The organism is Pseudomonas sp. NPDC089395 (genome assembly GCF_044749525.1).
In the GTDB taxonomy this organism is placed as follows: domain Bacteria; phylum Pseudomonadota; class Gammaproteobacteria; order Pseudomonadales; family Pseudomonadaceae; genus Aquipseudomonas.
Genome location: NZ_JBIVID010000006.1, coordinates 111,609 through 168,166, shown reverse-complemented (window position 1 = coordinate 168,166; position 56,558 = coordinate 111,609). Strand labels below are relative to the sequence as shown.

Sequence of the window (56,558 nt, the reverse complement as noted above, 5' to 3'; positions counted from 1 at the left end):
TGACACCCTTGGCCCCCGCCTTGTCCAGCAGACCTTCGATGATCGATGCCAGGTCATCGCGCTCGCGCAGCGCCGGCAGGCGCAGCGACACACCGTTGACCCGGTAGTACAGGTCTTCACGGAAATGCTGGTCCTGCACCAGGCGCTTGAGGTCGCGGTGGGTGGCGCAGATCAGCGCCACGTCGATGTCCTGCTCGTCGCCCGCGCCCAGCGGCGCTACCCGGCGTTCCTGCAGCACCCGCAGCAGGCGCGCCTGCAGGGCCAGCGGCATGTCGCCGATCTCGTCGAGGAACAGCGTGCCACCGTGGGCCTGCATCAGCCGCCCGACCATGCCGCCACGGCGCGAGCCGGTGAAGGCGCCGTCGCGGTAGCCGAACAGTTCCGATTCGATCAACCCCTCGGGGATGGCCGCGCAGTTGACCGCCACAAAGGCTTTGTCGGCCCGCGGGCCGGCCTGGTGCAGGGCACGTGCCACCACCTCCTTGCCGGTGCCGGTCTCGCCCAGCAGCAGCACAGGCAGGCCACTGCTCAGGCCCTGGCGCGCCATGCGCAGGTTGCGCGTCAGGCGGGCATCGCCACCGGCCAAGGCCTCCAGCGCCGGCGACTTGTTGGCCAGGGTCGGCTTGACGGGCGCGCTGGCGCCATTGATCTGGCTGTGGCGCGGCAGCTGCAAGGCACGGAAGAAGAACTCGCCCTTGGCGGTCTGCACGCTGCTCACCCCGCCCTGCCACAGGCGCGCGATGAAGGCCGGCGAACGCTCGCCCAGCAGGTCGCTGCTGCGCCGGCCGAGCAGGCCCTGGCGTGACACCTGCAGCAACTGGCAGGCGTTGTCGTTGGCGGCCAGCACTTCGCCATCCAGGCTCAGCGCCAGCAGGCCGTGCCAGGCGCTGTTGAGGTATTGCGGGCGGCTGTGGAAGGCCAGCACCAGGTGTTGCGGGTGGCACAGGCTGAACATCCGGCTTTCGATATTGCCGGCGGCCAGCATCAGCATCGACAAGCTGTCCTGGGGCTGTGCCATCACCCCTTCGCGGGTGATGTCGAGCACGCCGATCACCTCGCCGTGCGGGTCGCGCAGCGGCACCGAGGTGCAGGAGAACGGGCTGAGCCGGTCCAGGTAATGTTCACCGCAGTTGATCAGGGTCGGGCGCCCCTCGACCACGGCTGTGCCGATGGCGTTGGTGCCGCGCAGCGATTCGCTCCAGCAGCTGCCGGGGTGCAGGTCGCGCAGGCCTTCGCGTTCGAGCACGTGTTTCTGCCCTTCGATGGCCAGCACGTTGGCCTGGGCGTCGCCGAGGATGATGATGCCGGCCTTGCCCTGGCGCGCGACCAGGTAGTCGAGCTCTGGGGTGACGGCGTCCATCAGCAGGCGGTTGCGTTCAAGCAGGGTGCGCAGGTCGTGGCCTTGCTGCAGGCCCAGGCCGACCTGTTCGCCCTGCAGGCAATCCAGGCCATGGCCAAGGCTGCGGCGCCAGGAGGCGTCGATTTCGTCGCGCAGCATGCCCAGCGGCAGCTCGCCTTCGCTGGCCAGGCGCAGGCGGGCCTGGCGGGATTCGTTCAGCGGGTCTTGGGCGTTTGTTATGGGTAATTGTCGCGCCATTTTCTACTCCAGCTGTGCCGCCTCACGGTAAGGGGCAACGGGCTTGGGATTTTTTTCCGCAGTGTGCGGGAGTTTTCTCTGGGCGTCACCCGTGAAGATCGCCTTGCCCACAGGCTTTGAGAGCTGCGCCGTACCTGTGGGAGCCGGCTTGCCGGCGATAGGGCCCTAACAGACTGTTAATCCTCTAGTGCCTACCCCGGCCTCATCGCCGGCAAGCCGGCTCCCACAAGGATCGCGCGAGTCGTCAAGGCATGCCCCACCGTCAACCCAAACCCCCAATCCTGGGGGACTGCCCCCATGCGGGGAAGGCCCACAGCCACCCGGCAGCCAACCTAAAACCCTTACCGCACAAGGCCTGCAGCCCCATTTCAAAAACTTGGCACGGCTGTTGCCGCTCCCCTCCCAAACGCCCCAAGTCCATGGGCCCGTTTGCAGGAGGAATTGACTCATGCACCGACCGCTACCCAAACCGCTTGCTGTAGCGATCTTCGCCAGCATGCTCCAGCTCCCGGCCCAGGCTGCGTTGTACGCCGTCGACCCGGGGCCCTATATCCAAGCCAATGGCAAGTTCGCCGCCTGGTACCAGGACTCCCATGGCCGCACCCTCGACCTGTGCCTGACCAAGGCCGTCAGCTCACGTGTCGCCGGTGCCCCTGGCGCCCCCGCGTACATGTGCACATTGCTGCCCACCCCCGGCGTGTTCGACGACACCCAGCCGATCGTCTTCCCCACCAACTTCCCGGATGAAGCCTTCTGGTTCACCGCCGACGCCGCCATCGTCGACGCTGCCCGCGGCATCGACCTGAGCTTCGGCACCGCGATCGAGGCAGCATTCGCCGCCGAAGAGCCCGCCGAGGGCGACCAGGTCAGTTTCGCCCGGGTCCGCATTCGCGTCGACGTACCGGTCGCCGGTACCTACGTGGTAACCCACCCCTATGGCGTCGACGTGTTCGATGTGCCGGCCGGCGGCCGCCGGGCGATCAACATGACCCGGGACATCGGCATCGCCGGAGCAGGCGATTTCAGTGGCGCGCTCAAGGGCGATGTCGGCCCGTTCCTGCGCAGCGTCAACGGCCCCTACATTGAAAACGGCGAGCGTTTCATCGGCGACCCCAACCTGGAGGAGCGCGTCACCGGCAGCCCGTTCAACACCAACTTCGTGCGTATCGAAGGCCCCAACGGCATCGACCTGCGCACCGAGCTGTTCTCCATCTCCGGCAAGCTTTCGGATGTCGCTCGCCCCACCCCGCTGATGCCTCAGCGCAGCACCTACTCGCGGCACATGGAGAACGGCGACCTGCGCGCCCAGCAAGACATGTTCGTGCTGGCGCCGCCACCACCTGCCACCGTCACCCTCACCAGCCAGACCCCCAACCTGTCCCTGACCGAGGCCAACGGCACCGGCACCTGGTATGCCCAATCGGCAATCAACCCGGACCCCGGCACCGTACTGCAGATCAATGCCGACAACAGCGTGGCGATCCCCAGCAGCAGTGCAACCAACGCCGCCCTGCCGCTGACCGACCTGGTCACCATCACCCGCGCCGAATACAGCCTGGCCAGGGGCGAACTGACCCTGGTCGCCAGCAGCAGTGACGAAACGTCACCACCCGCACTCACCGCGCGCACCGGCAACGGGACAGTCCTCGGCAACCTCAGTGGTGACGGTGCGGTGAAGTCGTTGACCGCCAACCCCAGGCCCCTCCCTCCGGCCAAGGTGCAGGTCGACAGCGCCTACGGCGGAAGCGACAGCGAAGACGTGGTGCTGGTGCCATGAACAGACAAAGGCTCAGCCTTCAAGGAGGCAGCATGAACACTTGGCCACGCCGTGCGTTGTTAGCCGCCGGTTTCTCCCTCACTGTCACCAGCGCGGCCTGGGCCAAGCTCACCGAGGTCGACCCAGGCCCCTACACCTTCGCCACCGGTGGCTACCCGCTGTGGTACAAGGACGCCAACAACCAGTCGCTGGAACTGTGCCAGTCGCGCGCCACCAGTTCACGGGTCGCAGGTGCACCGGGCGCACCGTCCTACATGTGCACCCTGCTGCCGGAACCGGGCGTCTACGACGATGCCCTGCCGCTGGTGTTCCCCAACAACTGGCCACCGGAAATGTTCTGGTTCCTGGCCGAGGCCACCATCCCGGCAATCGGCAACAGTGGCTACGAACTGGACGCCTACGTCGCAGGCCTGGAGGCGGCCTTCGCGGCCGAGAACCCGGTCGATGGCGACCAGCAGAGCTTCGCCCGGATCCGCATCCGCGTGTCGGTGCCCACCGCCGGCATCTATACCATCACCCACCCTTACGGTGTCGAGACGGTCAACGTCACTGCGCCTGGACGGCGGGCGATCAACATCACCCGCGATATCGGCATCGGCGCGCCCGGCAACTTCAGCGGTGCGCTCAACGGCGCCCTTGGGCCCTTCCTGCACCGGGACGGCCCGGCCTATACCGAGGTCAACCCGGATACTGGCGCCGTCGAAACCTTCATCGGCGACCCGAACATCACCGAGCCTGTGACCGGCAGCCCGAACGGCACCAACTTCGTGCGCATCCAGGGCCCTGCAGGCACCATCGAGACCAACCTGTTCACGCTTTCCGGCAAGGTCCTCGACAGACGCGCGCAAACCCCGGTGACGCTGGAGCGGGCCACCTACTCGCGCAACGGCACCGGCACCCGAGTGGAGGTATTCGCCAAGGCGCCGACCAGCGCCAGCCTGTGCCTGCGCAACGGTCTGGCGCTGGTCGGCTCACCGCCTTCACCGTGCCAGTTCAACATGCTCACCGACGACCGCGGGCTGTTCTTCAGCCAACAGTTGAGCCAGGCCGCACCGCCCTCGGTGGTGGTGGTCACCGCCAGCAACGGCACCACCACCCAGCCGACCGCGCTGTCGAGCAAACCGATCGACGTGGTCAAGATCAGCACCGCGCGCTACGAGTGGGCCAGCAAGAAGTTGGTCATCGAAGCACGCTCCAGCGACGAAGTCGTGCTGCCTGACATGCTCGCCCAGGGCTATGGCCGCCTGTCCAAGGGCGGCGGTTTGCAGACCCTGACGGTCAACGACGTGAACCAGCCGCCTGCTACCGTGACGGTCAAATCCGCCCATGGCGGCAGTGACGTGGAACCCGTGGTGGTGGTCGGCAATGCGCCGGTCGAAGCCGAGAACAAACCACCGCTGGCCCAGGCCGACGTCGGCAGCACCAGTGTCGGCGTGCCGCTGACCTTGAACCTGCTGCAGAACGACAGCGACCCGGACGGCAACGTGCCACTGAGCATCAGCGACCTGACCCAGCCGGGTACCGGCCTGGGTGGGGTGGTACTCAACGGCAGCACCCAGGTGACCTATACCCCGCCGGCCGGTGCCACCCAGCCACTGGTGGCCACCTTCAGCTACCGCGCCATGGACGCCAAGGGCCTCAAGTCGCCAGTCACCAACGTCACCATCAACGTCGCGCCCAACCAGGCGCCGACCGCCAACCCCGAAACCGTCACCACCCTGGCGGCGCCGCTGACCATCAACGTGCTGGCCAACGACACCGACCCAGAAGGCAACCTGCCGCTGGCGGTGGCCAACTTCTCGCAACCGGCTCCGGGTCGCGGCACGGTGACCAGCGATGGCACCACCATCACTTACACACCACCGGCCAGTGTTCCGACGGCCTTCACCACCACGTTCACCTACCAGGCGCGTGATTCGCTCGGTGCGGTGTCCCCCAGCGGAACCGTCACGGTCAACGTGCAGCCACGCCCAGCGGCAGAGACCTTCGCGGTCACTGCAGCAAGCGTACTGGCGCGCTCGAACAACCGTTACAACTGGGATATCAGCGGCACCTCCTCGGTGACCACCGGCAACACCATCACCGTGCGTGTCACCACCACCACCGGGGTGCAGACCCTCGGCACCGCCACGGTACCGGTCACCGGCCGCTGGCGCCTGACGGTCAGCAACAGCACCACGCTGATCCCCACCGCCAGCCCGACGGCAACCGTCACCAGCAGTCAAGGTACCAGCCGCACCGTCGCCGTGACCGTGCAGTAAGGCCAAGGAGAACGCCATGAAACGCCTGTACCCGCTGCTGCTGTGCCTGGCCCTGGTAGGCCAGGCCCAGGCCGACGACCTGATGGACAACGCCGACCTCGCCGTCGGCAGCGACCTCGGTGAACCGGTGATCATCCGCCTGCTGCCCGCTGGAGCGGGCCAGGTGGCCGTGATCGAGCAGCAAGGCTCGGGCAACCGCGCCGCCCTCGACCAGAACGGTCAGGCCCTGCTGGGCCGTATCGTCCAGGCCGGGGGCGCGCAGGAGGCGTACATCCTGCAAGAAGGTAGTGACCTGATGGCCAGCATCAGCCAACAGGGAAATGGCAACAGCGCGTCGATCCGCCAGAGCGGCACCAGCAACAGCGCCAGCATCGACCAGATCGGCAACGACAACAGCGCCAGCATCGTGCAGGCCGGCTCGGGCCTCAGCAGTTCCGTGACCCAGGCTGGCAATGGCCAGCATGTTCAGATCACTCAATACCGATAGACCTGGAGGCACCACCATGTTCAAGCTCGCTCCCTTAAGTGCCGCTATTGTCTTGGCCTTGGCTGGCCAGGTCATGGCTGATGACAGCACCTCGAATCAGTCGCAAAGCGGTAACCAGAACATCGCCGAAGTGAAGCAGACCGTCGCGCCCTTCGCCGCGGCCACCCAGACCCAGACCGGCAAGGGCCACAACCACCTGGCGGTGCAGGAAAACAGCACCAGCTACATCGACCAGACGGCCAACGGCTCCTACAACGCAGGCTATGGCGAGCAACTGTTCGAGAACGGCAGCCATATCAACCAACAGGCCACGGGCAACCTCAACGACGCGTTCGCCAGCCAGTCACTGGGCGAGAACAACCAGTCGCTGCAGGTCCAGCAAGGGGGCGAGAACCGCTCGACCGTATGGCAGGACAGCCAGCTCGGCAGCCAGGCCACTACCCAGCAGAATGGCCAGCGCAACGAAGCGTTCGTCGAGCAGTTGTTCAGTGGCAGCAACAACAAGAGCCAGATCACCCAGGGCGGTCAGGACAACTACGCCGCCGCCGAGCACATGACGCACAACGACGGTCACATCGAGATCTACCAGCAGGGCAAGGAAAACTGGGCCTATGGTGACCAGCGCGACGGAATCGGTGGCATGCTCACCATCGACCAGCAGGGTACCGGCAACTCGGCGGAAGTCTGGCAGGACACCCAGACGGGTAGCCACGCCAGCGTCAGCCAGACCGGCCAGCTCAACGAAGCCTACATCGACCAGAGCTTCGGCCAGGGCAACACCGCGACGCTTTACCAGCAAGGCAACACCAACGCCAGCTGGTCGGATCAGTTCGAGACCAGCAACTCGAAAACCAGCATTTCCCAAAGTGGCACCGGCAACCTGCACTACACCTACCAGACCGGCGACAACCAGAGCCTGACCGTGACCACCCAGGGCACTGGCAACAAGGTGATGGCCAGCAACTGGAAGGGTGACAAGCTCGGTGGCCAGTTCGGCAACAACCAGACTGCCGCGATCAACCAGAAAGGCACCGGCAACGGCGTCAACCTGACCCAGAACGGCGCCTATCAGCAGGCCACCCTGACCCAGACCGGCAAGAACAACTCGATGGAGACCAAGCAGGCCGACAACAACAACGAGCTGTACTTCGAGCAGAACGGCAGCGACAACATCCTCGTCGCCGACCAGCGCGGCACGGACAACTATGCCTTCGGCTCCACCACCGGCAGCGGCAACACCATCACCCTGGATCAGTCCGGCTACGCCAACCAGAGCTTTACCACCCAGCTGTATGGCAGTGGCAACACCGCGACCATCAAGCAGGCCGACACCGCCAACGTCGCTTACGTGACCCAGGGCGGTACTGGCAACAACGCGATCGTCGACCAGGCCGGCGCCAACCAGAGCGCCACCATCAGCCAGATGGGCAACGGCAACACGGCTACCGCTACCCAGCGTTAATGGTTCCCCCCTTGAACCGCGGTTTCCCTCTCCCTGGTGCCGCGGTTCTTTTTTGCCTGTGCTGGCCCTATCGCCGGCAAGCCGGCTCCCACAGGTACAGCGCAGGTTTCGAAAGGTGTGGTGAGCCTGTGGGAGTCGGCTTGCCGGCGATAGGCCAGACAGGCCCACAGCGCTAGAATGGCCTGACACCAAGCCAGCGCCACCACCATGATCCAGTCCGACCTCGACCTGTTCGGCCCCCAGCCACAACGCCTGGCCAGCCATACCGTGCTGCTGCCCGGCTTCGCCCTGGCCGAGATCGAGCCGCTGCTCGATGCCCTGCGCCCGGTACTGCGCGCCGCCCCGTTCCGGCACATGCAGACGCCGGGTGGCCTGAACATGGCCGTGGCGCTGACCAACTGCGGTTCACTGGGCTGGGTCAGTGACGCCAAGGGCTATCGCTACAGCCCCACCGATCCTGTCAGCGGCCAGCCCTGGCCCGCCCTGCCCCAGGTATTGCTCGACCTGGCGGGGCGCGCGGCAGCGGCGGCAGGTTTCGAAGCCTTCGTGCCCGATGCCTGTCTGGTCAACCACTACCTGCCCGGCACCCGCCTGAGCCTGCACCAGGACCGCGACGAAGCGGATTTCGGGCAGCCGATCGTGTCGGTGTCATTGGGCTTGCCGGCGGTGTTTCTGCTTGGGGGGCTGCAGCGTGCGGACCGGACCCTGCGGGTGCCGCTGAGCCATGGCGATGTGCTGGTGTGGGGGGGTGAGGATCGGTTGCGCTTTCATGGGGTATTGCCGGTCAAGCCCGGTGTACATCCGAGGATGGGTGAGCGGCGGATCAACCTGACCTTGCGCAAGGCTGGGTAAGTCATTTGTCCGGCAGTTTTTGAACGGCCAAGTTGTCGAACACCAGCATCGCGCCCTCCTCCTCCGTGTCGACGGCCAGCGTCAACACCTCGGGCCCATCGATGATCAACTCCTTGGTGCCGTAACGCATGGCCCCCGGCCCCTCATCCGACAACTCCTCGAAATCGCCACCGATGTCGGCCTGCACTCCGCAATAGCTGTTGCATCCCCAGGCGAAGCTGACCAGCCGGCGCCCTGCGCCCTCGAGCACCAGCCTGATCGAAAGGTCGACCTCCAGGTGCTTGCCACTGATCAGGCCGTTGCTCTCATCGTGCGGCTTGTCACTGACCTCGCGCATTTGCCGCTCCAACTGAAATTCGACGCCCTGCACGGTCAAGCGGCTGTAGGACCCCGGCATCACATCCTCGAAGTCGATGGCAGGTGTAGGCGTTGGCCGGCCCACGGCCTGATCCTGCTCGGCATAGCTGAAGGTCATGCTGCCCGCCTTTTCTGTCGGGAACCGCACACTGATCACCGGGACCAGTTGCTCGTAGAGCAGCTGGTAGCGAATCTGGTCGTACTGGGCCTTGGCTAATGCTTGGCGCTCCCCTTCTACATAGAAGAACGAATGCACCGGCAAGGCGCCGCCTTCACCCTTCTCCCACACTGGCAACAGTACTTCGTTGTTGATTGCCCAGAGCGCATCGGTCAGGCCCTGGCGGGCCTGCAGTGCCGTGTTGAAGGCAGCGGCCGAGGTGGCGGCGGCGTAGCGCAGGTCCCAGCCGCACACCCGGTAGTTGCTGGCCTGCGGATACTTGTCCAGCCATTGCTGCGCGGTGTTCACCGCCAGGGCCTGGCAGGTGTCGGTGGTTTCCTCGAAGCCTTTGATCGGGCCGCAGCCTTGCAGAGTCGTCCGCTGGTTGGTGTTGGCATTGATGGGGAAGGTGCAGAACACATTCAGATGGGCGAGGCTGCCGGGCGGAGCGTACTGCGGTGGGTGCAGGATCAGGCCGTTCTGGTTGCCGAAGGGCTTGCCGAAGTTACTGTCTCGGCGTACCCACGAGAACGCCACACTGCCTTTTTCGATCTGGCTGTCGCTGGGCTCCCAGGGCAGGAAGCCGATGCTGCTGGCCGTGGTACGCAGGGTGATGCCGCTGCAGAGATAGCCGGGTTTATCCGAGCCACCGCAGTCATCGGTGGTGCTGTTGTACCAAGTGTTCAGTTGATCCACAGCCGTCTTCGCCCGCTCGTTGAGCATACGCGTCGCATCAGCGGCCAGTAGTGGTGGGGTTGAAATGGCAATCAAGAGGGCAGCGATCGGGCGGGACAGGTTCGTCATGACTGACTTCCATTGTGGAATGTCAGCCCATTAATTCACTCGAAATACGCTGCCGCTACTGGCAGAAATGATAGGGGATTTCGCTGAAGCTACCGGCCCTTTAGCGGGGCAAGCCCGCTCCCATAGGTACAGCGTATTCCTGGACCTGTGGGAGCGGGCTTGCCCCGCTAAAGGGCCGGCATTGACACCTTCATTGCTGCTGATACTGACTCAGGTACTTGTCCACCCCCGCCTTGCCATCCCCCGCATCCCCCGCCACTTGCCACAACCGGCGCTCGATCCCCTGGGCCAGCAAGTGCCCCACCGCCGCCTCGATCGCCGACAGCACGCACAGCTGGGCCGGCTCGTTGGTGGTATAGCCCACCTCCGCCTCGAGCAGCTTCTTGAACTCGATGAACTTGAACACCCCCGCGCTACGCCCGATCGAGTAGATGGTCTTGCTGGTCATCACGTTGGCCAGCACCTGCCCGGTCCGCACATCCACCGCACGCAGGTTCACCGTCACCTGGTCGACCCGATATTCGCGTGAGATGTCGATACCCAGGTAGCGCGCCCCTTCCCCACCACTGCGCACGTTGGTGTCGTAGGCGATGATGCCGCCCTCCAGCATCAGGTTGGCGGCCTGCAGCGGTGGCAGCTCGCCCATGATGTTCTCGGCAACGTCAGGCTTCTTCTGCGAGGCGCGGATGATCTTGCGCTCGGTCAGCAGGTTCTGCAGGCCTTCACGTTCCAGCACCACGAACCAGCCACTGGCACTCAGGGCATCCATCAGCATGCTCGCCGCCCCCTGGGTGACGCTGGTGGAAAACGAGCTGGCCGGGGTCGGCTTGTATTGCCCGGTCTGGTCGCGGAAGCCATACACCACCGCCATCAACCGCCCCTTGGGCCGCGGCATGTTGATCAGGTCATAGTAAGTCGATGCCCGCGGCGTCAGGGTCGGCGTGCCGGTATCCTGCTCGGCCGGCATCGGCTCGCGCAGGATACTGGAACAACCTTGCAGGGTGGCCAGTATCAGTAAAGTGCTCAGCAGTCGTTTCATGGTGCGCTCTCCCCAAATGACGATCCTGTCCCTCTCAGGGGTTCAGGCCGCTGACCTCGATGACTGAAACTTCGCCAGTGGCGCGGTCGGTGACCTGGATGCTCAAGGCCCCGGAGTCGTCGATCACATCGATCAGGAACGAGTCCGTGGCCATGCTCCCGGTCTGGCCATTGCTGATGTTGTCCAGCAACTGCGACAACATCCGCGACTCCAACTGGTTGCTGAAGCGCTCCAAGGCCGTGGTGCCGGCGAGCGACGAGGTGCGGTCCTTGAGGTCCGGGTCGTCATAGTCGTTCTGCGCCTGGGCGTTGTTCAGCAGCCAGGTGCCGTTCAGCGGGTTGCCACCGAACGCCGGGTTGACCGGGGTGTACACAAGCTCGGTGGCCTGGGCGGCGAAGGCGCTGGCCAGCAGGCAAGCCGCGATACTTTGCGCAATGCGAGTGTTCATAGCTCATCCCTCTCCAGATCAGTGGTGTCCTGGAGCAGGCGCTGCAGCTTGCGCTGCACGACTTCTTGCCTGACCAGGTCGGCGGCCGCGATGGCCTCTTCTTTTAATTGGGTGACATTGGGCGGCAGAAAGCGGCGGTACAACACGTCGCGTTCGAACTCCACGGTCACCAAGCTCCCCCAGCGTGCATCCGGGCGTTCGCGCACCACCAGGTTGAAATCCAGGCGGCTGGTGGCACGCAGACGGTCGGCGAAGTAGAAGTAAAAATCGTGGCCGATGTGCGAGATGGTGTTGTCGACGATGAAACCCTTCATCTCGTCTTCGGCGTCGGCGTGCGCCACGCCGGGTACGCCGGCGGCCAGCAGCAGGCCCATGCTCAGGCAAAAAACGTTGAGTCCTTTCATGGCGTGTCTCCCGCGCCGGTATGGGGTTGCGCGCCACTGGCGCTTTCGTTGAACGCTTGCTCGGCGACGAACTGCCAGTCGCTGTAGTGCTCCAGCCCTTCGAACCCGGACCACTGGGTGTCGAAGCCACTGCGCTTGAACGGGGTAGCGTCGGAGCGGCTGTGCACGCCGGTGATACGGCCGTCGATCGAACGCAGCAGGCCCCAGTCGTCGCTGCCGGTGATCGGGTCCGGGTACAGCCTGCGGATGTGCCGCTGGGCCTGAGGGAAACGATTGTCTTCAAGCAGGTCGGCCAGCTCCTGCGGGTACTGGGCCAGGCCGGGCGATGCGCGGTAGTAGCTGCGCAGCGCCTGGGCATACTGGCCGCCCACCCACAGCAGCTGGCGCTCTTGCTCGCGCTGGGCGACGGTGGACCAGAGGGTGCCGCTGGCGGCCAGGGCCACCGAGCTGACCGCGATCAGCAACAGCACGCCCAGGTAGGTGAAGCCGGCGCAGGCCTTACCACTCAGCGAAGAGGCTGCCATCACGCGCCCTCCCTGTGGCACCGCTCTTGATATCGGCCACGCCACCGGCCACGCCTTCGGGCGGTGGCACCAGCTGCCAGGCATCGCTGCGCTCGGTGATCGGGTCGACCGGGGTGTTGCGCAGGTAGCGCTGCTCCACCAGTTGCTCCAGCGAGTCGGGGTAGTGACCGGTGTCGCCGTAGTAGTGGTCCAGGGACTCACGCAGCACCGCCAGGCTCTGGCGCAGGGTGGCTTCGCGGGAGCTCTCCAGGCTGTTGAAGTAGCGCGGCATGGCGATGGTCATCAGCGTGGCGATGATCGCCATGACCACCAGCAGTTCGATCAGGGTGAAGCCTTGGCTGCGTTTCATGGCCGTCACCATTGCCCGTAGGGGATGTTGTTGAGCCCTTTGCCACGGGCCTTGGAATACACATCGAACACGTCTTCGCCTTCGCGTGGGTTGTCCGGGCTGCTGGCGTAGGCACGCAGGCCCCAGCCACCCTCGTCGTCGCCCTTGGCCGCCACCAGCGGGTCGCGGGGGATACGCCGCAGGAAGTAGAACTTGGCGCCTTTGGCGCTGCGCACGTCGCGTACACCGTCCACCAGTACCTGCAGGTTCGGCGGATAGCCGCTGGCATCCAGGCGTTTCTCGATGAACCCGGCGTCGAAGGCGCGCTTGTAGGCATCGATGCCGTCGCGGATCTGGTACAGCGCTTCGCGCAACTGCTGCTCCTTGCCACGGCGCACCACGGTCTCGGTCAGTGGCGCGGCCATGCTGGCGAGCAGCCCAAGCAGTGCCAGGGTCAGCACCACTTCGATCAGGCTGAAGCCCTGGGCGCGGCGTTTCATGGCCGTGGGCTCGGGGTTGCCGGCACAACGGCCATCTGGGCGTCGGCCGCCGGAGCGCTTTGTTCATCTTCAGGCGCGTCGGCTGGCACAGCGCCGGCAGGCAACGGCCGGGCCATCTGGCGTACTTGCATGGCCGATTCGGTGCCGGTACCGAACTCCATGTCCGACGGGCTTTGGTACGGCAGGTTGCGCACGATGCGCGGGGTGATCGCCAGCACCAGCTCGGACTTGCTCATGTCGTCGCGGTTGCTGCCGAACAGCCGGCCCAGGCCGGGAATATCGCCAAGGCCTGGGATCTTGTTGCCGCTGGAGGTCTTGTCGTTGCGCACCAGGCCTGCCAGCACCTGGGTTTCGCCGTCGTGCAGGCGCAGGCTGGTCTGGGCGTTGCGGGTGTCGACCTGAACCGGAATGGTGCCCTGGCGAGTCGGCTCCAGGGGGGTGGCGTTACTGACTTCCAGCGCCACCTTGATCGCCACCTCGTTGTTCAGGTGCACGGTGGGTTGCACTTCGAGCTTCAGACCCACGTCCAGGTAAGTGACGCTCTCGGTAATCACCGGGCCCTGGGTCGAGGGTACCGAGGTGGCGCTGATGATCGGCACGCGCTGGCCAATGTGGATGCGCGCCTGCTCGCGGTTGCTGACGCGGATCACCGGGCTTGCCAGGGTGTTGATGTCCTTGTCCTGGGCGTTGATCTTGGCCTGTGGCGCCGGCGAGATGCTGATGCGGCTGGAGTTGATGCCACGCAACTGGTCGAGCACGCTGACCGGGTTGCCGTCATCGGTCAGCACGCCGAAGGTGTTGGGCCATTGCAGGCCGAGGTCGAGGATGCGCGAGCGGGCTACTTCCATCACTTCCACCTCCAGCACCACCTCGGGGTTGGACTGGTCCTGGGACTGCAGCAGCTTCTCGGCCATGCGCACCGCGTCGGGGGTGTCGCGCATGGTCATGGTGTTCAGGCGTTCGTCGACGAACACATCGCGGGTCTTGAGCATGGTCTTGACCATGTTCAAGGCGGTGTTGGCATCGATGCTGGTCAGGTAGAAGGTGCGCATGACCAGCTCCTGATAGTCCTTGGTCTTCTGCGGCGAATCGGGGTAGATCAGCAGGGTGTTGTCGTTCACGATCTTCTGGTGCAGCTGGTTCTGCTCCAGCAGCAGCGCCACGGCATCTTCGATGCGCACGTCGCGCACGAAGATGGTGGCCTTCATGTCCGGGCGCAGGTCCTTGTCGAAGATGAAGTTGATGCCGGCCACCTGGGACAGCACCTCGAAGATGGTCTTCAGCGCGGCGTCGCGAAACTCCAGGGTCACCGGGCGTTCCAGCTTGCTGCGCAGTTGCGGGAACGGCTGCGCGGTGCGGGCCTGGACGTTCTCGATGTCACTGCGCAGCATGATGCCTTTCTGGTTCTGCGGGTCCAGGCGCAGCACTTCGCGCATGTAGCGCTCGGCACCGAACAGATCGCCCTGGCGCAAGGCGGCCTGGCCAAGGGCGACGCGGTCGTCGAGGGTGCGCATCAGCTCCAGCTGGCGGATGCCTTCCATGGCGCGGCGGTTGTTGGATTCGATGGTCAGCACCCGGCCATAGCCCATGCGCGCGCCAGCGTAGTCGTGGCGGATGCGGTCGCTGTCGGCCTGGGTGATCAGCGCCTCGACCGCTTCCTGGCGGCTGTGGGCCAGGGCGATGTTCAGCTCGGTGTCACGCGGGTCGTCACGCAGGGCTTCTTCCAGGCGGGCGATGCCGGCCTCGTACTGGCCCTCCTTCATCAGCTCCTGGCTGTCCTTGCGCACCGCGCTCGATCCGCAGCCGGCAATGGCCACGCACAGCGCCAGGAGCATGAACGGAGCAGGCTTGCACAACTTCGATAACTTCATGGTGCGCTCCCGACAGACAGAGTCTGCGACTGGTGCAAGGGCAGGTAGACAAGGTCCAGCTCGTTGGCCGAGACCCGATCGAGGCGGTAGGTTTCGTCGATCACGTCGCCTTGGCGCACGACGTAGAGCTTTTCGCCGCTCTGCAGGAAGATCTGCAGGTCCTCGCGATCGCCGATGCGGCCGACGAACTGGAATGGCAGTGCTGGCGCGGTGGCGGCCGCGACCACGACGGGGGCGGCGATCACAGGTTGTTCGGTGACGGTGGCCAGGGCCTGGGGCTTGGTCCATTGCTGGCGGGGGAACAGGTCTCTTGAGGCCTGTTCTGGCCCTTTCGCGGCTAAAGCCGCTCCTACAGGTTCGGTGGCGCTTGTAGGAGCGGCTTTAGCCGCGATGGGCGCAACGCTGTCATCCTGGTCGAACCAGTGCCCGGGCGCCCAAGCCAATGCCCCGGCAATCCCCAGAAACCCTGCCCACATCACCGCACGCTGAGTGTTCATCACGACCTCGACAGGTAAAGGGTCATGCGCAGGCGACCATTGAGTTCGCTGTCGCCAATGCGTTTGCGCTGCAGCTCCAGGTCTTCCAGCACCAGGGTCGGCAACTGGCCGATCAGCCCTTTGAGGAAGCCGCGAAGCTGCGGGTAGCTGCCGCGCACTGGCAGCACGATCTGGTAACGCGCCAATTGGGTCTTGGGATCGACACCGAGGGCGTATTCCCCCCGCGCCAGGCTGATGTGCTCGGCGCTGGCCAGGTGATACAGGCGCTCGATCAACTCGCTCGCCTCGGGCTGGCCCGGCAGCTGTTGGCGCAGGCTGTCCAGCGCTTGCTGTTCAGGTTTGACGGCAATCTTCAACTCGCCGCGCTTGACCCGTTCAACCTGGGCGCTGGCATCCGCTTCGCTGGCTTGCAGTTCACGCAGCGCCTGCCAGTGCGGCAGCACGCCGGCCAGCGCCACGCCCAGCGCCAGCACCGTGACGGCAACCGCCGCCAGGGCCACTGGACCTGCGCGGCGCAGGTGCTCTTCGAGGATCAGGCGGTTTATCGACTCAGGGACGCGCATGACCGGTCTCCCAGGTGGCGGTGAGGTTGAAGCGCACCGGCTGCTCAGGCTGGCCCATCACCACCTCATGGTTGAGCAGCGACACATCGCTGAGCTCGGCGCTGCGCTCAAGGCGCTGGTGGTACTGCAGCATCGCCTCCAGGTTGCGCGCCTCGGCAGTGATGCGGACCTGGCCCTTGCGGGCGTCCGGGGTCAGGGTGAGCAATGCCACATCTTCCTGCGGTTGCGCTTCGAGCATGGCGAACAGTTGCTGCCAGGGCCGTTGCAGTTGCTGCGAGACACTGCGCATCTGTGCCAGGCGTTCGGCCTGCTCGCGGCTGGCGGCGGTGTTCTGCGGCGCGGCGGTGGCTGGGCGGCGGCCCAGTTGCAGCTCCAGGCCGTGCACACGGGCCTCCAGCTCGACCTGTTCGGCCTGCAGGTGCTGCTGCAGCAGTACCAGCGCGGCGACCACGGCAGCGCCCAGGGCCAGCAGCGACCAGGCCAGCGGGCTGCTGCGCCGGGGTTGGAATTCCAGATCGAGGCGGCGCATCTCAGGCCACCGCTCGCCACATGGCGCACAGCGGGTCGCTGTCGCCGGCCGGTTGGCACAGCTGCACCGCCGCCAGTTGCGACACGTCGCCCCGGCCCGGGGCATGCAGGTAGACCCGTGGCAGCTGCTCGCCGTACAGCTCGCAGGTGCGGTCGATCAGGGCCTGCAGCGCCTGGTCGCTGTCGGCGCAACCTTGCGCCAGCACTTGCTGCCAGGCCCCGCCGGCCGCCATCAGCAGCACACTGCGCCGCGGTTCGGCCAGGACGAAGAGGAAGTCGCCCTGGCCCAGCTGCGCCGAGCAGCGGTTGTAGGCGGCCATCAGGTAGGGCTGTACCGAACGCAACTTCAGGCGGCTTTCATCGACCAGCGCCTGCAGCCCTTGCAGCAGCGCCCTGGGCAGCGCCGTGGCGATGCGCGCGGCACCGGCCGGCTCTGGCGACAGGACGATGCGCCAGTCATCCAGCGACTGGCCGTAGAGGTTCTCGAAGCAGGCCCTGGCGTAGGCATCCAGCTCAGCTGAGGTGCCAATGGCGTCGCTCCACGGCACCAGGCAGAAGCGGCTGAAGCGGGCCGACAGCAGCACCCTCAATTGTGCGCCCCGTACGGCGTGTTCGGCCAGCAGCGCGGCAAGCGCCTGCAGGGCAGGTTCCCAGGCCGGTTGCGCGGCATCGCAGGTGAAGGCGCGGCTACCCAGCCATTGGTGTTGATTGGCGTGCCAGCGACCCAGGCCGACACCCTCGGCGCCGAGCACGGCGCAAAAGCGATCAGGCGATAAATGTGACACGGTTGATCTCCTCAAGGGTGGTGCGGCCCTCGCGGACCAAGTCCAGGGCAGAGGCACGCAGCAGGCGCAGGCCGCGCTGGCAAGCCAGTGTCTTGATCTGCGCCAGCGGGCGGCGTTCGACGATCATCTGCCGCAGGTCGTCATCCAGGTGCAGCAGTTCGGCAATGGCGCTGCGCCCACGGTATCCGCTGCCCCGGCACTGGCCGCAGCCCTGGGCGCGCACGAACTGCCAGCCGGTCACTGCTTCGCGGGTCAGGCCCGAGGCGGCCAGGGTCTCGTCGTCCACCTCGCAAGGCGTGCAGCAGTGCGAGCAGGCCAGGCGAATCAGGCGCTGGGCCAGCACAGCGTTGAGCGCGGAAACGAAGCTGTAGGGGTCGACCTGCATCTGGCTGAAGCGCCCGATCACGTCGAACACGTTGTTGGCGTGGATGGTGGTGAACACCAGGTGGCCGGTGAGCGCCGACTGCACGGCGATCTGCGCGGTGTCCGGGTCGCGGATCTCACCGACCAGGATCTTGTCCGGGTCATGGCGCAGAATCGAGCGCAGGCCGCGGGCGAAGGTCAGGCCTTTCTTCTCGTTGACCGGGATCTGCAGCACACCGGGCAACTGGTACTCGACCGGGTCTTCGATGGTGATGATCTTGTCCACGCCGTGGTTGATCTCGCTGATCATGGCGTACAGGGTGGTGGTCTTGCCGCTGCCGGTGGGGCCGGTGACCAGGATCATGCCGTAGGGCTCGGCCGCCAGGCGGCGCAGGGCGCGCAGGGTTTCATCGGCGAACCCCAGGGCCTGCAGCTGGACACCGCTGACGCGGTCGGAGAGGTCTTGTTTGTCGAGCACCCGCAGCACCGCATCCTCGCCGAAGATGCTCGGCATGATCGACACGCGAAAGTCGATCTGGCGCTCGCCGATGGCGATCTTGAAACGGCCGTCCTGGGGCACGCGCTTCTCGCCGATGTCCAGTTCGGCCATGACCTTGATGCGCGAGATCACCTGGTCGGCGAAGGCACTGCCGCTGGCCTTGCCGGCACCGTTGAGCACGCCGTCGATGCGGTACTTGATGGTCAGGCCCTGGCCGGTCATGCCCAGGTGGATATCGCTGGCGTGTTGCTTGAGGGCGTCGTAGAGGGTCGAGTTGACCAGCTTGACCACCTTGCTCTGGTCTTCGCTGATGCTGGTCAGCGACAGCCGTTGCAGGGCATCGGTGTCGCTGTTGGCCTCGGTATCGTGGTCCAGGGCATCGACAGCGTGGAAGCTTTCTTCGTGGCGGGCCAGCAAGGTCGCCAGGTCAGCGGCGTGGGCCAGGTACAGCGGCGCGCCTTGCAGGGTGTCATCGATCCAGGCCAGGCGGGCGGGGTCGAAGGGGTCGGCGAACACACCCAGCACTTCGCCGCCCTGCTCGATCAGTACGAATTCGCGCTTCAGGCACAGGGCCAGGCTGACCTTGTCGAAGCGCGGGGTGCTGGTCAGCAGGGTCTGGCTGTCGAGCACCGGGTAATGCAGGGTGAGGCCGAGGCGGCGCAGGAAGGTGTCGGGGGTGTCGGTGGACAGGCGCTCAAGGCAATTGAGCAGGCGCTCGTCGCTGGCTTGCAGGCGAGCCTGGGCGAGCAGGTCGCGGGGGTAGGCTGCGTGAGGCGCTGGCTGTACCGGCCTCATCGCCGGCAAGCCGGCTCCCACAGGGTCGGTGCAATGCTCAGGGGTGTGTTGAACCTGTGGGAGCCGGCTTGCCGGCGATGAGGCCGAAACGCTGTGATCGATTACATCTGACATGGCCTACGACTCCGCTCAGGGGGCGCGTCGCAGGCTGGCTCAGTCTGCGGGCGCCGCTATTCCCCAGTGAGCAGTTGTTCGTCGTCAGGTCCGGGGGGCTTGGCGCCATTACGGCGACGGTCGGCCAACACCCAGCTGCCATCGTACAACTGCAAGGGGAACGATTCGTTCCTGTTCTGGCGTCGTTCGACATACCCCTCGGCTGGATCGTCAGTGGCCCTGCGCCGGCGCTTGATGCCCACCAGGTCGAGGATTGCACGCGCCAGTTCCGCCAACGGGAACGGCTTGAACAGGACGTGAGTCACTCCCAGTTCGGCGGCCCGCTCACGGACCTCGACGGTCGGGTGGGCGGTGATCAGCACGAAATGGCACTGCCTGTTCTTGCGTACGGTCTCCAGGACCTGAAACCCCTCCATGTCGGGCAAGCGGTAATCCAGCACTATCACTTGCGGTGCCAGGCGTTCAGCCATCTCAATACCCGTGGCACCGTCGTGGGCAACCTGTACATCCAGGCCTTGCGCCTGCAGATACGCCTGCAGGTTTTGCGCAAGGGTCTGTTCGTCATCGACTACCAATACTCTGTTCACCAAGGTCGACTCCCAAGTACTGCCCGGTTACCCGGTCTGCGAAGTGCGCCCTTGTACAGGCTTGAGCAGGCTTCGTGCCAGGCGTGAATAGTCATGTTGCACCACTGTAAACCATTGATTTTACTGCTATGCCCCAGTTTCCCCGCAACAGGCGAAGGCCCACTTCCCCACATCCGGGGAAGATGATGGCATTTTGCCAAGCCATTATTCCCCAGCTTTGGGGAAAGGCCGTGGGCGTTCTCAGTTGGCGATCTGCACTGTAGCGGATTCGCGCAAACGTTGGCGAACGGCCTGGCGGGACTGGGCCTGCAATTGCGCGACGAGTGCGTCCCTGGCCAGTGCCAGGCCCTGTTCTCGTATGACTGATGGCGTATCACTTTGGTTCTGCGTTCCTTGCAGTGTTTGTCGGTTGGCCTGGTAGAACGCTTCTACCTCGGCCGAGCTGGGCGCATCGACCGCGCTGAGCTGGGCATAGGCCTGCTGCGCGGCCATCTCGTGGCGCATGTACTCAGCGTACTCTGCCCGATCGAAACCCGCATCCGCCAGCCGCTGCTCGAACAGTGCCGGGCTGCCGAAAGCCGCCTCCAGTTCGCCCACCTGCGCCGATACCTGTTCATCACTGACGATGATGCCCCGGCGCTGCGCCTCCTGCCACAGCAGTTCCTTGTCGATCAGCTCATCCAGGGCCTGTTCGCGCAGCCGTTTGTACAGCGTCGGGTTGCGGATGCTGCTCAACGCACGGCCCTGGGCTTCGAGGTACTCGCTGAAATAACGCTCCAGGCGCATGACCCCAATGTCCACGCCATTGACCCGCGCCGCAGGCACATCGGCCCAGCTCGCCTTGGCGACCATCAGCAACAGGCACAGCAACAGGATACGCATGGGGACCTCCGCTCAAAGGCTGTCCGGCACGGGCCGGTAGGGGGCGACAGATGTAAAGCGTGGCCCGGGCAGGCCCACCGCGATCACGTGGGCACCCGCCATGCCCTGGCGCCGGCCGGGGCCGAAGCCGAGCGCCGGAGTCAGGCCGGTGTCGATGTCGTGCAAGCCCTCCAGGGCGGCGACCAGGCGTTCGCGGCTGGCATCACGACCGATCTGCTTCAGGCCTTCGGTCAGCAGGCGCAGGGCACACAGCGTGTTGACCTGCAGCGAAGCCTGGCGCGGGTCGAGCCCCAGGCGCTGCTCCAGGCTGGACAGGGTCGCCAGGCCCTGCACGGTCCAGTCGCTCGGCACGTAGGGATAGGCCAGGAACACCCGCTGCGACCACTGCGCCGGTAGCCCTGCCACGGCACTGGCGACCTGGCTGGAAGCCGCCAGCAGGTAGGGCTCGCGCCCCGCCGCCTGCAACGCGGCGGCCAGTTCGGCGAAGGCCTGGGGGCGGCCCAGGAAGACGATGCCCTCGCCTTCCACTGCCTGGCCGTCGAACGCCTCGATCGGTGCGGGCGACCAGCCTTGCGCCTGCAGACGTTCGCGGACCTGTTCGGCCAGCGCTGCCTGGTCGGCACCGGCGTAGACGACGCGCAGGCCATCGGGTGCCAGGCCCAGGCTGGCACGGGCGTGGGTGGCGAGGCTGAGCAGTTGGCTGGCCACGCTTGGCATCGGGTCGAAGATCTGCGTACTGCCGCCGCCGCGCGGGGTACTGCCAATCAACGGCACACGCTGCTGTTCGAGTCGCGTAGCCAGGCTTTGATCGAGCATCGGTGCCAACGGGGTGATCAGAGCGAACACCCGCTCCTGGTCGAGCAAACGCTGCAGGGCGAGCTCGGCACTGGCCTGGTCGGGCCCCGGGTCGAGCACCACCAGTTGCAGGCGCCGGCCATGAATGCCGCCTTGCTGGTTGAGTCGCGCCACGCCGTCCTCGAGCACGGCACGAATCACGTGGCCGGCCTCGGCCAACGGCCCGCTGTCGGGGAGCAAGGTGCCCAGGCGCAGCACGCCCTCCTCCACGCCCGGGTCGCGTTCTTCACCCAGCCGCTTGAGGTAGGCGGTCAGGTTGCGCTGGTCGGCCAGGGTCAGGTCGAAACGCGGCATGGCCGGGTCCAGGCGGTTGCCGGCAGGGTCGACACCGTGCTGGATGGCACGGGCCAGGGTGGCGTCGGCGTAGGCCGGGTAGCTGCGGCTATTGACTTGCCTGGCGCCTTCGCCGAGGGCCAGGCGCTGCCAGTCGAGGCTGGGGGGCCGCACGCCGCCCTCGGCGCGGCCACGGCCGTCGGTGCCGTGGCAGCTGGCGCAGGGCAGCACGCTGGCGGGGACGCTCATGTCGCTGGCACCGACACGGGCCGTCAACTGTGCATCACTGCTCGATACGCCTTCGCGATAGAGGCGCTTGCCGGCTTCTTCCTGGGGGGTGAGGTCCAGGGCCAGGGCTTGGCCGGTGAGGCTGAAGGCGATGAGCAGGGCAAGGGCTTTTGCGGTGCTCGATCGGGCCTCTTCGCGGATAAATCCGCTCCTACAAGGAGGCGTGGAGCCTGTAGGAGCGGATTTATCCGCGATGAGGCCCGACCAGACTGCCCAGGATTCCATGGCTCACCGCCCTGCCAAAGGTTGGGCCAGCAGTTGCATGCGCTGGGCAATGGCCACGGGCGGTGCATCCGGGCGGATCTTGCTCCAGCGCTTGCCGGCCACGTCGCCGGCAATCAGCTGAGTCGAGTGCTGCTCGGGGCTGGGCAGGAACTGGCCGATGCGCCCCAGCACCAGGTCGACGTTGGCCTTGTCGCCGGTCAGGAACACCCAGTTGGCACTGTCCACGCCCTGCTTCTGGGCGAAGGCCTTGAGCGCCGCCGGGGTGTCGTTGAGCGGGTCGCTGCTGATCGAAACGAACGTCACCTGGCTGGCAAGCGCCGGCCCCATGGCGTCGCGCACTTCACGCAGCTTGCGGGTGATCAGCGGGCAGGCATCGGTGCAATGGGTGAAGATCACGTTGATCATCACCACCTTGTCCTTGAGCACATCGCTGTAGAAGCGCACCTCGCGGCCGTTCTGGTCCTTGAGCACGGTGTCGGTGAACCAGGTCTGTGCATCGCGGGTGCCGCCACCACTGGTCATGGCCTGCGGTGCCGGCTGTGGGTCCGGCGCACTGGGTGCGTGGCCTTCGTGGGCCATGGCGACGGACGCCATGATCCACAGGCAACCGGTCAGCACCAGCCAGTCGAAGCTGCGCATGCCCGCAGCGTGTGAGGTATGGCTGCTCATGGTTGCACCTCTTGTTGGTGTTCGGCGATGGCGGTGCTCTTGGCGTGCACCCGGCGGGCGCTGAGGCGGTTGACTTCCTCGACCAGCACGGCCGGGTCGGTGAAGCCGTAGTAGCGTGTCCAGTGGCCGCTGCGCCCGTCACCGACGAGGATCAGCGGCGGGTGCTGGCTGAGGTCGGCGCTGAAGCTGCCCAGGCCCTTCAGGGTTTCGGTAATGGCATAGGGCGTACCGGTCAGCCAGCTCCAGCCCGGCCCATGCTGGAAGGACTTGGCGTACTGCTGCAGGCGTTTGGCATCATCGCGCTGCGGGTCGACGCTGATCGACACCAGCTGGATCTCCTCGCCCACCCGGCCGCCCAGCTGCTGCTGGACCTTGCCCATGATCGACGACACCACCGGGCACACCGTGGTGCAACTGGTGTAGATGAAGCCCATGACCACCAGGTGTTCACCTACCAGGTCTTTTTCCAGGCGTACCGGCATGCCGTCCTGGTTCAGCAGCGAGACATCGGCAAAGCGCACGCTGGCCTTTTCCTGATGGGCCGGCGCTGGCGGTTCGGCGGGCCCGCCATGGTCGTGGCCGGCATGGGCCAGGGCGAAGTTGCTGGCCAGGGCCAGGCTCAGCACCAGCAGCTTGCAAGAATGCTTGGCGTTCATCGCACATTCCTCACGTCGGTCTGGGAAGCGGTAGTCGCTGCGGCCGGCAGGATCCGCAGACTGGTGTAGTTCTCTTCGGCGAACTTGCGCCCGAGCGAGGGCGACTGGACATGCAGGTACCAGGCGCCGGGTTCGGGCAGTATCAGCGCCGCCTGGTACACCCCCTCGCCGACCTCTTCGAGCTGCTGGTTGTGCGGCATCGACGACGGTGCCAGGAAGTAGCGCAGGGTCAGATCGTTCAGGCCCTGGCGTGGTCGGCCATCGTCACCGACGATGCGCACCTTGGCAGTGAACGTGCTGTGCTGGGGCACCGGTTGGTCCAGGCCGATGAACTCGGCGTGCGCGCCTTTGCGTTTGCTGGCGTCGGGTGCCGACGCCACCTCGGTGCTGAAGCAGTGGATGATCTGTGGCTGGTTGAGCAGGAACGCCACGTCGAACTTGCCCGCCGCGGGCATTTTCACCGTCGAGCCGTACACCCCCGGCGCCACCTCGCGCAGGCTGCGATCGATGACCAGCGCCGCGCGGGCCTGGTGACCGCGGTTGTTGTAGCCGGACATCGGCGCGTTCATGCCTTCGGCATAGAAGTAGGTGGTGTTGTCCACCGGGTTGACCACGAACACCGAGTTGTCGTCGCGAGACACCGACAAGCCCTGGGCCAGCGGCAGGTCACCGGCCTGGCGCGGCGCAGCGGGACCCGCCTCGAAGCTCTGGATGATCGGCTGGCGCCCTTCGCCCAGGCTGCTCAGGTTGATCATGCTGACCTTCGAGGAGGCCAGGCCGCGCACGTAGGCATAGCCTTTGGTGAAGGTCAGCTGGTACGGCTCGGCAGCCACCGGAATACGGTGGATCAGCTGGTCGGTACTGGCATCGATCACCAACGCCTGGTTTTCCAGGGTATTGAGCACGATGCCGTAGCGGCCATCGCTGCTGAAGCGCATCGGGCCCAGGCCCTGCTCGGCCTTGACGGTGTGGCGCAGCTGGTGGCTGCGGGCATCGTACACCCGCACCGTGCCCTCCTGGCCATCGGTGACGTACACCGCCTGGGACAGTGCCGAGTACGCCACCGCCAGTGGATGGGGCCCCACCTCCAGGGTCTTGGCCAGGCGCATCTCGGGGATGTCGATGATGCTCAGGGTGCCGCCGTCGCGGTTGCTCACGTAGGCCCAGCGCGAATCGCTGCTGAAGGCGATCTCGTGATGCCCGGAGCCGGTGGCGAAGCTTTTCAGCATGCTGCGGCTGGGCACATCGATCACCGTCACCCCGCCCCTGGCCGGGTCGTCGCTGTTGTTGCCGACCCATAGCCGGCGCTGATCCGGTTGCAAGGCCACGCGCAACGGTTGCTCGCCGGCATCCACGCTGGCCACGCGGGTGAAGGTTTCCGTGTCGATGAGCGCCACCTTGCCGCGCTCGGGGATCGACACGAACACCTGCTTGTCGTCGCTGGTGGCCGTCCAGTCCATGGGGCGCCCTGGCAGGTCGATGCGCGCCATGGTGCTGGTCACCCCACCGACCGACACGGTCGGGTCGATCACCGTCAGACTGGCATCCTTGTTCAGCACCAGCAGGAAGTAGCTGTTGAGGTCCAGCAGCGGCCGGGCCCCGATGCTGCTTTTGAGGAACAGCGCGACGCGGGCCTTGCAACTGTGCTCGCGGGTCCCCTCCTGGGGCGCCGACAGCGCCGGGTCGATCCATGCCCCCGGTGCCATGCCCGACAGGGGCTGGCCGCTGCTCTGGTCGGTGACCTTGAAGCGGATGTTGGCGAAGGTCCCTTCACGCAGTTCTTCGCCCGCCAGCGGCCGCGCCTCGAACTCCACGATCACGCCGTCCCGGCTGAGCCGGTGCAGGGCCTGCGGGTCGGCAGGTTCCTGCAGCAGCTCACGGGGGTCGCACCAGAGCTGTTCGTAAGCCACGCCCAAGGTGATCAAGCCCACTCCCATTACCAAGCCAAGATACGCCGAGCGAAGTTTCTTATTGTTGGTACGCATGCGCTCTCTCCCTTACTGCGCTGGCGCCGTTGCCGGCGGCACGTCGTTGGTGACCCGCAAGATGCCCCACAGCCCGGACGCGTTACCGTAGGCAGCATAGTCCCGGAACAGGTAGTCCCCCGGCACGGCATTGGCCCCGCCTGCACTGGGCAGCATGAAGCTGAAGTGCGCCGCCGGCAGCACGCTTTCCTGGGCGCCGATGTACATGGCCATCGGGTTGTAGCCGAAGCGCACCGAACCGATACCGGGCAGGTTCATCGGGTAGCCGTCGAGGTCGTTCTTCTCGGCCTGGTAGTTGTGCAGCGGCCACAGGTGCCCGTCGAGCTGGTAGGTGATGCCGCGGCTACCGCCACTGGGCATGACCACATGGCTGCGCACAGGCTGTCCAGGTTTGGCCCAGAGCACTGGCGTTTGCGGATCACCGCCGACCAGGGCGTTGCTGTAAGCCATGTGGGCATTGGGCACATCGGCGAAGCCAAAGCCATCGGCATGACCGAACGGTGCGTCCGGTGCCAGGCCGAAGCGCAACCACAGCGGCTCGGTCTTGTAGTTCATGGCCATGTTGCCGTTGTCTTTCGGATCGCCCGGCACACCGTTGCCTTCGGTGGCGATGCCCTCCACAGGTCGGCCATCGGCCCAGCGCATGTTCATCGAACGCTGCCAGACCGTGACGAAGTCGCGGTAGTCGGGCTGCCCGCTGACCTTGACCGTGGCCTGCGCACGGCTGGCGGCGTCCTCGGTGAAGGTTGCGGTCTGCGGCAGGATGCTCATGGCGCCAACCAGGCCCTTCTGCGGCTGCTTGATGACATCCGCCGGGGTCAGGTTGAGACCGCCGAACTCGATGGCCGTGGTGTTGATGTTGTCCACCGTGCGGCCCAGTTGCAGCACCGGCTTGCCTTCGCGCTCCAGGTGGCCGGCGTAGTACTGGTACACCTTGGTGGGGTAGGCGCCGCTGGTGCCTGCCCGTGGCGGCACGGTCTGCACGGGGTTCAGACCGACGTTGACACCATCGGACTTGGTGATGTCGTAGGCCAGCAGTTGCGCGTGCAGGCCAACATGGCTGGACGGGCGCATCAGGTTGTTGTTGAAGGCGGTGGAGCCCTCACTGTCGTTGCGGTTGCGCTTGACCACGTTCTGCATCACCGCCGTGCTCGGCAGGTCCGGCATCACCATCGGCAGGCGGTTCTCCAGGGTGATGCTGATGCAGTCCCCGGCATTGGCACGTAGCACCAGCGGCTCGACCGGTACGCCGGCCTTGAGCTTGCCGGTGCTGGCATCGAGGTCGGCCTTGCGCACGTAGAGCACGGCGGTCGGGTCGTGCAGCGGCGAACTGTGGCCGCCCACGGTGAAGGTGGTGCCATCCTCCTCGTCGGTCACCGTCACCTGCGGGATGCTGGTCTTGCGGCTGTTGAAGACCAAGGTGCCGCCGGTGGCCTTGAGCGGGCCGCCGACATGCTGGCCGATGCCAGCGGGGTCGTTGATGCTGACGCCGTGGCGGTTCTCCAGGATGTCGTTGGCCAGCGCGGCGACGATCTCGTAGCTGCGCTTGACCGTGGTGCGCGAGCCAATGCCATTGGGGTTGGCGGTGGTTTTCGGGCAGATGCCGTCGAAGTTGACGGTATTGCGCATGGCCACCGGCTGCGGGTTGTTCGGCAGTGGGAACAGGTCGGTGCGCTGCGCGGTGTAGTTGCGCATGATGCCCCAGATGCCGTTCCAGTAGCCTTCCAGGGCTGCGTCCAGCGAGTACAGGTAGTCGCCGTTGGTGGCCGCGGAGCTGGAGATCATCGACACCGGCGCCATGAAGCCCAGTTGCTCGGAGATGCCGATCATCTGCGACGACTTCCAGCCCGAGTTCGAACTGTTGCCGAAACCGGTGCCGTTCTGCAGCCACTTGACGCCATGCAGGGTGACGTTGTGCTCCTCTTCATGACCGCCAGCGTGCATCCGCAGGCGCACGTTGTCGCCGGAATAGGTGCGCAGCAGCGGCGTGAACGGATCACCGGGTTCACTGCCGGCGACGTTGATGTTCGGCGGGAACAACGTGGTACCGCCGGTGGGGCCAACGGCCGAGGTGATCGCCGAAGGTGCCATGTTCATCGCCGGGATGGCGCGGTCGGTACGGGTCTGCAGGGCATAGCCCAGGTCACCGCCGGGGCCGTCGGCCTGCATGCCACGCTTGCCGTCCGGGCCGACCTTGTTCGGGTCGAACACACGCAGGGCCAGCGGTTCGTTGCGGTAGTTGACGACGAACATGCCGGGGTCATCCACCGAGATCGCCTGCGGGCAGGGTCGGGTCGGGCAACCTGGGCTCAGCCCGCCACGGGATTCGACCACCGACTCCAGCAGGGTCGAGGCTTTCTGCCGTACAGGCGGGTTGATGGCATAGCGGAAGCTGTCGGCGGTCGCCGGATACGACTGGCCGTTGGGCACGCCATCGGGGCCAGCGCCCACGTACACGCCCGCCTCGTAAGCATGCTGGAAGTCGCTGTACTCGAGGAAAAACTCGCGGTAGCTGTCGTTCTTGCCATCACCGTCGTGGTCGCCGGTCTTGATCACCGCCTGCCACGAAGTCGGCCCACCGTCCTGGCGCATGGCCGGGTTGTACAGCTGCTCGCCGGTTTCGGCGTGGTACCAAGTCGAGCCGGCAGGTTCGGCCAGCACGGTGGCATACAAGCCCAGTTGCTGGTGGGTCGATGGGCCAAGGTGGTCGTGGGTGAAGATGGTGCCCAGGCCGCGGTCGACGTTGTACACGTTGACCAGCGGGTCGGCGAACCAGCGCTGCATGGCCGTGCGTGCGCCCAGCCAGTCGGCACGCCCGAAACGGCCGAAGTACGGATGCTGCTTGGCTTTCGGGCAGGCGGCGGTGCCTTCGCGGCTATCCCCCTCGCTGCAACCGTTGTAAGCGCGAATGGCGTGCACGCGTTCCACCACGCTGCCGGGCGAGAGAACGCCATCCTCATAGTTCCAGCCGTTGGCCGAGCCGTCGGCCGCGGTCAGGTCCCACTTGGGCAGGTGGATGTGCTGGCCGATCACGTCGGTTGGCGTACGCACCTGGTAGTCGTCCATTTCGTAGTACGACGGGATCAGGTTGGTGTGGGTGTACATGGTGCAGTCGAAGGTGTTCATGCGCATCACCAGCGGCTCTGGCGGACGCTGCTTGGTGATCACCGGCCAGGCGTCTTCCCAAAGCGCGAGGATGCGCGCCTGCGGGAAGTGGTAGCCGACCTTGTTGTACACCGCGTCGAACTGGATGTTGGCGCCCTTGTAGATGCGCGGGCGATCGGCGGTGAAGGTGGACGAACCGCGGAAGCTCATGCCGGTGAGGCTTTCGCCGCTGGCGAATTCACCCACGCCGGACGTCTGGGTCAGGCGTTTGCCGCGGTCATCCATGCACGGCTCGTAGAACGGTGCGCCGGCAGTGGGCAACGCGCCATTGGTGCGAAACGCCTTGGCCACCGGCTGGCTGCCAGGGATCAAGGCATAGCTGGGGTGCTCGGCCTTGGCGTGATACTGCATGGCGGCCTGCTCGACATCGGTGCCTTCTTCGGGCAAGTAGATCGGCTTGGCTTTGTGTACCACTTTGGAGAAGTCCAGTTTGGTAGTGGTGGACACGGCTTCGCCGCCGGCGGATACACCGTCCAGCGCATGCCGGCCCAGCCCACCGTCCCAGCCATCGACCTGGTTGGGGTCCAGGTTGGCCCACAGTGCTTTACCGCTGTCCTTGAGCTGGCGAGCCAGAGCTGGGTCGAGCATGTCCAGCGGTGGGGTTGGCGGACGTTGGCCGACGCTGCTTTCCATGCCGCCGATCCAGAACGGATAGCCAGGGTTTTTCAGGCTGCCGTCAGCATTGCGGTTGGTCTCGCTGCGATCGACCAGGGCCAGGGAGCCCACGGCTTTGCGCGGGGCGGCTTCATGACCATGGTCGTCATCGCCCTCCTCCTCGCCTTCATCGTCATCATGTTCGGCCACCAGCGTTTCCGAGAGCTTGGGCACCACCACGACCTTGCCCGGCATCGGCGCCATGGCCTTGCCAGGTAACGGCACGATGGCCGGAATCGGTGTACCTGCAACGATTTCGCCGTCCGGCAGTGCCCGGGCACCGACCGCCGGCTTACCGCTGCGCAGGGCAAACGGCGTGCTGTGGAAGCCGTTTTCACCCTGGCCGCTGACCTCCAGGCGGGTACCTTCTTCGAACACATCGTGCACCCGCCACATGGCCCACATGCCTTGGGCGAAATGCGGATAGAAATGGCAGTGGTAGATGGCATCGCCCGCCACGCGGTTGCGGTTGCCTGAACCGCCGTTGGCGATTTCATAGGTGTAGCCGACCCCCGGCCCGATGCCCTGGGCATCGATGTAGTCGGAGTTGTCGTCATTGGGGTTGAACAGCCACTGATGACCATGCAGGTGGAAGATGTGCTGTTCGTGACCATTGTGCGTGTTGCGGAACTTGGTGAAATCACCAATGTAGCTGTGGTGAACGTTGGCGGGCTCCGCCGGGTACAAGGCCATGCCAGCCTTGACGCCAATGGCGCTGGCCGGTGGTGTTTCGCCGGGGCGGATATTTTCCAGACCGACGTTCGCCGGTACATCTACCAGCGTGCCGATGTCACCCACGGTATGGGCACTGAGGAAGAACTCCTCGTAGGCGCATGACAGGCAGTCATGCATGGGCCCCACGCCCAAGCGGTTGGCCACCACTTCTGCACCCATGCCTCCAGAGCCGTAGTTGATCATGAACGAATCGCGGGTGGGCTCCAGTACATGACCCATCACCGGGTCCGCCCAGTAACCGGGGAATGCCTGGGTCGCCGCCACTTCGTCAGCGAACTGCGAGGCGAAGTCACGGAACGCTTCCAGGCGATTGGGCAAGGCCGGATTGCGTTTGTTGACACTTTCCAGCGGATAGGTCGAGCGGGGGAAACTGCCGTCTGGGTTCGGCCCCATGACGATGGCATCGGTCTCGCTGCTGAGGATCTCGTTGCCGTCGACCATGGCAATGATCGGCTTGCCCGCCTTGCCTTCACTGACCCACGGTTCGGCCTGGGGATAGCGGGCCTCGTAGTCGACCACCGGCTGGCCAGTGGCCGTGCGACCGGTGCTGGCCAGACGCATTTCTTCCTCGGTCAGGGTATTGCGGTAGGCACGCCCATTTTTGGGGACCACCACGACCTGGCCGAACAGGCCGTTGGCGACGTTGCCCGCCCCGCCCTGCCCGCCGAAGGTCGCGCCCTGGCTGGTGGCAGCGAAGGCGCCTTCGCGCTCGGCATAGAGGGTGTAAGTGCGGGTGTTGCCGGGTGCGATCAGGAAGTTGCCGTTGCGGCCGGTGTTGGCGGCGATGTCGCCGATGCTGTTGACGGCTTGCAGGCCATTGACCTGGAAGCCCACGTGACGGTCGGTCACCTGTTCGTCGGCGACGAAGTGTTCCCCGCCCTCGTTTTCGACTTCAGCGCCCTCTTCCTCACCCTCTTCCTCACCCTCGACTTCGTTCTCTTCGTGATCGATGCCGTGTTTGTTGGGGTTAGCCTGGTAGGCCAGCAGGTTGGTCAGGTTGACCATCAGGCACTCACCGGCCGCCACGCGCAGTACGATCGGCCGCGGGCGCTTGTCCGGGCGCAGGGTGACTTTGCCGGGAACGGCGGCCCCCCCTTTGCTCAGCGGTACGTTGTTTTCGTCCACCACATCCTGGCGCAGGGCGAACATCATGCCGTTGGCGTTCTGCGCGCCAAGGCGGTTGAACATCAGTGGCTGGTCCAGGGCCACCACATTGGCCACCAGGGTGCGCTGGCATTGCACAGCCGCCTCGCTGGTCGCTTGCCAGCCGAGTAAGGCCAGCACGAGTGATGTCAGGACGGGGCCTTTGTTCGGGGTCGACATTACTCACCTCCGGGACACAGGGACTGTGGAGAGAGGTCAGCAAGGTGTATGCCAAAGGGTAATAACGTTATTTTTCAGGTGGTTGCAGGACGAAGCAGAGGAAATTGGGGAGGATTCCCCAGGGGAATTCCCCGAATCAGGGGACGATTTTCATTGGCATCTGGGATCCAAAAAATTCTAGACGAATCCACTTGAACATCTGCCGCTTGAACCCCTCAAAACAGTGATACCTGTTTCGCTTGCGAGGAGTCCGCCGATGCCCATTCAGCGCCCAGACACAAGAGCCCCGCAGCCATGAAAATGCCCGGCCGCGCCCCCAACACCCCGGTGCAGCTCGATTATGTGCGCGACACGCTGTTCGGCCCGGTGGCCCAGAGCGTGGAATGCCAATGCCAGCTCGCCGCCCTCAGCCTGCAAGGGCGCCCCGCCCTGCGCCTGCACATCTGCCCGCCGCTGCCGGACAAGGTCGAACGCGCCCACAGCGTGGCCTTCGTCTGGGATGGCCGCAGCTACCACGGCGTAGTGCGTGACCAGGGCAAATGCGGCGATGGCGGCCTCAACCTGCTGGTCGAGTTGCAGTAGCCGATCAACGGCGGCGAACCGGGCTGAACCTGGCGCAAACGGCGTACCTCCATAACTAGAGGTCTCTGCCTTCAGGAGAACGCCATGAACAGTCCGTTGCTCAAGCTCTTCACCCACCCTTCCGATGCCTGGATAGAGATTCGCCGCGCCGAAGAGGACCACCCGCAACAATACCTGCCGCGCTTGCTGGTGCTGGCGCTGATCCCGGCGCTGTGCCTGTTCGTCGGCACCACTACCTTTGGCTGGAGCCTGGCCGGCGATGAACGCGTGCGCCTGAGCATGGGCAGCGCAGCACAGCTGAGTGGGCTGTTGTATGCCACCACGGTAGTCGGGGTGATGCTGATGGGGGTGATGATTCGCTGGATGTCGCGCGGCTTCGATGCACAACCCAGCCTCAACCAATGCATCGGCTTCGCCGCCTATTGCGCCACGCCGTGGTTCTTCGCGGGGGTGATCGGCCTGGTGCCGATTCGCTGGTTGGCCTTGATCGTACTGGTGGCTGCGTCGGCCTATGCCACTGTGCTGCTCTATGGCGGGTTGCAGACCTTCCTGCGCTTGCGCAAGGAACAGGCGATGCTGTTCTCGACTTGCGTGTGGGGAGTGGGGCTGTTGCTGCTGGTGACCATCCTGGTGTCGATGATCCTGTTCTGGACCCACGGGCTGATGCCCGAATACGTGCGCCCGGCCAGCCTCGGCTGACCGGCGCGCACCGCGTCGCTCAGGCCATGGCCCTGAGCGACGTCGGATGACTGGAACGCAATGCGTGCAGTTGCCCAACCAGGTTCACGACATCGCGGCAACTGTTGAGGTTCTGCAACGACACCCCGGTGAGGACCACGCCCTCCTCCAGGTTTTGCCCCTGACCCAGCCGGATGGTCAGGCTCACGCCATCCGTGCAGGTCACTTCACAGCGATCAGGCAGGCAGGCTTGCTCGATCAATTGCCGCATTTCGAGCATCGAAACTCCTATCAACGACATGGTACGACCCTCTCTGTACTGGATGGCCTGTTGTATGTGGTTACGCCCTTGGCAGGCAGGGTGCCAATTGATAATACGCATGCCCAAGCGGCCGTCCATGCGCCGGGGCAATCGTAGTGCGGGAGATCATCTAGCACCTTAGTGGAAGAACCCTGGCTGGCCATGACCGTTCGATCGAATGATGGCACTTGCAGACAGACGGTCGGCAATGCGCCATCTGTCGTGCGTTGGGCTGTCCGGATCAAACTTTTCCAGCGTTTCGAGGCTCCCACTTTTCAAGCCGGAGCACTTCTCGCACCTGACCTTCCACCGCTGCGCAGGACTTCGAATACCCGATGATCGACGCCAAACTCTACGTGATCGACTATCAGCTGCATGGCAAGCCCAAGACATTCATCATCCGTGCCGAACGCATGGACAACGCCGAAGCGTGGCACTGGGCAAGCTGTGATGCAGGCCTCGGCCGCATCGGTCGCTATAGCCACGAGAAAGTCCGCAAGGTCAGCAAACCGTTGGCCGAGCGCTTCGGCATCAGCGAGGTGAGTTGGCGGCAGTCGGGCTGAAGTCGGCCAGCGAAGCCCACAAGTGCTGTGCGGCATAGGCCCGCCAAGGTCGCCAGGCCAGGGCACGTTCGCCCAGGTGCGCGTCGGGCCCTTCCTGCAGGCGCAGCGCCTTGACCAGGGCCACATCCCCCAAAGGCAATGCGTCGTGCGCGCCGATCTGGCGCAGGGCCAGGTAGTGGGCACTCCAGGGGCCGATGCCCTTGAGACGGCAGAGGTTGGTCAGCACGGTTTCAAGGGGCTGATCGGGGTGCAACAGGTCAGGTTGTTCCAACAAGGCACGGGCCAGGGTGCCGAGCGTCATGGCGCGTGAACGGGGCATGCCAAGGTTTTCCAGTGGCGCGGCGGCAATCACTTCAAGCGTCGGAAAGACATGGGTCAGGCCGCTGGCCTGCAGCCGCAGAGGCTGGCCGTGGCGCGCCACCAGGCGCCCAGCCAGGGTCATCGCGCCCGCCACGCTGATCTGCTGGCCCAACACGGTACGCATGGCTTGTTCGCCAGCGTCCCATCCCTTCGGCACACGCAGGCCGGGGCGTACGGCAAGCAACCTGGCCATCAGCGGGTCTGCCACCAAGCCTTGGGCAATCTGCGCAGGATTGCTGTCCAGGTCGAACACACGGCGGATGCGCGCGATCAACGCCGGCACAGCGACACTGGATACACCGGTCAGCCGTACCCATAAACGGTGACCACAGGCGGGCCTGGCCTCCAGCAAAGCGTGCCGGCCGGCGACCACCAGGGTGCGCCGGTACACGCCTTCGCTGAAGGTTTCGATACCAGGGATACAGCGGGCGGCCAGAAAGGCCAGGGTCGAAGGCCAATGGTACGGCGCACGGTAACGCAGCCACAGGGTGTGCTGGTCATGGCTGGAGGTACGCCGTACAGCGAGCAAGGGGTTCATCGGGCAATCATGCCATCTGCCCAAATCGCCCTCTATGGAAATCATCGAACGCTTCGGCGATTTCTTCCTGACTGTTCATCACGAAAGGGCCATAGCCGACGATAGGCTCATCGATGGGCTCGCCACTGAGCAGCAGCACGCTAGTGTCCTCCAGCACTTCCAGCGCCACCCCCTCGCCCGCCCGGTCAAGCAGCACCAGACTCGCAGGGCCTGCGTCTCTTTCGCCGTTGACCCGCAGCTTGCCGCGCAGCACCACCAGCGCAGCATTGCGGCCTGCGGCAACAGGCAACTGCACGCTGGCACCGGCCGTCAGGCGCATGTCCCAGACATCCATGGCGGTGAAGGTGCGCGCCGGCCCTGCCTGCCCGCCATAGCTACCCGCGATGACCCGCAGGGTGCCTGCGTCGCTTTCCAGCGAGACGACCGGAATGTCCTCGGCCAGCAGCGTCTGGTAGCCCGCCGCCGCACGCTTGTCGCGTGCCGGCAGGTTGACCCACAACTGCACCATTTCCAGCGTGCCGCCGCTGCGGGCGAACGCCGGCGCATGGAACTCTTCGTGGAGGATGCCGTTGGCGGCGGTCATCCATTGCACATCGCCGGGGCCGATCAGGCCACCCGCGCCGGTCGAGTCACGGTGCTCCAGTTCGCCCTGGTAGACGATGGTCACGGTCTCGAAGCCGCGGTGCGGGTGCTGGCCGACGCCGCGGCGGGCATTGGTGGGGGTGAAATCGTGCGGGCCGGCGTAGTCCAGCAGCAGGAACGGGCTGATCTGGCTGGCCAGGTTGTCGTAGGTGAACAGGCTGCGCACCGGGAAGCCGTCGCCTACCCAGTGGGCATTCGGGCTGTGGTGGATACCCAGGATCTTTTTCATGAGAAGTCTCCTCTCTTGGCTGGGTTCACCTTACCAGTGCGAACAATCAGTCAGTAGCTGGCCAAAATGGCACTGATCGTTCCATCAGTGGAACAGTTGCTCAGCTTTGCAGGAAATCGGCCACCTGTTCTGCTGCCATTGCCGGGTCTTCCTGCATGAAACAGTGCCCACCGGCCACCTCGCGGGTCGTCACCCGTGGGTTCAGACGCGCCAGACGCTGCACCGAGTGTGGCACGAAGGGGTAGGTCTGCTGGCCATAGAGCACCAGAGTCGGCGCCTGGATGGTCGCCAACTGCGACCACATACGCGTCGGGAACGAACTGAAGATATCCACCTCGCGGCTGGGCCGGCACTTGAGCACCACGCCTTCGCCACAATCGCCCAGCGCGTGTTCGACGTAAGCGCGCAACGCCGCATCGTTCCAGCCCTTGAAGATCCCTCGCCCCTGCAGCGAAGCCAGCGCCGCTTCGCGGTCCGGCCAATGGCTGCGACGGCTGGCGGCCTTGCGCGCCAACGCATGGCGGCGGTGCAGGCCCAGCCGTGCTGCGATCCCCATGGCGCCGATCATGCGCCGGCTGAACAGTACCGGGTCGAGCAGCACGGCACGTTCGAACGCGCCCGGCGCGCTGGCCAGGATCAGCCCAGTGAGCACGCCACCAAAGCTGTGCCCCGCCGCATAACGCGGCACTTCACCGTACTCGCCCTGCCCGCTTTCGAACGCTTCCAGGGCCAATTCAGCGGTGCGGTTCCAGCCACGAAACGCATCCCCGTAGTCGCTGTCGCCATGACCCTGGACATCGCACAGCCACAGGTCGAAATGCTCGGCCAGGTTCATCAGCAGGGGCTGGTAGGCCAGGCAGCAGAAGCCGTTGCCGTGCAGAAAATGCAGCAACGGCTTGCCGCTGGCCGGCGAGCGCCAGCCACGCAGGGTGAAGCCTTCGGAGCATTCGTGGGACCAGGGAATCAATTGCATCGGATTACTGTACTCGGCGGTCTGTCAAGACGCCGATTCTACAAACAGCAGCGGATAAAGCGAAATCACCAGCAACAGGGCCATCAGGACATTGAACAGCATCAGCCAACGCGGGTTCTGCAGCAGCCTGCGCAGCGCACTGCCGAACATGACCCAGACGCCGACGCTGGGCAGGTTGACCAGGGCGAACAGCGCGGCGATGACGATCACGTTCATCACGTAACCCTGGGCCGGGGTGTAGGTGGTGATGGCGCCCACGGCCATGACCCAGGCCTTCGGGTTGACCCACTGGAAGGCTGCCGCACCCCAGAAGCTCAGCGGCTTGCGCGCATTGGGCGAGTCGGCGCTGAGCGGCCCTGAGGTGGCGATCTTCCAGGCCAGGTACAGCAGGTAGGCGGCGCCAACGTAGCGCAGCACGGTGTAGAGCATCGGCCAGGCCTTGAACACCTCGCCCAGGCCCAGGCCGACCGACAGCACCATGACCATGAACCCGAGGCTGATACCCAGGGCATGCGGGATCGAGCGGCGCACGCCGAAATTCACGCCCGACGCCAGCAGCATGGTGTTGTTGGGCCCCGGGGTGATCGAGGACACGAAGGCAAACAGCACGAAGGCGGTGAGCAGATCGGCAGAGGCAAGCATGGCAGGCATTCCAGTATCGTTATATGTGCTGTCACACTAACGGAGTCGCCCTGCCCTGCGACCGGTACAGTTGCAATAAATTATGCAGATACACATGACTGTACCGCCACCTCTGAGCACAAGGAACATGAGCATGAGCCTGAACATTCGCCCCGCGGTACGTACCGATGCCGCTCAGATTCTGGCGTTCATCACCGAACTGGCCGACTACGAACGCGCTCGCCATGAAGTGATCGCCAGTGTTGCCGATATTGAGCGTAGCTTGTTCGATAAAGGCAGCACGGTGCAGAGCCTGATCTGCGAGCGCGAGGGTCAGGCGATTGGCTTTGCCGTGTACTTCTACAGCTACTCGACCTGGCTGGGGCGCAATGGCATTTACCTGGAAGACTTGTACATCACCCCAGAGCAACGCGGTGGCGGCGCTGGACGCGAGCTGTTGCGGCATATCGCCCGCGAAGCGGTTGAGAACAGCTGCGGGCGGCTTGAGTGGAGCGTGCTGGACTGGAACGCGCCCGCGATCGGGTTCTACGAGTCGTTAGGGGCCGAGGCGCAGGATGAATGGATTCGTTATCGCCTGGATGGTGAAAAACTGCGGCAGTTTGCTCAGGGCTGAGCAGGAGAGCCTGTTCCGGCCTCATCGCCGGCAAGCCGGCTCCCACAAGATCAGCGCAATGCCCAGGGCTGAAAAGTTGACGCGATACCTGTGGGAGCCGGCTTGCCGGCGATGGGGCCGCGTGGCCTGGACCGTCATTACCAACAAAGAATCAGAAGGAGCTGCTGAAATCTCTGGGTCTTACTCAAGGAAGATCTGCCGTGGCAACTGGAACCCCCGCAGTCCGAGCAAGGCCAACGGCCCTCCCCCCAGTTCAGTGCGCAGGTGCCAGGTCAGGCCAATGCCATCCGGCGCTTTCAACACCACGCGCATTTGGCTGCCGCCGTCGTTCAAGTGGGTAACCTGGGCCTGTTCGAGCAGCCGGATCAGCCCCCAGGTGCCCTGGAGGTCGGCGAACAAACGCTCCCCCGTGTGCACGCTGGTCCAGGTCAGGCTGACGCCGGGGTAGTCGTTTTGCCCAGGCCAGCGGAACTGCTGCCAGCGCTCGCGCTGATTGAAGTAATGATGCTTTTCACCATTGAGGATAAAGGTGGTCTGCACCACATCGCGCACCGGCTTGCCGCGCAACTCGAAGCTCATGCCCATGCCGCCATCGGTGTAGAGCACATCCGCCAACGCGCTGAGCTGGTTGATCGCGGCGAGGAAGCGAGGATTGATGCGCAGGCCCTGGCTGTGCCGTGGGTCCGCCACCCAACGGCTGCCCTCCTTGCGCAGCAACCCGGCCAGTTGCTCACGGACGAACTGCTCGATGCGCCCCGAGTCGGTACGGATCATCTGCCCGAGCATGGGCAGCGATGCATCGCTGGACGTGGCCGCGAACGGGTAGCGGCCGGCGAAGGCGCCGTTCCAGTCATTGACGATGGCACGTTCCCAGTTGCGATTCAGCCCTGCGGCCGACGGCTGCAGGACGCGTTGCCAGGCCTGGTCCAAGGGCTGCACGAACAGCGCTTGGGCCGCCCCGCCCCATTCGGCGCCCAGGCTTGCAGCGATCAGTTGGCCGTAGGACTGGGTCTCGGTCAGGTCGATACGCTTGCCCTGGAACACCGCCTGGGCCAGGGCTTGGGTCATGGCCTGCGGGTCGGGCGCCTGGGTCACTTGCTGCAGCTTCAGGCGCACGCTGGTCACGCGGGTGAGGAAGGCCTGCAGGCTCAGGTTGTCATCGAAGCGTTGCCCTTCAGGGCCTTTGCCCAACAGCGCCAGCAGCGGGCCGAAGGTACTGTCCAACGGGCCGTTCAGGCCTTGGGGCAGTTGCTCGATCACCGCGGGCTTGTCCTGGCCGATCAGGTTTTTTGCCGATTTGAGCAACGAGTCAGCCAGCGCCTGGCCACGGATGCCGGCCTGGCCCTGATAGGCCAGCGTGTTCATCAGGGCGATCAAGGGCGACTGGCGGACATCACTCATCAGGGTCAGCTGGGCGATGACTTCTTCCAGGCTGCCGCCCTGCTGCCAGCGCAGGCTGTTGAGGAAGGCCAGCCAGGCGCTGCTGTAGTCCTGGAAGTAGCGCGCGGTCAGGCGCTCGCGGAGCTGATCAGGGCTTAGCGCGGCGGTGAGGTTGTCCGGGTTGTCGCTCAAGACCCAGTCGATTTCTTCGCGGCGCGCCTTGGCGGCCTCCTCGATCGCGTCGCGCATGTGGCCTTCCCAGGCCTGGCGGGTGAACACGCCAGGGACGCTGGCCTGGGTGCTGAACAAGGCGCTGGCATCGGTGTCGCCGACCAGCTGTTGCAGGCCCTGCGCGGGGTAGTGGTTGGCTGCCGTTTCCAGCGCGCGCTGGTAGAGGCTGCTTTCGGCATTGCGCTGACCGAGTTGGCCGAGCAGCACCTGACGGGCCTGGGCGATGAGCTTGGCATCGGCCTTGATGGCCCAATCGGGGTTGGCGGGTAATTGCTCGGCGAAGAAGGTCCACAGCGTGGGCTCGGTGGCGCCCAGCGTTTGCACCAGAAATGGCGCCTCGGCTTTTTCGGGGCGGGCCAGCATGAGGTAGGCCTTGAGCTGGTTGTAGGCTTCCCGGGTCCGCTTGCTGCGCTCAGGACTGTTTGGGGGCAGGTTGACCAGGGCATTGAGTTGGGCTTGCAGGGAAGACGCCGCCGGATCGCGCAGGAGCCGATGGTTGGCTTGCACGTAGTGCGGCCACAGGGCATCGCGTAGCGCCTCACTGCGATCCAGGCCGAAGCGCTGGTACCAGGGAGCGCCGTGTTCTGTGCGGTAGTCCAGGCGCGACAACTCGCGGACCACTTCGGTCAAGGCGCCCCGTGAATCGGGGGCTTCAGCCGGTTGCTGCAGCGTCGCCAATGCCGCCTCTGCCCGGCCGACTTCGGCGCGGTTGCTGGCGTAGGACAGCAACAGGCCCAAACCCCATGCCGAGAGCAGGAGCAGGACCAAGACCTGAGTGACTTGGGGTAGGTTCCAAGCCAAACGCTTTGAATAGTCAATCTTGGCATTGCACACGCCAAGCCATGCCGGGTCAGCAGTCCAGTGATGATCCAGCCCCGTACTGACCGGTCGTAACACCGGCAAGCTGAACCACAGTCCACGCAAAACCACAGCAGACCGACCCGACAGGGAGGACAGCACGGCGCGCCAACGCTTCTCGTCCTCGACCCCAAGATCTCGCGATAAGCGCAGCAGAAAATCATGGCTGAGATTAGTTTGAAGCTGTGCCAAACCGTGATCCCGCAATGCTGGCTGCAGCTGCTGCAAACTCGCCTGCAAATCCTTGCCTTGAGCGTGCGGCGCCAACAGGCATCCAATCGGTTCTACCTTGCGAGCGAGCTGCGGCCACTCACTTGTGCAGAGCTGCCACAGGTGCAGCGGCAACTGCCAGCGCAGATGCCTGGCGAAAGCTCGCAAATGATGCGCGCCAAGGCTCATCGTTGCAGCATCATGGGTCTGTTCCGGGCTCATCACCCAAACGACACTGTCAGGCGCACGCCAACGAAATAACGCTTGAAGGTCGGATACGATCAACCGTTGGACGGGTTGGCTTGCACTGCCGACCCAAAGCAACACGGTCTGCTGATCTGCGAGCCAGCGTTTCTGTTCGAGCCCAGGGGCAATGGCATCAATCTGCTCAGCGTCGCCAAAGACCAACAGCACACGCACCTTGCGGCGCCAGAGCCTACCGTGTTGCTCGTGCATGGCTTGGACCATTGCGCCAAAGTGATCATTCTTCGTGAGAATGTCCCTTGAAACTTCAAGTGCATCAACAAGGCCATCAGCTTCACGACGGTGGTAGGCCCGATGACCACGCCAACGAACCATCAGCCAGAAACCGCACATGCACACCATTGCCAGGGCTAGCGAAACAACAAAGCTCAGCTGCATTTTGGTTTGCGGTTGGTCGATAGCCACAACGCCCCGTGTCGTTTGGTAGTGCCAAAGCCACCAGCCAAGCGAAACCGCCATCAACAGCAATATGCCCAGCAGCACAAGCCAGCCTATCGTTCGTCGAGATTGCATGTGTGAGCCTCTATATTTCACGCGCTGAAGCAGGTGTCACTACCGTGCTCCAGAATTCCGTACCGTCGAAGCTGCCACTGAAAATGATCTGTGTGCCAATCCCCTGCTCGATACCCTGAACGGCAACGGCCACAGCCAACCAAGGTGACACCTTGCCCGGATGCCCCAGCAGAGAATCTACGTGGTGAACGTTGTGGTCGTGCACCAATGGCAGATCAGCCATCACCGCATTGATGGTTTGGTCTTGTTGAGTGTTGCTACCCACGCGCCAGATGCGTTCGATAGTCGTCGCTTGCGCAGACGCCCATTGCAAGGATTGATCGACAGCACACATCCAGGCTTCGCGGCAAAGTTCCAGTGCCTGCTGGGGACGATGTAGATGGGCTTTTGGCGCGGGGGCTGAAGGCATTTGAGGATTGCCAAGTAGCAGCGCTGCAATGGCTTCAGCGGTCTCGGTGGGGTGTTCGGGGGCTACCTGGAAAGCCACCACCATCAGCAATGACCGATCTTCAAAGCGCTGGTCTAGCCATTGATCCACCCCGTGGAGGCCGCAACCTTGCACTTCAGAAGTCGGCTGCCGGATACCCGAGTCGCTCCACGCTTGATGCCACAGACGAGACAGAACGGCTTCTGGTAGGCCACTGTCACTTTCCAACATCACGGTCAACGGGGTGTCATCCGACACCAGCGCCAAGGTCTCGCTCAGCTCTGTCAGAACCAAGCTCAACGCGTCCAGCAGGTTTTCCTCCGGCACCTTCTTCTGGTCGTCCCAAAGGCGACTATGGCGAGTTGCTTCGCCTCGCCAGCAAGGCTGGGTCTTGATGACCTTGGTTCCTTCGAGCAGCGCAGTAACTTGAGCTTCAGGCGTTTGCCCCGGTGCCCGCAACGCGGTGTAAAGGCTGACTTTCAAAACCTGCATGAAGCGTCTGCCCTGAGCCATTTTCTCCGTCCACTCCTGTTCACGAGCCTGGTCCCAGCCATCCGCTGCGCGGTGCTGGCCGAGGAAGAGCAGCACGCGCCCCATCATCAACAAGCACCAGCCCAGTAACGCACCTCCCAGCGCCATTCCCCAAGACATCAGCGGCCGCTCGTGCAGGGGTTGCTCGGCAAACAGCACCTCTGCGCCCCCTGCCAGCAGCAGAAACAGCATCAAGAGGACCGCCCAAACCCATGGCCGAGGCGCGTATGGTCGCTTAGCCAAGGGCAGGACTTGGTCCATTCTGACGGGCATGCTCAGCTCGCCCCTGCTGCTGGCAGCGAACTGATCAGCGCACACCCACAGGCACACAAATGCCCATTGAATGCCACTGGCAGACCGGCGTCGCAGAACTTCGCATGCCCTTCGGCTATCACCGTGCGACCGTGCCCAGGTAATGGGCACTGCACGGGATCGCCTTGGCGAGCGACAGCGATACCGCCGAACTGCATCGTGCTGGAGCCCGAGAGCACTGTGCCGCCCCCGGTTGTTTTATCGCCGACACGGATGATTCCGCGCATAGTTCATCCTCTTCAATGACAAAGCCAATACTCAATAGAAGCTAAACAATTCAAAACGCATCAACTTGAAGTCAGCGCTTCCAACTTCAGGACAGCGGCAAAAACAACATTCAGCAGAAATACTGTACCGTTATCCCAGCAACCCCCACTCGACGCGTTCTTGGCGTTGCATGCTCTTGTCCCGCAGGGGCCATGGTCGATACTCCGTCCAGACCATCAAGTAAGTGGGCATAATTTCGCCTTCTTCGAAATGCTGAATATGATCTTCCCAGCTATTGATCATGACTTTCCAGTAACCGCTCTGCGGACAGGGTTGGCCGCTGGCACAGACCATGACTGGGAAGTTGGCCTTGCTAAAGGCGGGTGAGCCTGGCATGGGTTTACCCGTGGCCGGGTCGAGCACTTTTTCCTTGGCCAACTTGTGGATCAGCGCTTCGCTGGGTTTTTCTGGCGGGATGTTTGCCTTGCGGGTTTCCAGCCATTGCAAATTGCCGTCCCATGGTGGCAGCTTGGCAGGGGGAAGCGGGACAATTTCATTGATTTCTGGGACGGTTGGATTTGCGTATGAGTAGTTACTGAGAATACTGCCTATTTTCTTGTAGCGTTCGGCGCGCTCTATATCTTTTTCTTGGCCAAGGTAATTGAGCCTATCGGAAGTAAGGGGATTACTAAATCCTTCTTTAAGAACGAGCGCGGCAACTTCATTCCCAGCAGCCACACCCAACTGAAACACCTTGAGGGCATCTTGATAATTCATCATCCTCTTGTGGTGCATACCTAAAGCTACCGCAGCCCCACCATGCCCTTGTTCAGCTGCACACTGATACATCTTGAACGCCACTTCCGGTGCAATATTTTTCGGCACCAATTTTTTTCCAACATAATACTGGGCCAAAGCACTTCCCTCATCTGCAGCTTTACGATAATACCTCAAAGCTGTATCTTGGTCTTGCTTTAGCCCAGCAGCCCCGCGATTCAGAAAAATGGCGAGAAAGTAATAGCCCGTTGCAACATCTGCATCAATCAAACGTTGACTGAAACGCAGGTACTCCCCAGCATGCAAAGTAAAATCCCCGCGCATTGAACCATTCTGCAAATTTATGCTCGCCTTGTAATGGTCATGTTCACTGGCAACACGATACAAGCGCTCAATTTCCGCATTAACAGTTTCGTCGCGTCTAAGCTGGTTATTCTTCTGCAGCCACCGTGCGTATTGAAATAGGATATCAGCTTGGCCTGGGTGACCTGGAAACCTTTCATGGGCACACTCGAACGCAAGTCTAGTTTTCACCTCGCTTAGTGGATTCATTACAACCTCCTTGGTCGACATCAAAAAAACACCATTATTATCACAAGCACAAAGCAGAAAACTGGCCGCCAACAATAACCAACGCATCAATCAAGATCCTTGAGCACCGCCTCATCATAATGAAACTCAACGAGAGAGCAGTTTGGTGTTGAGTTTGCGTCTTGAAAGCTTTTGTTATCTTCGAGTATTTGACCCCATTTCGCGAATGCCTCAGCCGGTTTATCCTGCGCGCCTTCCCCTTTTGTATGCAGCTTCCACAACCGCCGCCTCATATCCCGCGTCACACCCGGCCACTCATGCGCAATGTTCAGCTCAGTATCCACCTGCATACTTCGGGTGTTTATATTGGCCGAACCGAGCGTCGTAAATACATCATCAATAATCATCAACTTTGTATGGATATACACCGGCATCCACGGTTTCCCCGCTGGCGAGTCGGGTGCTACCAGCGAGCACACATGGACTTTCAAACCGGGAATCTCCACAGGCGCAATCATGCTTTTCTCAATAGCCCTGGCCGGCTCTTCAATTATCAGTTTGCCAAGGCGGTCTCGCGGGTCGAGTGGTGGGCTTGCCTGCTCCTTGAGCTTCTGAATGCGGATCAACTTTGTCACGCCAGGAATGGTGTCAGCTCGCCCAAGGCTCTCTAACATTTGTTGAGTTTTCAGCGTACCGTCACCCATACCGTCCTTGGTTGCATTGGTAACCACGAATAAATGCAACACCCCGTGGAGCCCTGGGTCGCGGCCACCCCCGGTCTGCTTGAGGGCGATGCGCTTGATGGCCTCGGCCAGCGGTGGCCAGCGGAAGTACTGGTTTTCGATGTAAATGAACTGCGTCGCGTTGTTGACGGCTTGCAGGTAAAGCTGCTCGATATCCCGACGCCCCGTTTGCGCCTGAGTGCGCAATAGCTGCGCCATCTGCGGCGTGCCCTGAATGCACCTAAGCTTGCGCCCTACCGCGATGGCGTCGCGGGCCGTGAGCAGGTCTTCGCCGGTTTCCTTGGCCCAGGCCGTGGCAAAGTTCTCATGCAGGTGCTCAAGGATCGGCCCGCTAACTTGGCTGGAGATATCCTGGCGAGGCGTAAAACCACGCGGCCCTCGGTTGGGTGCTGGTCGTTGGGAGTCCGTACGATTGAGCGCTGAATGTGCATCCGTGTCCCAGTACTCGTCCAGCATGTTGTGGCCCATGACAAAACCGATGGCCTGCTCTGGAAGTTCGTAGTCAACGAGGACACTTTTCTGGTGGTGAGTTGGTACCCCCGCCAGGGCGAACATCATCGAGGTGCTGATACTTGGGTCCAGACTGCGCCCGAGTTCCTCGTATATCCTTTGACGCTCTTCAAGGCTGAAACCCCGGCTGACAAATAGCGGAACATTCTCGGCGTGCTTTGCCGCCTGGCTCCCCTTGACTGCGCAATCCCTGAACCAATCGATATCTTCGGTATATTGCCGTTCGTTGGAGCTTTGCAGTGCCCGATCCCAGTTCAGCATCACCCATCCGAAGTGATCGCTTTTTCCGGGCAGATTGCTTTCGCCGCCAACCCCCGCGAGGTTACCGGGCATCTCCCAACCCAGTACACGGACACGAACACCCTCCGCAGCCTTTCGCCTGAGCAACTCGCCAATGCTTGGAGACTTGCCATCGCGAAGGAAAAACATCGAGGGTTGGAAACCCCAACAGGTGATGTCGATACTCTTGCTTGCATTGGCGATGGCCAAGTGCACCGCCTTGAACGCTTCCTCACCATTGATCAGGGGTTTGAATGTCGCAACCACGGGATGGTACTCGGTGTTGCAGACGAACCAGCGTGGGGAGCAAGTGGCTGTGTTCGTATGTTTCAAGGCAATAGGTACAACAATGTCCGACTGACTCATCATGATTTCCCTTTGTTGCCTACAAGCCCGTCAAGCACCGCTGCATACTCGACTCGATGATCTGTATGCGACGAGGGCATTCCTACTTGAGATATCGTTTGCGCGGCGTGATTAAGCAGCCCGAGATTGGCCAGCCTGGCCTGCTCGGGATTGCGGTATTCGGTGGGAACAGGGATTTGGAAGCGAGTGCCGTTGACGAACTGCAGGCGGTACTGCTGCGTTACTACCTGATGATCGATCTGTAGCTCGCCACGCTCGTCCAATACCCCCTTTTTGAGCAACGCACCGTCGGCATACAGCTCGTAGGGCATACCCGCCCAGCCCTGGTTGAGAGCACCCGGTACGGTGGGGATACGCAAGCGCAAGGGTTGTACTGAGAGGCTTTGCGGATACTCCGGGTGCGTAGCCTTCATGCTGGCCGGGCCGCTGTAGTCGAAGTACGCCGACTTGACGTTGTAATCACCCTCGGTCCCGGCCTCGATGCAACAGGCGTCCAGGGTGAGGTAGCTGCCCCCAGCATTGAGGGTGATCTTCTTCTTGGCCGTGATGCTGATTTCGTCTTCCGTGCTGGTGATTGACAGCCCATTGCGGGCCAGCAGCTCCAGCGTGTCGTTCTGCGCCTGCACGGTGACCGGGCCCTGGTTGGCGATCAGCTTGATCCCCAGCTTGCGCACGAACAGGCTGAGCCCCTGACCAACGCCGATGAACAAGCGCTTCATCACACTCAAGTCCGCTTCACCACCGGCGTTGAGCATCAGGTTGTCCTGCGCGGCTACCTGCAGGTGCGTGCCGCTGCTCAGGGCAATGCCTTGCGGCGCGCTGAGCAGCAGGACCGAAGCCTTGAGTTCGTCGAGCTGCTCGCGCAGCAGCGTCAGTTGCGCCTGCACATCCGCAGGTTCGGCCTGGCTGGCCTGGGCATCGGCGGAGAGCTGTTGCAGTTGCTCGCCCGCCTGCTGCAGGCGCCGGGTCGCGTCGTGCATGTCCAGCACCTGACCTTCGGCCTTGGCCTGCCCATCGGCGCTGATGAACACGCCTTTGCCACCGCGAATCACGCCCCAGGCGTCTGTGCGCAGCTCGAAGCCTTCGCCGCGCTTTTTCCGGCTGCCGTCCACCAGGTGCCCGAGGTTGAGCTGGCTCTTGCCGCCATGCTCGGTACTGAGCTTGATGTGCTCCTGCCCACGGGTATCGTCCATGCGCAGCTTGTTGTTGGCCGGAGTGCGCAGCACATTGCGTTTGTAATTGCGCAGGTTGACGTGGTCCGGGTGCTGGCTGTCGTGCAGCGCATGGGCGATATAGGGCCGGTCGGGGTCGCCCTGCTCGAACGCCACCGCCACTTCGGTACCGCAGATCAGCGGCAGGTGCAGGCCGTGGGTGTCGCCGGCATAGGGCCGGGCCAGGCGCAGCCAGGCGCTCTCTTCGCCGGTATTCCACTCGTCGCGGTCGAAGAGGAAATTGACCCGGTAACGGCCTTGCAGATCGATATGGCCGTAAGGGTCGTTTTTCCGCGAACTGGTGACCCTGGCCGGCACGGTGCCGGCGATCTGCGGTTTGGGCGCCAGGGCCGGGCGAAAGCACACCGTGTGCGAATAGGGGATGGCCTCGAAGGTGGTTTCCAGGCTGCGGTCGCGCGCGGCCTCGATAACCAGGCCGGTAATCACCGCGCCGGGCTCGAAGGCCTGCGGTGCACCCCCGGAGATCTTCAGCACCTGCCCTGGCGCCAACGATGGGCTACTGCTGGCACCGCTAAGCCGGGTCTGATCATTGAGGTACAGCTCGTGCCGCAGGCGGGCGTAGAAGTAACCGCTTTCACTGAGCAGGTCTTCGTGCTGATCGAGAGCGTCCCCCAGCGCCGCGTAGGGCTCGGCGTAGCGGTAGCTTTCACCGTAGGTGGTGGTGGCGCCTCGACTCTGATCGACATCGGCATCCAGATAGGCCGCCGCATCGCGATGCTGGTAGGTCCGGATGTTGATGTGCTTTTCCACCACTTGATGGCGGGTCTGCAACGCCCACACGGCGTCCTTGTCGGTGCTGCTCAGGCCTGACTGTGGCCGGCAAGGCAGCTCGACGCCAAACTGGTAGTTGCGCTGATCATCATGGAACTCGACCACCTCGATACCCAGCCGATCATCGCTGGTGAAGCGGTACCAGATGCCGACCTCGGCAAGCAGGCGGCTGATGAACGCCAGGTCGCTTTCGCCGTACTGCATGACCTGCTCGCGGCGAGGATACTCGCGCACCAGGTCGAAGAAAAAGTGCTGGCCTTCGAACTCATGGCGGCTACGCAGGATGTGCTCGACGATTTCCGGTACCGACTGGTGCTGGTAGAGGCGGTACTGCTGGCCGCGATCGAGCAGGGCCAAACGCGGCTGCAGGGTGAGCTGATAACGGGCTTCATCCGGGGAGTCTGACAGTCGCCTGAAGCCGGTGATCACGCCATGCAGCGTGCGCAGGGGTTTGGCCGGAGGAATGTTGAAGCCAGGCAGAGACGGCTGGGCGGGGCCGTGCAGGCTGAAGGTGGCACCCTTGCCGAGCAGGCGCTCGGCGGCGATGTCCTGTACGGCGCAGGTAAACGTCACCGTGTAGCAGAACGGGTGACTAAGCCCCTCTTCGCCTTTGAAGGTCAGGACGTCGAGTTTGGCTTCAAGGCCGGTGACGTCCAGTTTGTGCCGGCTGTGATCAAAGAAGGGCTGCGCCATTGTTTGGAACTCCACTGCGGTGAAGTTCCGAACCTTGGCGCACAATTTCTGAGGGGGCCACCCTTCCGGGGGAATATAGACGCGTCCTACATTGGGCTGAAATTTATCCTACAAAATCTTACATCCTGTGCCGCCTTCTTTGGCGGGGCAATCCCCAGAGCCGCAGGATGAGTGGATTCGCTATGGCCTGGATGGGGAGAAACTGCGGCAGTTTGCTCAGGGCTGAGCGGGGGCGCCTGCTACGGCCTCATCGCCGGCAAGCCGGCTCCCACAAAGGACCGCGTGCCTGCGGTGGACAATCACCAGCCCTTGGGCCCTGAAGGCATTCAACAGTGCAAGCCCCTGCGGCTCGATCAGGGCCTGTTCGACGCCCGCCATCTGCGCCAGCGCAGCGAGATGTTCACGTCCACTGCATCGCCGCGCTTGCAATGACACCAGCAGCGCATGGGCCAGCGGCGCCAGGCGTGAGAAGCGTACTTGCAGGTCGGCGCCGCGATACGCAAGCAGCAGTGTCGGCGCCTGCGGTGCCTGCGCTGGAATGCACCCAGGCCCGATCTGGCTCACCGGCCAGATATACGCCAACGGCATGGCCAGCCTGGACAGCACGGGCACACCGTCGAGCAGGTCAGCGTCGGGATCGTGCGCCGGATCAACCTCGTCGCTGAGCAGCAACACCGTCTCGATCCATTCGTAGTGGGCCAGTTCCGCCACCCACCCCGGTAGATCCGCGCGGTTGTGCAGATAGTCCACCAGCTCACCCGCCAGTTGTGTGAACAGCGGCGTCTGGCAGTGATGGTTGGCATAGAAATCTTCCATCAGCGCCCGCCATGAGTCTGGCCCGAGGCAGGCCTGCAGCACCGGAAAACTCCCCGCCAGCATCGACTGCAGGTTGCCGAAGAACAGTCGCCGGTACACCGCCAGGGGCCGCGCCTCGATCCCCGGTGGCGGTGGGTTGGCCTGCGGGTTGCGGATGTGGCGGCTCATGCGCAACTGCTGCGCTTGCAGGGTCTCATCCATGACGCAGCTCCCGTGCCGATACCGCGGTCTGCAGGGTGCGAATGTGCTGCACCTCACCCAGCAACTCGGGCAGCGGCGGCAGGTTGAAGTCGCGCTCCAGCAGCGTCGGTCGCGGGCCCAGGTATCGGTAGGCGCTGACCAGCAAGGCCCAGACATCGGACTGGACGCTGGCACCGTGGGTGTCGATCTTAAGGTCCGGCGCTTCATCGTAGTGCCCGGCCACGTGCAGGCAGGCCACCCGCTCGGCGGGTACTCGAGCGAGAAAATCCAAGGCGTCGTAGCTGTGGTTGCAGGCATTGACCACCAGGTTGTTGACGTCCAGCAACAGGTCGCAATCGGCTTCGCTCAACACGGCCTGGAGAAAATCGATCTCGCTCATCGCCTGGTAAGGCGCGGCGTAGTAAGAGATGTTTTCCACGGCGATCCGCCGGCCCAGGGCGTCCTGCACCTCGCCGATACGCCGGGCGGTATGGCGCACGGCTTCGTCGGTGAAGGGCATGGGGATCAGGTCGTAGAGATGGCCTTCATCGGCGCAGTAGCTCAGGTGCTCGCTGAACAGTGGCACCCGGTAACGGTCGAGAAACACGCGAATCTGCCGCAGGAAGGCGTGGTCGAGCGGCGCGGGGCCGCCCAGCGAGAGCGACAGGCCGTGGCAGGCCAAGGGAAAGCGCTCGGCCAGTTGCGCAAGGCCCTGGCCATAGGCGCCACCTACGCCGATCCAGTTGTCCGGCGCGCATTCGAGAAAATCGACGGCCCCGCTGTCCAGGGCCAGCAGCTCGGGCAGCAGCGCGCGACGCAGGCCAAGGCCGGCGCCCTGCAGGGAAGGAGGTGTGTGCATGGTCAGGCTCCTGGACGCGAAGTGCCCTCCCCGGCGTCTACCCGGGGAGGATGCAGGCGAGGGTCAGTGCTTGGCCTGGCTCAGTTTGCCGTACAGGTCGGCAGGGAACGGCTTGCCGTTGGCGTCGAACTGGCCCTTGCGGAACTGGTACACCTCGCCCTCGGACAGGTAGCCGTCGTGGTCGGCGTCGATGGCGTCGAATTCGGCATTGGCGCCGGGGGCTTTCGCCAACAGCTCGGCACGCGACACCCGGCCGTCATGGTCGCTGTCGGTACGTGCGAACGAAGCGTCACCGCACTTGCCTTCGCCACACTTGCCTTCGGCCTGGGTGGCTTTGGCCGAGGCGCCGCTGGCACCGCATTTGCCCTCGCCACATTTGCCCTCGCCGGCCTTTTGCGCAGCGGCGAGTTGGTAGCCCTGTGGCAGGGATTCGACGGCGAAGGCCGAAGCGGTGAGGTTGATGCCGCCAATCAAGGCGATGCTCAGCAGGCCAAGGCGGGTTTTGTTTGGACGTTGGATACGGGACATGGTGCTTCTCCTGAGTACGGTCATGCCGCTAGGGCGATAGAGCCAGGGAACGTAGCCATCGGGCTGTTCGTTCGGGCTGGCTCATTTGGCCTCAGGTGTGTATCCGGGGCGTATCAGGATGCAGCGCGATTTGTAAGCGAACCGGTAATGCGCAGGGCGTGATACACAGAGATACACCGGCTCAGCCGATGCTCACCGCCTGGCTCACTTCCATCAGCAGCGGCACCAGCTCCTGTTCCACCCTCTCCTCCGGCCAGGCGCTGAGTTGCGCCGTGATGTTGATGGCCGCCACGACCTGGAAGTGCACGTTGCGGATCGGCGCCGCGATGCCCACCTGCCCTACCAGCACTTGATCGCGGGTCAATGCGTAGCCGTTGCGACCGGCCTCCTGCACTCGCTCGAACAGGACCTCACGGTCGATTTCGGTGTGCGCGGTGTAAGCCACCGGCGCCACTTCGGCCAGGCTCGCCCGCACCCGTGCAGGCGGCAAGTCGGCCAGCAGCACGCGGCCGGCCGAAGTGCACCAGGCCGGCATGCGTCGCCCCGGCAACATCTCGGCGTGGGTCTGGTTGGGGCCAGGAATGCGCATGACGTAAACGATGTCATGGCCGCTGAGGACAGACAGGTTGACCGTCAGGTTGCAACGCTCGCGGATCAATTTGAGCGCCGGCAATGCCCGGCTGACCAGCGGCGAGGCGTTGAGGTAGAGAAAGCCCAGCTCCAGCGCCTTGTGGGTCAGGCTGTAGCGCCGTGAACGTTCGTCCTTGGCCAGGTAACCCAGCTCGCACCAGGTATGGGTGAACCGCTGGGCCGCGCTCTTGGTCATGTCGCAGGCTTCGGCCAGCTCCGTCAGACCGAGCGAGGGCTGGCCATCGCGGAAAATTTCCAGCACGCGGATGCCTTTCTCCAAGGTCTCGATGAACTGTGGGTGCTGCTGTCGCGCGTCTTTTTCGGTCACGTCGCATTGCCTCCTGCTGGGGCGCCAAGCATAGCCATCTTGACCGCTCACTGCGACCTGGCATATACATAGTACCACTACACGATAATTAGTATTGCATAGCGATACTTTAAGGAGGTTTGAATGCCTGGTCAACCGTCAACTAACTTGGCCACACGGCCCGCCTGGGAGCTGGCCGCTGAAATTCGCGCAGGACACTTGTCTGCGCGGGAGCTGACCGAGGCGTGCCTGGCGCAAGTCGAACGGCGCAACCCCGTGCTCAATGCCCTGGTCACCGTCGACGCCGAAGGTGCCCTGGCCAAGGCCGCTGCCGCCGACCGCCATCAGGCGCAAGGCAGGCCGCTTGGCCCGCTGCACGGTTTGCCGGTGGCACACAAGGACTCGTTCCTGACCGCAGGCATGCGCACCACCTGGGGTTCGCAGGTGTACGCCGAGCATGTGCCAAGCCAGGACTCGCTGATCGTCAGCCGCCAGGCCGAGGCAGGCTCGATCTTGCTGGGCAAGAGCAACCTGCCGGAATTCGGTGCCGGCTCGCAGACCTTCAACGAGGTCTTCGGCGCAACCCGCAACCCCTATGCCCCAACCTTGACCTGCGGCGGTAGCAGCGGCGGCGCGGCGGTGGCCCTGGCCACGGGCATGGTGGCCCTGGCCGACGGCAGCGACATGGGAGGCTCGCTGCGCAACCCGGCCAGCTTCTGCAACATCGTTGGCCTGCGCCCCTCCATCGGCCGCGTTCCGAACTGGCCCAACAGCAACAGTTTCGGCCAGCTGACGGTGGCAGGCCCGATGGGCCGCTGCGTGGCCGATGTGGCCTTGCTGCTGAGCGTGATCGCAGGCGAAGACCGCCGTGACCCGTTGTCGTTGCAATCGCCAGCACTGTCCCTGGACGCTCGCTTGCAAGGCGACTTCAGCGGCGCGCGCATCGCCTACAGCCCAGACCTGGGCGGCCTGCCCGTGGAGCCCGCGGTGCGTGCAGTGACCGAGGCCGGTGTGCGGCGCCTGGCCGACCTTGGCTGCGACGTTGAACTGGCCGAACCGGACTTTCGCGGCGGTGCCCGGGCCTTCCAGGTGCTGCGCGCGCTGACCTACGCCAGCGGCTACGGCCACCTGCTCAAGACCCACCGCCCCCTGCTCAAGGACACCGTGGTGTGGAACATCGAGCAGGCCAGCCAGTTCACCGCGCAGGATGTGATCGACGCCGAAGCGGTACGGGCACGCATTTTCCGCGATACCCAGGCCCTGCTGGAACGGTACGATTTCCTCGTGGCCCCGGTCAGCCAGGTCTTGCCGTTCCCGGTGGAACAGCCCTTCGTCCGGCAGATCGGCGATCAACCAATGGACACCTACATCGACTGGATGAACAGCTGCTCGCTGATCACCCTCAGCGGTCACCCGTGCCTTTCGCTGCCTTGCGGCTTCAGCGAGCAAGGCCTGCCGGTGGGGTTGCAGATCGTCGGCCGTTACCGGGACGAGCAACGGCTGCTGGCCTTTGCCCAGGCGCTGGAGACGCTCAATCGCCCTTACGTGAACCGCCCTCTGGTTGGATGACCCGCAACGCTGCCAAGGCGCGACAGACGCAGACACAACGCCGGCTTGAAGCCTTTTGAACAATGCCAATAACAGTCAAAGGAAGCCCTATGTCCATCCCATCCCACGCATCGCCCCGGGCGCGGCAACCGATCCGCGCCGCCGCAGGCTCGTTTCTCGGCACCCTGATCGAATGGTTCGACTTCTACATCTACGCCACCGCATCGGCGCTGATCTTCAGCCATGTGTTCTTCCCCGGCAGCAGCCAGCTGGTGGGTACGTTGTCCTCGTTCGCCACCCTGGCGGTGGGCTTTCTCGCCCGGCCGTTGGGCGGGATCATCTTCGGTCACCTGGGGGACCGCTTCGGCCGCAAGTACTCGCTGATCCTGACCCTGTTTCTGATGGGGGCATCCACGGTCGGCATCGGCCTGCTGCCCTCCTTCGAGCAGGTCGGCCTGCTGGCACCGGTGCTGCTGGTGGCCCTGCGCATCCTGCAGGGCATCGCCGTCGGTGGCGAATGGGGGGGCGCGGTGCTGCTGGCCAGTGAACATGCGCCCGAAGGCAAGAAGAGCTTCTATGCCTCGTTCGCCCAACTGGGCAGCCCAGCGGGCTTGGTGCTGTCGCTGATGGTGTTCCGCTTCATCACCGAAATGCCGGAAGCCGACATGTATGCGTGGGGCTGGCGCCTGCCGTTCCTGGGCAGCGTGCTGTTGCTGCTGCTGGCCTTCGTGATTCGCCGGGGTGTGCACGAGTCGCCTGAGTTCGAAGGCATGGCCAAGGCACAAAAGCCCGTGCAATCGCCGGTCAAGGCAGTGGTCCGCGATGCCTGGCCATTGATCCTGCTGGTCATGGGCGCCTGCACCATCGGCATTTCCTCGGCCTATTTCACCAACACCTTCATGATTGCCTACGCCACCCAGTACCTGGGCATCAAGAGCTCGGTGATCCTCGAATGCCTGTCGGTGGTGGCCATCGTCCAGTTGATCAACCAGCCTATCGCGGCCTGGCTGGCGGACAAGGTCGGGGCCGGCCGATTCCTGCTGATCACGTCCGGGGCCAGTGTCCTGGTGCCCTATGCGATGTTCAGCCTGGTGTCCACCGGGCAGAGCACGATGATCATCCTCGGCATCTCGCTGGCCAAGGTGTTCTCCTCGGCGTTCTATGCGGTGATCGCCGGGTACATCGTCAACGTGTTTCCGGTGTACCAGCGCTACTCGGGCATTTCCCTGGCTTACCAGGCCTGCGGCGCGCTGATCGGCGGCACCACGCCGATGGTGGGCACCTTGATCGCCGGCCAGGCGGCAGGGCAATGGTGGCCCCTGGCGGTGTTCTACTCGCTGCTGGCGTTCACCTCGTTCGCCTGCGTGATGCTGCTGGTCCGCCGGCGCAGCACGCTGTTGCAACCCAGCTTCGCCTGAGGCGCTGATCGCCAGGCGCGTGGCTCACCCTGCCAGCGCCTGGCGAGGCAATGTTCAGCGTTTGTCCAGCAACCGCGCCAACAGGAAGGTGGCCACCACGGCCAGCACCACGGCCGCGGAAATGGACGGCAGCGGGCCCCACTGTTCGATCGAGGCCTTCACGGCCAGGTAGAAGCCCAGTACACCCACCGCGCCAATGGCATTGCCCCGCACGATCGCCCCCAGTTCCTGGTGCCCACCCTGAACATGGGCGAACACGGCGAGCGGCCAGGCAATCACCGGGATCGGCGCCAACATGCCACTGGCCACCGGCCCCAGCCATTGGGCACTGGCCGTGATCGCCACCAGCAGCAAGGTGGCCGTGAGCATGCGCATGGGGATGACCCAGCGTGGCAACGGCACCACCTTGGCCGGGGCACTGTCCGCCTTCGGCGCAGTGACCACGATGATCAAGCTGAGCAGCACCAGGGTCACCGCGACCGACGCGGCCAGCCAACCCAGGCGGCTCATCAGCCAAGCGCTCGCCGCGTACACCGCCAACGCAGACACGCAACCGATGAACGCCGAAACGCGCCGGGTCACCAGAAAATAGAACAAGTACGTCATCTGGACTGCAGCCAACCCCGCCAACGCACCCGGCACCGCCTGCAGGGCGAACCCTGCGCCCTGCTCCAGGCTCAGGAACAGGATGACCAATGCCGAGGTAACCGGCAGGCCGGAGAGCAGGCCGCCAATTTTGGTGCCCCAGCGTTTGGCCGCCAGGGAAATGGCCAGCATGAGCATGGGGGTGATGAGGAACTTCAGGTAGAAGGCAGTCATGAAAGGCACGGCAGGCTCTGGAACAAGGACCGGCATGATACCTCAGCACAGCCCAGGCAAAGGCCCCTGCAAAATTTGCTGTCAGGCGCTGGTGGCCCTGGCCAGGCCCTGTGTATGCTGCCGTCGACCCAGCACTGCCGAACGGACTCCCCGCCCATGGCCGTTGACCTGCAAGCCCTCTACCCGAAGCTGATCCACCTGATGCTGGACACGGTATTCGTGGTCGACCGGGACAACACGATCGTGTTCGTCAGCAACGCCTGCGAAGCGCTGCTGGGCTACCGCGCCGACGAGCTGACCGGAACGCCGATCACCCGCTACATGCACCCGGACGACCTGGAGGCAACGCGGGCGTCGATCATCCGGGTGATGAACGGCCTGCCCCATCTCGATTTTCGCAACCGTTACCTGCGCAAGGACGGCGGCATCGTGCACATCCTGTGGTCGGCCTGCTGGTCCGACGAACTCGGTGCGCGCATCGGCGTGGCGCGCGACGTCACGGCGCAGGCACTGGCCGAGGAAGAACTGCGTTTTCTCGCCCATCACGATCCCTTGACCCGCCTGAGCAATCGCTCGCTGTTCAACCAACGGCTGGCCGCTGCACTGCAACGGCAACGCCCGCTGGCGCTGCTGTTTCTCGATATCAACGACTTCAAGGTCATCAACGATGCGCATGGCCATGCCATGGGCGACCGCGTGCTGTGCGCAGTGGCAAGGCGGCTGGAGGGTTGCATGGGTGAGCACGACACGGTGGCGCGCATGGGCGGTGATGAGTTCACCCTGCTGCTCACCGACTTGCCCACGCCCGGCGCCGTTGCCGAGAAGACCGCGCAGATTCTCGCCGCCATGGCGCAGCCACTGGAGGATGACTGTGGCGAGATGCCAATACCGTCGTGCAGCATCGGCATCGCCTGCTACCCGGCCGACGGCGAAGATGCCGATACCCTGCTCAGCCATGCCGATGGCGCCATGTACCAGCAGAAAAGGCGGCGATCCGCGAGGGGTTGAAGTGACCAAAACCCAAGGGGTCGAATAGCGCAAACCCTGTGGGTGCAACTGTCCTGCTCTATTTCTAAAAGTTCACGCGATTCCTGTGGGACAGTAGCGCTCACATTCCCGCAAGCCAGCTATCGTTACCCACGCAATACCAACCCCGCGTCTCGCTTGGTCCCCCTTCAAGGAGCCCGA

The 56,558-nt window shown here is 64.0% G+C and carries 49 protein-coding genes (1 of these 49 only partly in view); 12 read left to right on the top strand and 37 right to left on the bottom strand.

Annotation, left to right across the window (positions count from 1 at the left end; translation table 11 throughout):
* Positions 1-1,597, bottom strand: partial view of a sigma-54-dependent Fis family transcriptional regulator gene (locus ACIPZG_RS15410; RefSeq protein WP_400715120.1) — the 5' portion only. 317 nt of this gene lie to the left of the window's left edge; only the first 1,597 of its 1,914 coding nucleotides appear in the window; its start codon is at positions 1,595-1,597; its stop codon lies off the left edge, out of view.
* Between the two features lie 448 nt (positions 1,598-2,045).
* Here ACIPZG_RS15410 and ACIPZG_RS15405 point away from each other — a divergent pair, with 448 nt between their 5' ends.
* The 5 genes from ACIPZG_RS15405 (at position 2,046) to alkB (ending at position 8,436) form a co-directional block, all read left to right on the top strand.
* Positions 2,046-3,374 (top strand): hypothetical protein, encoded by a 1,329-nt coding sequence (locus ACIPZG_RS15405; protein WP_400715118.1) that lies wholly within the window; start codon positions 2,046-2,048, stop codon positions 3,372-3,374.
* Between the two features lie 32 nt (positions 3,375-3,406).
* Positions 3,407-5,635: an Ig-like domain-containing protein gene (locus ACIPZG_RS15400; RefSeq protein WP_400715116.1), complete on the top strand. Its 2,229-nt coding sequence runs from the start codon at positions 3,407-3,409 to the stop codon at positions 5,633-5,635.
* 16 nt (positions 5,636-5,651) lie between these two features.
* On the top strand, positions 5,652-6,122 hold the full coding sequence (locus ACIPZG_RS15395) for a curlin (RefSeq protein WP_400715115.1): 471 nt from the start codon (positions 5,652-5,654) through the stop codon (positions 6,120-6,122).
* A gap of 16 nt (positions 6,123-6,138) precedes the next feature.
* A complete protein-coding gene (locus tag ACIPZG_RS15390; RefSeq protein ID WP_400715113.1) occupies positions 6,139-7,584 on the top strand; it encodes a curlin in 1,446 nt (481 codons plus the stop codon).
* Positions 7,585-7,791: 207 nt separating this feature from the next.
* Positions 7,792-8,436 carry a DNA oxidative demethylase AlkB gene (gene alkB, locus ACIPZG_RS15385; RefSeq protein ID WP_400715111.1) on the top strand — a complete coding sequence of 215 codons (645 nt, stop codon included), beginning with the start codon at positions 7,792-7,794 and terminating at the stop codon, positions 8,434-8,436.
* A gap of 1 nt (position 8,437) precedes the next feature.
* Here the strand turns inward: alkB and ACIPZG_RS15380 are convergent, their stop codons facing one another.
* From ACIPZG_RS15380 to mnxG, 20 genes are all read right to left on the bottom strand, one after another.
* Positions 8,438-9,754 carry a hypothetical protein gene (locus ACIPZG_RS15380; protein WP_400715109.1) on the bottom strand — a complete coding sequence of 439 codons (1,317 nt, stop codon included), beginning with the start codon at positions 9,752-9,754 and terminating at the stop codon, positions 8,438-8,440.
* A gap of 190 nt (positions 9,755-9,944) precedes the next feature.
* Entirely contained in the window at positions 9,945-10,793 is an 849-nt protein-coding gene (locus tag ACIPZG_RS15375; protein ID WP_400715107.1) for a CsgG/HfaB family protein, read from the bottom strand.
* A 34-nt stretch (positions 10,794-10,827) separates the two neighbouring features.
* Positions 10,828-11,241, bottom strand: a complete 414-nt coding sequence (locus ACIPZG_RS15370; RefSeq protein WP_008101122.1) for a curli assembly protein CsgF — start codon at positions 11,239-11,241, stop codon at positions 10,828-10,830.
* Positions 11,238-11,645, bottom strand: coding sequence for a curli production assembly/transport protein CsgE (csgE, locus tag ACIPZG_RS15365; protein WP_400715105.1), 408 nt, complete (start codon positions 11,643-11,645; stop codon positions 11,238-11,240). The genes ACIPZG_RS15370 and csgE overlap by 4 nt, the downstream gene beginning before the upstream one ends.
* Positions 11,642-12,169: a type II secretion system protein gene (locus tag ACIPZG_RS15360; RefSeq protein WP_400715103.1), complete on the bottom strand. Its 528-nt coding sequence runs from the start codon at positions 12,167-12,169 to the stop codon at positions 11,642-11,644. Before ACIPZG_RS15360 ends, csgE begins: the two co-directional genes overlap by 4 nt.
* The gene (locus ACIPZG_RS15355; protein WP_400715101.1) at positions 12,144-12,518 is read right to left on the bottom strand and encodes a type II secretion system protein; all 375 of its coding nucleotides are present in this window, start codon (positions 12,516-12,518) and stop codon (positions 12,144-12,146) included. The genes ACIPZG_RS15360 and ACIPZG_RS15355 overlap by 26 nt, the downstream gene beginning before the upstream one ends.
* 5 nt (positions 12,519-12,523) lie before the next feature.
* A complete protein-coding gene (locus ACIPZG_RS15350) occupies positions 12,524-12,997 on the bottom strand; it encodes a type II secretion system protein (protein WP_400641021.1) in 474 nt (157 codons plus the stop codon).
* Entirely contained in the window at positions 12,994-14,868 is a 1,875-nt protein-coding gene (locus tag ACIPZG_RS15345) for a secretin N-terminal domain-containing protein (protein WP_400715099.1), read from the bottom strand. The genes ACIPZG_RS15350 and ACIPZG_RS15345 overlap by 4 nt, the downstream gene beginning before the upstream one ends.
* Positions 14,865-15,365, bottom strand: coding sequence for a hypothetical protein (locus ACIPZG_RS15340; protein WP_400715097.1), 501 nt, complete (start codon positions 15,363-15,365; stop codon positions 14,865-14,867). Before ACIPZG_RS15340 ends, ACIPZG_RS15345 begins: the two co-directional genes overlap by 4 nt.
* Positions 15,365-15,928 (bottom strand): type 4a pilus biogenesis protein PilO, encoded by a 564-nt coding sequence (gene pilO, locus ACIPZG_RS15335; protein ID WP_400715095.1) that lies wholly within the window; start codon positions 15,926-15,928, stop codon positions 15,365-15,367. The genes ACIPZG_RS15340 and pilO overlap by 1 nt, the downstream gene beginning before the upstream one ends.
* Positions 15,915-16,457, bottom strand: coding sequence for a PilN domain-containing protein (locus ACIPZG_RS15330; RefSeq protein WP_008090712.1), 543 nt, complete (start codon positions 16,455-16,457; stop codon positions 15,915-15,917). Before ACIPZG_RS15330 ends, pilO begins: the two co-directional genes overlap by 14 nt.
* Before the next feature lies 1 nt (position 16,458).
* Positions 16,459-17,241 carry a hypothetical protein gene (locus ACIPZG_RS15325; RefSeq protein WP_400641028.1) on the bottom strand — a complete coding sequence of 261 codons (783 nt, stop codon included), beginning with the start codon at positions 17,239-17,241 and terminating at the stop codon, positions 16,459-16,461.
* A complete protein-coding gene (locus tag ACIPZG_RS15320) occupies positions 17,222-18,898 on the bottom strand; it encodes a GspE/PulE family protein (RefSeq protein WP_400715361.1) in 1,677 nt (558 codons plus the stop codon). Before ACIPZG_RS15320 ends, ACIPZG_RS15325 begins: the two co-directional genes overlap by 20 nt.
* Positions 18,899-19,068: 170 nt before the next feature.
* Complete coding sequence (locus ACIPZG_RS15315) at positions 19,069-19,602, bottom strand: response regulator (RefSeq protein WP_400715093.1); 534 nt, start codon at positions 19,600-19,602, stop codon at positions 19,069-19,071.
* Positions 19,603-19,839: 237 nt separating this feature from the next.
* Positions 19,840-20,481, bottom strand: coding sequence for a SurA N-terminal domain-containing protein (locus ACIPZG_RS15310; protein ID WP_400715091.1), 642 nt, complete (start codon positions 20,479-20,481; stop codon positions 19,840-19,842).
* Positions 20,482-20,493: 12 nt separating this feature from the next.
* Complete coding sequence (locus tag ACIPZG_RS15305; RefSeq protein WP_400715089.1) at positions 20,494-22,122, bottom strand: ABC transporter substrate-binding protein; 1,629 nt, start codon at positions 22,120-22,122, stop codon at positions 20,494-20,496.
* A gap of 3 nt (positions 22,123-22,125) precedes the next feature.
* Positions 22,126-22,791 carry an SCO family protein gene (locus ACIPZG_RS15300; RefSeq protein ID WP_400715087.1) on the bottom strand — a complete coding sequence of 222 codons (666 nt, stop codon included), beginning with the start codon at positions 22,789-22,791 and terminating at the stop codon, positions 22,126-22,128.
* Entirely contained in the window at positions 22,788-23,447 is a 660-nt protein-coding gene (locus tag ACIPZG_RS15295; protein WP_008091390.1) for an SCO family protein, read from the bottom strand. The genes ACIPZG_RS15300 and ACIPZG_RS15295 overlap by 4 nt, the downstream gene beginning before the upstream one ends.
* Positions 23,444-25,432, bottom strand: coding sequence for a cytochrome D1 domain-containing protein (locus ACIPZG_RS15290; RefSeq protein ID WP_400715085.1), 1,989 nt, complete (start codon positions 25,430-25,432; stop codon positions 23,444-23,446). The genes ACIPZG_RS15295 and ACIPZG_RS15290 overlap by 4 nt, the downstream gene beginning before the upstream one ends.
* 12 nt (positions 25,433-25,444) lie before the next feature.
* A complete protein-coding gene (gene mnxG, locus ACIPZG_RS15285) occupies positions 25,445-31,309 on the bottom strand; it encodes a manganese-oxidizing multicopper oxidase MnxG (protein ID WP_400715083.1) in 5,865 nt (1,954 codons plus the stop codon).
* A 294-nt stretch (positions 31,310-31,603) separates the two neighbouring features.
* Here mnxG and ACIPZG_RS15280 point away from each other — a divergent pair, with 294 nt between their 5' ends.
* Complete coding sequence (locus ACIPZG_RS15280) at positions 31,604-31,891, top strand: hypothetical protein (RefSeq protein ID WP_400641041.1); 288 nt, start codon at positions 31,604-31,606, stop codon at positions 31,889-31,891.
* An 84-nt stretch (positions 31,892-31,975) separates the two neighbouring features.
* Positions 31,976-32,590 carry a Yip1 family protein gene (locus tag ACIPZG_RS15275; protein WP_400715081.1) on the top strand — a complete coding sequence of 205 codons (615 nt, stop codon included), beginning with the start codon at positions 31,976-31,978 and terminating at the stop codon, positions 32,588-32,590.
* 19 nt (positions 32,591-32,609) lie between these two features.
* On the opposite strand, the gene ACIPZG_RS15270 is transcribed toward ACIPZG_RS15275, so the two are convergent.
* Positions 32,610-32,870: a DUF1652 domain-containing protein gene (locus tag ACIPZG_RS15270; protein WP_400715079.1), complete on the bottom strand. Its 261-nt coding sequence runs from the start codon at positions 32,868-32,870 to the stop codon at positions 32,610-32,612.
* 335 nt (positions 32,871-33,205) lie between these two features.
* Between ACIPZG_RS15270 and ACIPZG_RS15265 the strand changes: the two genes are divergently transcribed.
* Positions 33,206-33,433 (top strand): DUF6555 family protein, encoded by a 228-nt coding sequence (locus ACIPZG_RS15265; protein ID WP_400715077.1) that lies wholly within the window; start codon positions 33,206-33,208, stop codon positions 33,431-33,433.
* On the opposite strand, the gene ACIPZG_RS15260 is transcribed toward ACIPZG_RS15265, so the two are convergent.
* From ACIPZG_RS15260 to ACIPZG_RS15245, 4 genes are all read right to left on the bottom strand, one after another.
* Positions 33,402-34,331, bottom strand: a complete 930-nt coding sequence (locus ACIPZG_RS15260) for a DNA-3-methyladenine glycosylase family protein (RefSeq protein WP_400715075.1) — start codon at positions 34,329-34,331, stop codon at positions 33,402-33,404. The genes ACIPZG_RS15265 and ACIPZG_RS15260 overlap by 32 nt on opposite strands.
* 7 nt (positions 34,332-34,338) lie before the next feature.
* Positions 34,339-35,202, bottom strand: a complete 864-nt coding sequence (locus ACIPZG_RS15255; protein ID WP_400715073.1) for a pirin family protein — start codon at positions 35,200-35,202, stop codon at positions 34,339-34,341.
* Between the two features lie 100 nt (positions 35,203-35,302).
* A complete protein-coding gene (locus tag ACIPZG_RS15250) occupies positions 35,303-36,175 on the bottom strand; it encodes an alpha/beta fold hydrolase (RefSeq protein WP_400715071.1) in 873 nt (290 codons plus the stop codon).
* 24 nt (positions 36,176-36,199) lie between these two features.
* Entirely contained in the window at positions 36,200-36,826 is a 627-nt protein-coding gene (locus ACIPZG_RS15245; protein WP_400715069.1) for a LysE family translocator, read from the bottom strand.
* Between the two features lie 124 nt (positions 36,827-36,950).
* Between ACIPZG_RS15245 and ACIPZG_RS15240 the strand changes: the two genes are divergently transcribed.
* On the top strand, positions 36,951-37,430 hold the full coding sequence (locus tag ACIPZG_RS15240; RefSeq protein WP_400715067.1) for a GNAT family N-acetyltransferase: 480 nt from the start codon (positions 36,951-36,953) through the stop codon (positions 37,428-37,430).
* Between the two features lie 180 nt (positions 37,431-37,610).
* Here ACIPZG_RS15240 and ACIPZG_RS15235 read toward each other — a convergent pair whose 3' ends face one another.
* From ACIPZG_RS15235 to ACIPZG_RS15190, 10 genes are all read right to left on the bottom strand, one after another.
* Positions 37,611-40,886 carry an ImcF-related family protein gene (locus tag ACIPZG_RS15235; protein ID WP_400715065.1) on the bottom strand — a complete coding sequence of 1,092 codons (3,276 nt, stop codon included), beginning with the start codon at positions 40,884-40,886 and terminating at the stop codon, positions 37,611-37,613.
* A gap of 10 nt (positions 40,887-40,896) precedes the next feature.
* Positions 40,897-42,036, bottom strand: a complete 1,140-nt coding sequence (locus ACIPZG_RS15230; RefSeq protein ID WP_400715063.1) for a hypothetical protein — start codon at positions 42,034-42,036, stop codon at positions 40,897-40,899.
* Between the two features lie 83 nt (positions 42,037-42,119).
* Positions 42,120-42,383: a PAAR domain-containing protein gene (locus tag ACIPZG_RS15225; RefSeq protein WP_400715061.1), complete on the bottom strand. Its 264-nt coding sequence runs from the start codon at positions 42,381-42,383 to the stop codon at positions 42,120-42,122.
* A gap of 130 nt (positions 42,384-42,513) precedes the next feature.
* On the bottom strand, positions 42,514-43,779 hold the full coding sequence (locus ACIPZG_RS15220) for a sel1 repeat family protein (RefSeq protein ID WP_400715059.1): 1,266 nt from the start codon (positions 43,777-43,779) through the stop codon (positions 42,514-42,516).
* Positions 43,779-45,569 carry a phosphatidylserine/phosphatidylglycerophosphate/cardiolipin synthase family protein gene (locus ACIPZG_RS15215; protein WP_400715058.1) on the bottom strand — a complete coding sequence of 597 codons (1,791 nt, stop codon included), beginning with the start codon at positions 45,567-45,569 and terminating at the stop codon, positions 43,779-43,781. The genes ACIPZG_RS15220 and ACIPZG_RS15215 overlap by 1 nt, the downstream gene beginning before the upstream one ends.
* Complete coding sequence (locus ACIPZG_RS15210) at positions 45,569-48,265, bottom strand: type VI secretion system Vgr family protein (RefSeq protein ID WP_400715056.1); 2,697 nt, start codon at positions 48,263-48,265, stop codon at positions 45,569-45,571. The genes ACIPZG_RS15215 and ACIPZG_RS15210 overlap by 1 nt, the downstream gene beginning before the upstream one ends.
* A 216-nt stretch (positions 48,266-48,481) precedes the next feature.
* Positions 48,482-49,282: a DUF2063 domain-containing protein gene (locus tag ACIPZG_RS15205; protein WP_400715054.1), complete on the bottom strand. Its 801-nt coding sequence runs from the start codon at positions 49,280-49,282 to the stop codon at positions 48,482-48,484.
* Entirely contained in the window at positions 49,275-50,120 is an 846-nt protein-coding gene (locus ACIPZG_RS15200) for a DUF692 domain-containing protein (protein ID WP_400715052.1), read from the bottom strand. The genes ACIPZG_RS15205 and ACIPZG_RS15200 overlap by 8 nt, the downstream gene beginning before the upstream one ends.
* Before the next feature lie 63 nt (positions 50,121-50,183).
* Positions 50,184-50,648: a hypothetical protein gene (locus ACIPZG_RS15195; RefSeq protein ID WP_400715050.1), complete on the bottom strand. Its 465-nt coding sequence runs from the start codon at positions 50,646-50,648 to the stop codon at positions 50,184-50,186.
* A 181-nt stretch (positions 50,649-50,829) separates the two neighbouring features.
* Positions 50,830-51,606 (bottom strand): IclR family transcriptional regulator, encoded by a 777-nt coding sequence (locus ACIPZG_RS15190; protein ID WP_400715048.1) that lies wholly within the window; start codon positions 51,604-51,606, stop codon positions 50,830-50,832.
* Between the two features lie 123 nt (positions 51,607-51,729).
* Here ACIPZG_RS15190 and ACIPZG_RS15185 point away from each other — a divergent pair, with 123 nt between their 5' ends.
* Both ACIPZG_RS15185 and ACIPZG_RS15180 read left to right on the top strand, forming a co-directional pair.
* Positions 51,730-53,154, top strand: coding sequence for an amidase (locus tag ACIPZG_RS15185; protein WP_400715046.1), 1,425 nt, complete (start codon positions 51,730-51,732; stop codon positions 53,152-53,154).
* Between the two features lie 95 nt (positions 53,155-53,249).
* On the top strand, positions 53,250-54,551 hold the full coding sequence (locus ACIPZG_RS15180) for an MFS transporter (protein WP_400715359.1): 1,302 nt from the start codon (positions 53,250-53,252) through the stop codon (positions 54,549-54,551).
* 54 nt (positions 54,552-54,605) lie between these two features.
* Here the strand turns inward: ACIPZG_RS15180 and ACIPZG_RS15175 are convergent, their stop codons facing one another.
* Complete coding sequence (locus ACIPZG_RS15175; protein WP_400715357.1) at positions 54,606-55,370, bottom strand: hypothetical protein; 765 nt, start codon at positions 55,368-55,370, stop codon at positions 54,606-54,608.
* Between the two features lie 156 nt (positions 55,371-55,526).
* Between ACIPZG_RS15175 and ACIPZG_RS15170 the strand changes: the two genes are divergently transcribed.
* Positions 55,527-56,378, top strand: coding sequence for a diguanylate cyclase domain-containing protein (locus ACIPZG_RS15170; protein ID WP_400715044.1), 852 nt, complete (start codon positions 55,527-55,529; stop codon positions 56,376-56,378).
* The last annotated feature ends 180 nt before the right edge of the window (positions 56,379-56,558 follow it).

Excerpts from the sequence above, each read along its gene's own strand:
- ACIPZG_RS15405 (WP_400715118.1), top strand. The coding sequence starts at position 2,046 with ATGCACCGACCGCTACCCAAACCGCTTGCTGTAGCGATCTTCGCCAGC.
- ACIPZG_RS15400 (WP_400715116.1), top strand. The coding sequence starts at position 3,407 with ATGAACACTTGGCCACGCCGTGCGTTGTTAGCCGCCGGTTTCTCCCTC.
- ACIPZG_RS15395 (WP_400715115.1), top strand. The coding sequence starts at position 5,652 with ATGAAACGCCTGTACCCGCTGCTGCTGTGCCTGGCCCTGGTAGGCCAG.
- ACIPZG_RS15390 (WP_400715113.1), top strand. The coding sequence starts at position 6,139 with ATGTTCAAGCTCGCTCCCTTAAGTGCCGCTATTGTCTTGGCCTTGGCT.
- alkB (WP_400715111.1), top strand. The coding sequence starts at position 7,792 with ATGATCCAGTCCGACCTCGACCTGTTCGGCCCCCAGCCACAACGCCTG.
- ACIPZG_RS15380 (WP_400715109.1), bottom strand. The coding sequence starts at position 9,754 with ATGACGAACCTGTCCCGCCCGATCGCTGCCCTCTTGATTGCCATTTCA.
- ACIPZG_RS15375 (WP_400715107.1), bottom strand. The coding sequence starts at position 10,793 with ATGAAACGACTGCTGAGCACTTTACTGATACTGGCCACCCTGCAAGGT.
- ACIPZG_RS15370 (WP_008101122.1), bottom strand. The coding sequence starts at position 11,241 with ATGAACACTCGCATTGCGCAAAGTATCGCGGCTTGCCTGCTGGCCAGC.
- csgE (WP_400715105.1), bottom strand. The coding sequence starts at position 11,645 with ATGAAAGGACTCAACGTTTTTTGCCTGAGCATGGGCCTGCTGCTGGCC.
- ACIPZG_RS15360 (WP_400715103.1), bottom strand. The coding sequence starts at position 12,169 with ATGGCAGCCTCTTCGCTGAGTGGTAAGGCCTGCGCCGGCTTCACCTAC.
- ACIPZG_RS15355 (WP_400715101.1), bottom strand. The coding sequence starts at position 12,518 with ATGAAACGCAGCCAAGGCTTCACCCTGATCGAACTGCTGGTGGTCATG.
- ACIPZG_RS15350 (WP_400641021.1), bottom strand. The coding sequence starts at position 12,997 with ATGAAACGCCGCGCCCAGGGCTTCAGCCTGATCGAAGTGGTGCTGACC.
- ACIPZG_RS15345 (WP_400715099.1), bottom strand. The coding sequence starts at position 14,868 with ATGAAGTTATCGAAGTTGTGCAAGCCTGCTCCGTTCATGCTCCTGGCG.
- ACIPZG_RS15340 (WP_400715097.1), bottom strand. The coding sequence starts at position 15,365 with ATGAACACTCAGCGTGCGGTGATGTGGGCAGGGTTTCTGGGGATTGCC.
- pilO (WP_400715095.1), bottom strand. The coding sequence starts at position 15,928 with ATGCGCGTCCCTGAGTCGATAAACCGCCTGATCCTCGAAGAGCACCTG.
- ACIPZG_RS15330 (WP_008090712.1), bottom strand. The coding sequence starts at position 16,457 with ATGCGCCGCCTCGATCTGGAATTCCAACCCCGGCGCAGCAGCCCGCTG.
- ACIPZG_RS15320 (WP_400715361.1), bottom strand. The coding sequence starts at position 18,898 with ATGAGGCCGGTACAGCCAGCGCCTCACGCAGCCTACCCCCGCGACCTG.
- ACIPZG_RS15310 (WP_400715091.1), bottom strand. The coding sequence starts at position 20,481 with ATGCGTATCCTGTTGCTGTGCCTGTTGCTGATGGTCGCCAAGGCGAGC.
- ACIPZG_RS15305 (WP_400715089.1), bottom strand. The coding sequence starts at position 22,122 with ATGGAATCCTGGGCAGTCTGGTCGGGCCTCATCGCGGATAAATCCGCT.
- ACIPZG_RS15300 (WP_400715087.1), bottom strand. The coding sequence starts at position 22,791 with ATGAGCAGCCATACCTCACACGCTGCGGGCATGCGCAGCTTCGACTGG.
- ACIPZG_RS15295 (WP_008091390.1), bottom strand. The coding sequence starts at position 23,447 with ATGAACGCCAAGCATTCTTGCAAGCTGCTGGTGCTGAGCCTGGCCCTG.
- ACIPZG_RS15290 (WP_400715085.1), bottom strand. The coding sequence starts at position 25,432 with ATGCGTACCAACAATAAGAAACTTCGCTCGGCGTATCTTGGCTTGGTA.
- mnxG (WP_400715083.1), bottom strand. The coding sequence starts at position 31,309 with ATGTCGACCCCGAACAAAGGCCCCGTCCTGACATCACTCGTGCTGGCC.
- ACIPZG_RS15280 (WP_400641041.1), top strand. The coding sequence starts at position 31,604 with ATGAAAATGCCCGGCCGCGCCCCCAACACCCCGGTGCAGCTCGATTAT.
- ACIPZG_RS15275 (WP_400715081.1), top strand. The coding sequence starts at position 31,976 with ATGAACAGTCCGTTGCTCAAGCTCTTCACCCACCCTTCCGATGCCTGG.
- ACIPZG_RS15270 (WP_400715079.1), bottom strand. The coding sequence starts at position 32,870 with ATGTCGTTGATAGGAGTTTCGATGCTCGAAATGCGGCAATTGATCGAG.
- ACIPZG_RS15265 (WP_400715077.1), top strand. The coding sequence starts at position 33,206 with ATGATCGACGCCAAACTCTACGTGATCGACTATCAGCTGCATGGCAAG.
- ACIPZG_RS15260 (WP_400715075.1), bottom strand. The coding sequence starts at position 34,331 with ATGAACCCCTTGCTCGCTGTACGGCGTACCTCCAGCCATGACCAGCAC.
- ACIPZG_RS15255 (WP_400715073.1), bottom strand. The coding sequence starts at position 35,202 with ATGAAAAAGATCCTGGGTATCCACCACAGCCCGAATGCCCACTGGGTA.
- ACIPZG_RS15250 (WP_400715071.1), bottom strand. The coding sequence starts at position 36,175 with ATGCAATTGATTCCCTGGTCCCACGAATGCTCCGAAGGCTTCACCCTG.
- ACIPZG_RS15245 (WP_400715069.1), bottom strand. The coding sequence starts at position 36,826 with ATGCCTGCCATGCTTGCCTCTGCCGATCTGCTCACCGCCTTCGTGCTG.
- ACIPZG_RS15240 (WP_400715067.1), top strand. The coding sequence starts at position 36,951 with ATGAGCCTGAACATTCGCCCCGCGGTACGTACCGATGCCGCTCAGATT.
- ACIPZG_RS15235 (WP_400715065.1), bottom strand. The coding sequence starts at position 40,886 with ATGCAATCTCGACGAACGATAGGCTGGCTTGTGCTGCTGGGCATATTG.
- ACIPZG_RS15230 (WP_400715063.1), bottom strand. The coding sequence starts at position 42,036 with ATGCTGTTTCTGCTGCTGGCAGGGGGCGCAGAGGTGCTGTTTGCCGAG.
- ACIPZG_RS15225 (WP_400715061.1), bottom strand. The coding sequence starts at position 42,383 with ATGCGCGGAATCATCCGTGTCGGCGATAAAACAACCGGGGGCGGCACA.
- ACIPZG_RS15220 (WP_400715059.1), bottom strand. The coding sequence starts at position 43,779 with ATGCGTTGGTTATTGTTGGCGGCCAGTTTTCTGCTTTGTGCTTGTGAT.
- ACIPZG_RS15215 (WP_400715058.1), bottom strand. The coding sequence starts at position 45,569 with ATGAGTCAGTCGGACATTGTTGTACCTATTGCCTTGAAACATACGAAC.
- ACIPZG_RS15210 (WP_400715056.1), bottom strand. The coding sequence starts at position 48,265 with ATGGCGCAGCCCTTCTTTGATCACAGCCGGCACAAACTGGACGTCACC.
- ACIPZG_RS15205 (WP_400715054.1), bottom strand. The coding sequence starts at position 49,282 with ATGGATGAGACCCTGCAAGCGCAGCAGTTGCGCATGAGCCGCCACATC.
- ACIPZG_RS15200 (WP_400715052.1), bottom strand. The coding sequence starts at position 50,120 with ATGCACACACCTCCTTCCCTGCAGGGCGCCGGCCTTGGCCTGCGTCGC.
- ACIPZG_RS15195 (WP_400715050.1), bottom strand. The coding sequence starts at position 50,648 with ATGTCCCGTATCCAACGTCCAAACAAAACCCGCCTTGGCCTGCTGAGC.
- ACIPZG_RS15185 (WP_400715046.1), top strand. The coding sequence starts at position 51,730 with ATGCCTGGTCAACCGTCAACTAACTTGGCCACACGGCCCGCCTGGGAG.
- ACIPZG_RS15175 (WP_400715357.1), bottom strand. The coding sequence starts at position 55,370 with ATGACTGCCTTCTACCTGAAGTTCCTCATCACCCCCATGCTCATGCTG.
- ACIPZG_RS15170 (WP_400715044.1), top strand. The coding sequence starts at position 55,527 with ATGGCCGTTGACCTGCAAGCCCTCTACCCGAAGCTGATCCACCTGATG.